The sequence below is a fragment of the Paraplanobispora takensis genome (genome assembly GCF_016863195.1).
Lineage (GTDB): Bacteria > Actinomycetota > Actinomycetes > Streptosporangiales > Streptosporangiaceae > Planobispora > Planobispora takensis.
The window spans coordinates 1-57,671 of record NZ_BOOK01000002.1 but is presented as its reverse complement, the minus strand read 5'-3'; the positions used below and the strand labels follow the sequence as shown (position 1 = coordinate 57,671).

Annotated in this window: 48 protein-coding genes (1 of these 48 running past the window's edge); 17 read left to right on the top strand and 31 right to left on the bottom strand. The window is 71.3% G+C overall.

All coding sequences use genetic code 11. The annotated features are described in order from the left end of the window. Positions 1–964, bottom strand: the 5' end (the start) of a protein-coding gene (locus Pta02_RS01940; protein ID WP_203872884.1) for an MGH1-like glycoside hydrolase domain-containing protein. 1,826 nt of this gene lie to the left of the window's left edge; the window shows 964 of its 2,790 coding nt (coding positions 1–964); it begins with the start codon at positions 962–964; its stop codon lies off the left edge, out of view. A gap of 247 nt (positions 965–1,211) precedes the next feature. Between Pta02_RS01940 and Pta02_RS01935 the strand changes: the two genes are divergently transcribed. Both Pta02_RS01935 and Pta02_RS01930 read left to right on the top strand, forming a co-directional pair. Then, a complete protein-coding gene (locus Pta02_RS01935) occupies positions 1,212–1,511 on the top strand; it encodes an SHOCT domain-containing protein (protein WP_203872883.1) in 300 nt (99 codons plus the stop codon). A gap of 55 nt (positions 1,512–1,566) precedes the next feature. Beyond that, positions 1,567–1,968 (top strand): DUF7144 family membrane protein, encoded by a 402-nt coding sequence (locus Pta02_RS01930; RefSeq protein ID WP_203872882.1) that lies wholly within the window; start codon positions 1,567–1,569, stop codon positions 1,966–1,968. A 79-nt stretch (positions 1,969–2,047) separates the two neighbouring features. Here the strand turns inward: Pta02_RS01930 and Pta02_RS01925 are convergent, their stop codons facing one another. Further along, entirely contained in the window at positions 2,048–2,341 is a 294-nt protein-coding gene (locus tag Pta02_RS01925) for a hypothetical protein (protein WP_203872881.1), read from the bottom strand. A gap of 278 nt (positions 2,342–2,619) precedes the next feature. Between Pta02_RS01925 and Pta02_RS01920 the strand changes: the two genes are divergently transcribed. Further along, entirely contained in the window at positions 2,620–2,868 is a 249-nt protein-coding gene (locus Pta02_RS01920) for a hypothetical protein (RefSeq protein ID WP_203872880.1), read from the top strand. On the opposite strand, the gene Pta02_RS01915 is transcribed toward Pta02_RS01920, so the two are convergent. The 6 genes from Pta02_RS01915 to Pta02_RS01890 all read right to left on the bottom strand — a co-directional run bounded on the left by Pta02_RS01915 (position 2,798) and on the right by Pta02_RS01890 (position 10,212). Continuing rightward, positions 2,798–4,798, bottom strand: coding sequence for an alpha/beta-hydrolase family protein (locus Pta02_RS01915; protein WP_203872879.1), 2,001 nt, complete (start codon positions 4,796–4,798; stop codon positions 2,798–2,800). The two genes, Pta02_RS01920 and Pta02_RS01915, sit on opposite strands and share 71 nt — an antisense overlap. Positions 4,799–4,908: 110 nt before the next feature. Then, on the bottom strand, positions 4,909–5,877 hold the full coding sequence (locus Pta02_RS01910) for a carbamate kinase (RefSeq protein WP_203872878.1): 969 nt from the start codon (positions 5,875–5,877) through the stop codon (positions 4,909–4,911). 12 nt (positions 5,878–5,889) lie between these two features. After that, the gene (gene argF / locus Pta02_RS01905; RefSeq protein ID WP_203872877.1) at positions 5,890–6,891 is read right to left on the bottom strand and encodes an ornithine carbamoyltransferase; all 1,002 of its coding nucleotides are present in this window, start codon (positions 6,889–6,891) and stop codon (positions 5,890–5,892) included. Between the two features lie 16 nt (positions 6,892–6,907). Beyond that, the gene (locus tag Pta02_RS01900) at positions 6,908–8,137 is read right to left on the bottom strand and encodes an arginine deiminase (RefSeq protein ID WP_203872876.1); all 1,230 of its coding nucleotides are present in this window, start codon (positions 8,135–8,137) and stop codon (positions 6,908–6,910) included. A gap of 21 nt (positions 8,138–8,158) precedes the next feature. Continuing rightward, positions 8,159–9,565 (bottom strand): amino acid permease, encoded by a 1,407-nt coding sequence (locus Pta02_RS01895; RefSeq protein ID WP_203872875.1) that lies wholly within the window; start codon positions 9,563–9,565, stop codon positions 8,159–8,161. Between the two features lie 152 nt (positions 9,566–9,717). Beyond that, positions 9,718–10,212 carry a hypothetical protein gene (locus tag Pta02_RS01890; protein ID WP_203872874.1) on the bottom strand — a complete coding sequence of 165 codons (495 nt, stop codon included), beginning with the start codon at positions 10,210–10,212 and terminating at the stop codon, positions 9,718–9,720. Between the two features lie 167 nt (positions 10,213–10,379). Here Pta02_RS01890 and Pta02_RS01885 point away from each other — a divergent pair, with 167 nt between their 5' ends. Both Pta02_RS01885 and Pta02_RS01880 read left to right on the top strand, forming a co-directional pair. Continuing rightward, positions 10,380–13,139: a cation-translocating P-type ATPase gene (locus Pta02_RS01885; RefSeq protein WP_203872873.1), complete on the top strand. Its 2,760-nt coding sequence runs from the start codon at positions 10,380–10,382 to the stop codon at positions 13,137–13,139. Further along, entirely contained in the window at positions 13,136–14,623 is a 1,488-nt protein-coding gene (locus tag Pta02_RS01880) for an MFS transporter (RefSeq protein WP_203872872.1), read from the top strand. Before Pta02_RS01885 ends, Pta02_RS01880 begins: the two co-directional genes overlap by 4 nt. Here Pta02_RS01880 and Pta02_RS01875 read toward each other — a convergent pair. Next, entirely contained in the window at positions 14,535–16,502 is a 1,968-nt protein-coding gene (locus tag Pta02_RS01875; protein WP_239129327.1) for a glycoside hydrolase family 15 protein, read from the bottom strand. The two genes, Pta02_RS01880 and Pta02_RS01875, sit on opposite strands and share 89 nt — an antisense overlap. Positions 16,503–16,650: 148 nt before the next feature. On the opposite strand from Pta02_RS01875, the gene Pta02_RS01870 reads away from it, so the two are divergent. Further along, a complete protein-coding gene (locus Pta02_RS01870) occupies positions 16,651–18,465 on the top strand; it encodes a flavin-containing monooxygenase (protein WP_203872871.1) in 1,815 nt (604 codons plus the stop codon). A 438-nt stretch (positions 18,466–18,903) separates the two neighbouring features. Here the strand turns inward: Pta02_RS01870 and Pta02_RS01865 are convergent, their stop codons facing one another. The 4 genes from Pta02_RS01865 to Pta02_RS01850 form a co-directional block, all read right to left on the bottom strand. Further along, positions 18,904–20,484, bottom strand: coding sequence for a cellulase family glycosylhydrolase (locus tag Pta02_RS01865; RefSeq protein ID WP_203872870.1), 1,581 nt, complete (start codon positions 20,482–20,484; stop codon positions 18,904–18,906). A 217-nt stretch (positions 20,485–20,701) separates the two neighbouring features. Then, on the bottom strand, positions 20,702–21,022 hold the full coding sequence (locus Pta02_RS01860) for a DUF3040 domain-containing protein (RefSeq protein WP_203872869.1): 321 nt from the start codon (positions 21,020–21,022) through the stop codon (positions 20,702–20,704). A gap of 31 nt (positions 21,023–21,053) precedes the next feature. Next, complete coding sequence (gene ctaD, locus Pta02_RS01855; RefSeq protein WP_239129344.1) at positions 21,054–22,721, bottom strand: aa3-type cytochrome oxidase subunit I; 1,668 nt, start codon at positions 22,719–22,721, stop codon at positions 21,054–21,056. A 169-nt stretch (positions 22,722–22,890) separates the two neighbouring features. After that, positions 22,891–23,184 (bottom strand): ArsR/SmtB family transcription factor, encoded by a 294-nt coding sequence (locus Pta02_RS01850; protein WP_239129319.1) that lies wholly within the window; start codon positions 23,182–23,184, stop codon positions 22,891–22,893. Between the two features lie 130 nt (positions 23,185–23,314). Here Pta02_RS01850 and Pta02_RS01845 point away from each other — a divergent pair, with 130 nt between their 5' ends. Continuing rightward, positions 23,315–24,502 (top strand): cation diffusion facilitator family transporter, encoded by a 1,188-nt coding sequence (locus tag Pta02_RS01845; RefSeq protein ID WP_203872866.1) that lies wholly within the window; start codon positions 23,315–23,317, stop codon positions 24,500–24,502. A gap of 154 nt (positions 24,503–24,656) precedes the next feature. After that, positions 24,657–27,080, top strand: coding sequence for a polysaccharide lyase 8 family protein (locus tag Pta02_RS01840; protein ID WP_203872865.1), 2,424 nt, complete (start codon positions 24,657–24,659; stop codon positions 27,078–27,080). Between the two features lie 51 nt (positions 27,081–27,131). On the opposite strand, the gene Pta02_RS01835 is transcribed toward Pta02_RS01840, so the two are convergent. From Pta02_RS01835 to Pta02_RS01810, 6 genes are all read right to left on the bottom strand, one after another. Continuing rightward, complete coding sequence (locus Pta02_RS01835) at positions 27,132–27,779, bottom strand: adenylate kinase family protein (RefSeq protein WP_203872864.1); 648 nt, start codon at positions 27,777–27,779, stop codon at positions 27,132–27,134. A 186-nt stretch (positions 27,780–27,965) separates the two neighbouring features. After that, positions 27,966–29,243 (bottom strand): ABC transporter substrate-binding protein, encoded by a 1,278-nt coding sequence (locus Pta02_RS01830; protein ID WP_203872863.1) that lies wholly within the window; start codon positions 29,241–29,243, stop codon positions 27,966–27,968. A 3-nt stretch (positions 29,244–29,246) separates the two neighbouring features. Further along, entirely contained in the window at positions 29,247–30,284 is a 1,038-nt protein-coding gene (locus tag Pta02_RS01825) for a branched-chain amino acid ABC transporter permease (protein ID WP_203872862.1), read from the bottom strand. Next, complete coding sequence (locus tag Pta02_RS01820) at positions 30,281–31,162, bottom strand: branched-chain amino acid ABC transporter permease (RefSeq protein WP_203872861.1); 882 nt, start codon at positions 31,160–31,162, stop codon at positions 30,281–30,283. Before Pta02_RS01820 ends, Pta02_RS01825 begins: the two co-directional genes overlap by 4 nt. Positions 31,163–31,166: 4 nt before the next feature. Next, complete coding sequence (locus tag Pta02_RS01815) at positions 31,167–31,934, bottom strand: ABC transporter ATP-binding protein (protein ID WP_203872860.1); 768 nt, start codon at positions 31,932–31,934, stop codon at positions 31,167–31,169. Further along, positions 31,931–32,689: an ABC transporter ATP-binding protein gene (locus tag Pta02_RS01810; RefSeq protein ID WP_203872859.1), complete on the bottom strand. Its 759-nt coding sequence runs from the start codon at positions 32,687–32,689 to the stop codon at positions 31,931–31,933. Before Pta02_RS01810 ends, Pta02_RS01815 begins: the two co-directional genes overlap by 4 nt. Before the next feature lie 191 nt (positions 32,690–32,880). Between Pta02_RS01810 and Pta02_RS01805 the strand changes: the two genes are divergently transcribed. The 4 genes from Pta02_RS01805 to Pta02_RS01790 all read left to right on the top strand — a co-directional run bounded on the left by Pta02_RS01805 (position 32,881) and on the right by Pta02_RS01790 (position 38,758). Continuing rightward, positions 32,881–34,278, top strand: a complete 1,398-nt coding sequence (locus Pta02_RS01805) for a PucR family transcriptional regulator (protein WP_203872858.1) — start codon at positions 32,881–32,883, stop codon at positions 34,276–34,278. Further along, positions 34,265–35,743, top strand: a complete 1,479-nt coding sequence (locus Pta02_RS01800; protein ID WP_203872857.1) for a long-chain-fatty-acid--CoA ligase — start codon at positions 34,265–34,267, stop codon at positions 35,741–35,743. The genes Pta02_RS01805 and Pta02_RS01800 overlap by 14 nt, the downstream gene beginning before the upstream one ends. 119 nt (positions 35,744–35,862) lie before the next feature. Continuing rightward, a complete protein-coding gene (locus Pta02_RS01795; RefSeq protein ID WP_203872856.1) occupies positions 35,863–37,467 on the top strand; it encodes a GGDEF domain-containing protein in 1,605 nt (534 codons plus the stop codon). Positions 37,468–37,594: 127 nt separating this feature from the next. Further along, positions 37,595–38,758 (top strand): pyridoxal phosphate-dependent aminotransferase, encoded by a 1,164-nt coding sequence (locus Pta02_RS01790; protein ID WP_203872855.1) that lies wholly within the window; start codon positions 37,595–37,597, stop codon positions 38,756–38,758. An 18-nt stretch (positions 38,759–38,776) separates the two neighbouring features. Here Pta02_RS01790 and Pta02_RS01785 read toward each other — a convergent pair whose 3' ends face one another. Both Pta02_RS01785 and Pta02_RS01780 read right to left on the bottom strand, forming a co-directional pair. Next, positions 38,777–39,538 (bottom strand): SDR family oxidoreductase, encoded by a 762-nt coding sequence (locus Pta02_RS01785; RefSeq protein ID WP_203872854.1) that lies wholly within the window; start codon positions 39,536–39,538, stop codon positions 38,777–38,779. A gap of 33 nt (positions 39,539–39,571) precedes the next feature. Next, positions 39,572–40,030: a MarR family winged helix-turn-helix transcriptional regulator gene (locus Pta02_RS01780; protein ID WP_239129308.1), complete on the bottom strand. Its 459-nt coding sequence runs from the start codon at positions 40,028–40,030 to the stop codon at positions 39,572–39,574. Between the two features lie 112 nt (positions 40,031–40,142). On the opposite strand from Pta02_RS01780, the gene Pta02_RS01775 reads away from it, so the two are divergent. Together Pta02_RS01775 and recD2 are read left to right on the top strand one after the other, a co-directional pair. Further along, a complete protein-coding gene (locus tag Pta02_RS01775; RefSeq protein WP_203872852.1) occupies positions 40,143–41,195 on the top strand; it encodes a hypothetical protein in 1,053 nt (350 codons plus the stop codon). A gap of 106 nt (positions 41,196–41,301) precedes the next feature. Then, entirely contained in the window at positions 41,302–43,488 is a 2,187-nt protein-coding gene (recD2, locus tag Pta02_RS01770; protein WP_239129301.1) for an SF1B family DNA helicase RecD2, read from the top strand. Positions 43,489–43,544: 56 nt separating this feature from the next. Here the strand turns inward: recD2 and Pta02_RS01765 are convergent, their stop codons facing one another. The 4 genes from Pta02_RS01765 to Pta02_RS01750 form a co-directional block, all read right to left on the bottom strand. Continuing rightward, positions 43,545–43,955: an STAS domain-containing protein gene (locus Pta02_RS01765; RefSeq protein ID WP_203872851.1), complete on the bottom strand. Its 411-nt coding sequence runs from the start codon at positions 43,953–43,955 to the stop codon at positions 43,545–43,547. Between the two features lie 275 nt (positions 43,956–44,230). Continuing rightward, complete coding sequence (locus tag Pta02_RS01760) at positions 44,231–44,398, bottom strand: hypothetical protein (RefSeq protein ID WP_203872850.1); 168 nt, start codon at positions 44,396–44,398, stop codon at positions 44,231–44,233. A gap of 87 nt (positions 44,399–44,485) precedes the next feature. Further along, on the bottom strand, positions 44,486–45,835 hold the full coding sequence (locus tag Pta02_RS01755) for a GAF domain-containing sensor histidine kinase (protein ID WP_203872849.1): 1,350 nt from the start codon (positions 45,833–45,835) through the stop codon (positions 44,486–44,488). Positions 45,836–45,847: 12 nt separating this feature from the next. Then, complete coding sequence (locus tag Pta02_RS01750; RefSeq protein WP_203872848.1) at positions 45,848–47,713, bottom strand: SpoIIE family protein phosphatase; 1,866 nt, start codon at positions 47,711–47,713, stop codon at positions 45,848–45,850. Between the two features lie 249 nt (positions 47,714–47,962). Between Pta02_RS01750 and Pta02_RS01745 the strand changes: the two genes are divergently transcribed. After that, entirely contained in the window at positions 47,963–49,249 is a 1,287-nt protein-coding gene (locus tag Pta02_RS01745; RefSeq protein ID WP_203872847.1) for an endonuclease Q family protein, read from the top strand. 172 nt (positions 49,250–49,421) lie between these two features. Further along, entirely contained in the window at positions 49,422–49,985 is a 564-nt protein-coding gene (locus tag Pta02_RS01740) for a carboxymuconolactone decarboxylase family protein (protein ID WP_203872846.1), read from the top strand. 72 nt (positions 49,986–50,057) lie between these two features. Here the strand turns inward: Pta02_RS01740 and Pta02_RS01735 are convergent, their stop codons facing one another. From Pta02_RS01735 to Pta02_RS01710, 6 genes are all read right to left on the bottom strand, one after another. Next, positions 50,058–50,933 carry a carbohydrate ABC transporter permease gene (locus tag Pta02_RS01735; RefSeq protein ID WP_239129292.1) on the bottom strand — a complete coding sequence of 292 codons (876 nt, stop codon included), beginning with the start codon at positions 50,931–50,933 and terminating at the stop codon, positions 50,058–50,060. Positions 50,934–50,959: 26 nt separating this feature from the next. Next, positions 50,960–51,931: a carbohydrate ABC transporter permease gene (locus Pta02_RS01730; RefSeq protein WP_203872845.1), complete on the bottom strand. Its 972-nt coding sequence runs from the start codon at positions 51,929–51,931 to the stop codon at positions 50,960–50,962. A gap of 4 nt (positions 51,932–51,935) precedes the next feature. Beyond that, the gene (locus Pta02_RS01725; RefSeq protein ID WP_203872844.1) at positions 51,936–53,207 is read right to left on the bottom strand and encodes a sugar ABC transporter substrate-binding protein; all 1,272 of its coding nucleotides are present in this window, start codon (positions 53,205–53,207) and stop codon (positions 51,936–51,938) included. A gap of 93 nt (positions 53,208–53,300) precedes the next feature. After that, positions 53,301–54,692, bottom strand: a complete 1,392-nt coding sequence (locus Pta02_RS01720; RefSeq protein ID WP_203872843.1) for a cellulose binding domain-containing protein — start codon at positions 54,690–54,692, stop codon at positions 53,301–53,303. Positions 54,693–54,829: 137 nt separating this feature from the next. After that, entirely contained in the window at positions 54,830–55,627 is a 798-nt protein-coding gene (locus Pta02_RS01715; RefSeq protein WP_239129290.1) for a sugar isomerase domain-containing protein, read from the bottom strand. Further along, positions 55,624–56,493, bottom strand: coding sequence for a MurR/RpiR family transcriptional regulator (locus Pta02_RS01710; protein WP_239129288.1), 870 nt, complete (start codon positions 56,491–56,493; stop codon positions 55,624–55,626). Before Pta02_RS01710 ends, Pta02_RS01715 begins: the two co-directional genes overlap by 4 nt. 78 nt (positions 56,494–56,571) lie before the next feature. Here Pta02_RS01710 and Pta02_RS01705 point away from each other — a divergent pair, with 78 nt between their 5' ends. After that, entirely contained in the window at positions 56,572–57,636 is a 1,065-nt protein-coding gene (locus Pta02_RS01705; RefSeq protein ID WP_203872842.1) for an N-acetylglucosamine kinase, read from the top strand. The last annotated feature ends 35 nt before the right edge of the window (positions 57,637–57,671 follow it).

The following is a 57,671-nucleotide window of genomic DNA, read 5'->3' as shown; positions in this document are numbered from 1 at the left end:
GGTCGCCGGCCTGGTCGGCGGTGAGCCGGACCCGCACGCTCGCCTCGCCGCCGGCGGGCACGGTCAGGATGTGGTGGACCGCGGCCTTGGTGCCGCTCTGTTCGGGGTTCACCGCGGCGCTCTCGCCCTCGACGACGAAGCGGCCGATGCCGTCCTTGACGTACGGCGAGAGGTTCTCGGTGCCGAACAATCGCTCGTTGTCCGTCTGGTTCTCGGTGAACAGCAGCGCCGCCCCGTCCTGGCAGTGCAGGCGGTAGGCGCCCAGCTCCGGATGATCGGCCTGGATCACCCCGGGGCCGGTCGCGCGCAGCTGCGGTTTGGCCGTACCGCCGGGCCAGGACCAGGTGTTGCGGAACCACAGCGTCGGCAGCACGTGGACGGTGGCCTCCTGCGGGCCGCGGTTGGCCACGGTGACCTTCACCAGCACGTCCTCGGGGCCACCCTTGGCGTACTCGACGGACACGTCGAAGTAGCGGTCCTCGTCGAAGACGCCGGTGTCGAGCAGCTCGTACTCGAAGGCGTCGCGGCCGCGGGCGGCGTTGACGGCCACCAGGTCGTCGTAGGGGAAGGCGGCCTGCGGGTACTTGTACAGGAACTTCATGTACGAGTGCGTCGGGGTGTTGTCGACGTAGAAGAAGTAGTCCTTGACGTCCTCGCCGTGGTTGCCCTCGCCGTTGGTCAGGCCGAAGGGCCGCTCCTTGAGGATCGGGTCGCGGCCGTTCCACAGCGCCACCGACAGGCACAGGCGCTGCTGGTCGTCGCTGATGCCGCCCAGGCCGTCCTCGCCCCAGCGGTAGGCCCGCGAGCGGGCGTGGTCGTGCGGGAAGTAGTTCCAGGCGTCGCCGCCGTGACTGTAGTCCTCCCGGACCGTGCCCCACTGCCGCTCGCTCAGGTACGGACCCCATCGGCGCCAGGGCGCGTCCGGGGCGGCCGACTGGCTCAGCCGTTCCTGTTCAGTGCTCATCTCCGCAGCACCTCCACGATCGCCGCCGACGGTTGTGCGCAGCACGCGGCGCGACCCCGGCGGGCGCCGTCCTGGTGCCCGCCGGTGCCGCTCGCCCACAGCCGACCGTCGCACCGCGGGGCGGGCCCCCCATCACCCGGCGAGGGTGATGAGGCCGGTCCGGCGGACCGATCTCCTTGAACCGAACTCGTGCGGATCCGGGAGGCCGATGATGGGGATGCTTCGCAGAGGCGGAAAAGGAAGACCGTTGCGGAACGCGGTGGTGATCGCCGGTGCCGGTGCCGCCGCCTACAAGGCGATCAAGCGCCGCCAGGCCAGGAACGCCGTTCAGGGCGACGAGTACTACGACGAATACGACGAGGACGACCGGGAGCAGGTCGCCGCGCCGCGTGCCGTGCAGACGGTGCCCGCGCGGGCGGTGTCCGACCAGACCGCGTCCGCCGGCGGGACGGTGGGCGAGCTGGAACGGCTCAAGGTGCTGCTCGACCAGGGAGCCATCACGGAAGAGGAGTTCCGCGCGGCCAAGCAGCAGATACTGCGCGGTTAGCGCCTGACGGACACGGAGGTGCCACATGGCAGGCAGGTCGCACGCGGACGATCAGGTGAGTGGCTGGACCACGGGATCGATCCTGTTCACCGCCGTCCTGATGATGACGGTGGGGTTCTTCCAGGCGATCGAGGGAATCGCGGCCATCCTGGAGGACCAGTTCTACATTCCCGCGCCGAACTACATATATGCGATCGACGTGACCGCCTGGGGCTGGACCCATCTGGCCCTGGGCATCGTGGTGGGCATCGCGGGCTGGGGTGTGATGGCGGCCCAGCTCTGGGCCCGCGTCGTCGGCATCGTCGCGGCCGCGCTGAGCGCGATCGCCAACTTCTTCTTCATCCCCTACTACCCGATCTGGGCGCTGCTCATCATCGCCATCGACGTGTTCGTGATCTGGACACTGTGCGTGTACGGCAAGCAGGAGGCCCGGCAGGCGGGACTCCGCAGAGACTGACCACTACTACGCAGAGACCGGCGGCGTGACGAGCGGCGGGCCCCCGTGGAACGGGGGCCCGCCGTGTGTCATGCCGCTTTCACATGCCGCGCACGTCGACCATCCGATCGCGCCGCACAGCCATGCTCACCCAGTGGCTCAGGTCGAGCAGCACCCCGAGGGCGATCCAGAGCCACGCCCAGCCGGGCACTCCCAGCCCCGGCACGTAGAACAGCACGTACAGCAGCGTCGCGAAGGGGAAGAAGATGATGCCGAGAAGCGGCACGATCCAGCCGCCGAAGGCGGCGTCGACCAGGTTCGGCCGGGCCACCCACACGACGAACAACGCGAGCCTGGGGAAAAATCCAGCGAAGATCGCAAGCAGGCAGCCCATAGCCGTCTCCTTTCTCCGGAATCCTCGTAGCCGGGCCTCCCCCGCGAAGGAGGCCCGGGATCATACGCAACCTCCTCTCCCCGGCGCCCGGCTCACCCTTCCCGGGCGAAAGGGTGCCGGCGGTCGTCAGCTGCGCCGAATCTTCACCTCTCATCCCTCATGGGTGATTCACCGGCGCGTCACCGGCGCGATGCTCTCCCCATAGCGCGACCGGCCGTGGCGGCCGGGTCGCCGGCCCCGGGCCACCCGGCGTCCATCCGCCGGTGGAGGTGATCGTGTTGACCCTGTTCACATGCTTGCTGATCGTCGCCGTCATCACCGCTGTGATCATCGTGCTGCGCCGGCGCCGCCGGGCCCGGGCCGCCGCCTCCCAGGTCGCGGACGTGCGGCCCCCCGACCCCGCCGGATCCCACGATCGCGGGGTCGAGGTGGACGAGGAGGCCTGGGCGGAGATCGTCAGGTACCTGAAGAAGGAGGGGATCCGAGACGAGCCGGGGGACGGCCGGCCCGCCGGCGGACCGCGCTGACCGCAGCCGGCCGCAGGCTCTCACCCAGTTGCCTGCGGCGGGCCCAGGCCAGCTCGCGCTCCCCCAGCGCCTTGTCGATGTTCGCCAGCGTGCCGGGCCCGGCGGGCAGGTCGAAGGCGGCGTGGATGAACCGCGACAGGTCCGCCCGGTAGTCGTGGCCCAGGGCCTCCAGCCTGCCGGGGACGACCCGGTTGGCGTTCAGCAGGTCGACGAAGGTGATCACCGAGGTGACGAACGGCCGCCAGGTGGCCCCCCGCGGGATCCCGGGCCTGCGGGTGTCGGGCGGACCCAGCCACTCGGGCGCCTGGATCAGCAGCGGCAGCCCGAGCTTGGGGATCGGGTCCTCGTCATGTGTGAGCAGGACGATCCTGGTCCTCTCCCGCCGTTCCCGCGGGAGCGCGAGCCACTCGTCGTACGACGCGACCTCCACGATGCGACCTTCCGGGTCGCACTCCGCGGGGTCGTCCAGCCACGCGCGCCGCCAGGCGGAGGCGAAGGGCGTCCCGACGAACAGGGCGCGGTCGATCATCAGCAGGTCCATGCCCCTGGCGCCCTGCCGCAGGAAGACGTTCTGGGCGGCGTGACTGCCGAGGCTCTCGCCGAACAGCAGCAGCCGGGGGCGGCGCTCCGGCGGCATGGAGCGCAGCTTCCAGCTCATGGCGGTCAGGAAGGCGAGGTTGTCCTCCCAGGCCGTCTTGATCCTGTCCAGGGACAGGTAGGAGGGGCGTACGGAGTACTGGATCGCGGCCGAGGCGACGTCGCCGCCGGTGAGGTACTCCACCGTCTCGACGGCCATGTAGTTGACGTAGCCGGTGCCCGTCGGCGAGAAGTAGGCGATGACCCCGCGGTCGAAGGCGCCCAGGCGTTCGAGCTCCCGCATGGCCAGGTCGGCCCGCTCGGTCGCCGTGGCGGCCGAGGCGAGGCCGACGAACACCCGGATCGGGTCCTTCGTGCCGGTCGCCCCGGTGACCTCCTCGATCTCCCCGGCGGTCAGCGCCATGTTCACGTACCGGCGGCCCTCCCGCCCGAAGTCCGCCCAGTCGACCAGGCTGCCGGGCCCGCCGCTGACCCACCGCGACGAGGGCGGCGTGTCGTAGGCGGGCTCGATCACCGTGCCCGCCTCCTCCAGGCGGTGGTAGACGAGGCGGGCGCCGCGGTAGGCGGCGTACCCGACCAGGCTCCTGACGATCATGTTCCCGGCCGCCAGGCTGAACGGTGCGAGCGAGGGGGCCGCCCACCGGACGCCCCGGGCGGCGATCGAGGCCGCCGCCGACTCGGCCCGCGAGGCCGCCGTGATCGAGCCCGAGATGACGGCCCCCACCAGGATCGCGCGCCTGCCCAGCAGCTCGCCGTGCCCGTGCTCCCCGGAGGGGGCGTCCGCCTTCCCCTGCTCCTCCTGGCCGGCCACGGCCCGGCGCTGCCAGAAGTAGAGCCCGGCGCCCACTGCCGTGCCCGCCCCGAGCACGGTCCAGACGTTCACCCGGCCCACGGTGCGCTCCCCCGTCAGCCTGCGGACCAGCCCGTCGGCACCCGTGGTGAGCGCACCCGCGACCCCTCCGGTGATCAGCCGCCAGCCGGCCGCCCGGACGGCGGCGCGGGCCAGCGACTCCCCGGGGCGCTGGGCGAAGAGGCGCTGCACGACCGCCCCGGCGCCGGCGGCGCCGAGGTTGGCGGCGAAGGTCGCGGCACCCGCCCGGCGCCGCGATCCGGACAGGCGGCGGGCCACCGCCGTGATGCCCTCCTGGGCCGTCACCGTGAGCCCGTAGTTGGCCGCCGCGACGACGCCGGTGATCACCGCCTGGTCACGGGTCGTACGCGGCAGCAGACCGGGCTGGAAGGACGGGCCCACGCTGCCCACCGCCGCGAGCAGGCCCGCGGCCTCGGCGGTCTCGATGTCGGCCCTGACGACCCGCTTGAACACATCGGGCATGACGTTCCCCACTTCGTACCCCCCGCTTCCGGAGGCGAGACGGACGGGTGATCACGGGACGCGACGGCTCCGGGACGGATCCGGCCCGGCGGTCAGGACCGGTCCGGCGGTCAGGACCGGTCCGGGCGCACCCAGAGGCCGGGCTTGAGATCCTCGGCGCCGCCGTAGTCGCCGCCCGGGGTGACGACGGTGCCGGCCTTGCCGTCGAGGATCGCGACGGCGTCCTCCAGCGCTCCGATGGCGCCCAGGTCGCCGGTGACCTCGACGAACCGGCAGACCGCCTCCACCTTCGGCCCCATCGACCCGGCCGGGAAGTCCTCCCGCCGCAGCGCCGCCGGGGTGGCCCGGCTGATGGCCTCCGCGGCGGCGGTGCCGTACCCGCGCTGTACGGCGGACACGTCGGTGAGCAGCAGGAGCGCGTCGGCCTCCAGCGACTCGGCCAGCTTCGCCGTGGCGAGATCCTTGTCGATCACCGCCTCGACGCCCTGCAGCTTGCCCTCCTCGTTGCGGATGACCGGCACCCCGCCGCCGCCCGCGCACACCACGACCGCTCCCGTCGAGAGCAGCTGGCGGATCAGCCGCGTCTCGACGACGCGCTGCGGATACGGCGAGGGCACGACCCTGCGCCAGTAGTCGCCGTCGCGGGCCACGTTCCAGCCCCGGCTCGCGGCGAACTCCTGGGCCGTGCGCTCGTCGTAGACCGGGCCGACGAACTTGGTGGGCGCGGTGAAGGCCGGATCGGCCGCCGAGACGAGGGTCTGGTTGATCAGCGCCACCACCTGGCGGCCGGGCAGGGAGTTCTGCAGCGCCTGGAGCAGCCAGTAACCGATCATGCCCTGCGTCTGGGCGCCCAGGACGTCGAACGGGTAGGGCACGGTCAGGCTCGTGTCGGCCGCGCTCTCCAGGGCCAGCAGGCCGACCTGGGGGCCGTTGCCGTGGGTGAGGACGAGCTCGTGCCGCTCGGCCAGCGGAGCGAGCGCGTGCACGGCCCGCACCGCGTTGGCCTGCTGCACGGCCGCGTCGGGACGCTGGCCGCGTTCGAGCAGGGCGTTGCCGCCCAGGGCCACGACGATGCGCATGACGTCCCTCCCCTACGCGCCCATGGTCGCCAGCATGACGGCCTTGATGGTGTGCATCCTGTTCTCGGCCTGGTCGAAGACGATCGAGCGGGGGGACTCGAAGACCTCGTCGGTGACCTCCAGGGCCTCCATCCCGGTCTTCTCGAAGATCTCCTCGCCGACCTTGGTCCTGCGGTCGTGGAAGGCGGGCAGGCAGTGCATGAAGCGCACGTGCGGGTTGCCCGTGGCGTTGATCATTTCCGTGTTCACCTGGTAGGCGCGCAGCAGCTCGATGCGCTTGTCCCACACCTCCTTGGGCTCGCCCATCGAGACCCAGACGTCGGTGTAGATGAAGTCGACGCCGGACACCCCCTGCGCGACGTCCTCGGTGTGCGAGATGCGCGCGCCGGTCCCCTCGGCGATCTGCTGCGCCTGCTTGATCACGTCGTCGTGGTTCCACAGCGACCGCGGGGCGACCATCCGGACGTCCATCCCCATCATCGCCCCGGCCACGAGCAGGGAGTTGCCCATGTTGTTGCGCGCGTCCCCGCAGTAGGCGAACGTGATCTCCTGGTCGGGCCTGCTGCTGTGCTCGCGCATCGTGAGCATGTCGCAGAGCGTCTGCGTCGGGTGCCACTCGTCGGTCAGGCCGTTCCAGACGGGCACGCCGGCCAGCCGCCCCAGCGTCTCGACGTGCTCCTGCGTGAAGCCGCGGTACTCGATGCCGTCGAACATCCGCCCCAGCACCCGGGCGGTGTCCTCGACCGACTCCTTGTGCCCGAGCTGCGAGCCCCCGGGGTCGAGATAGGTGACGTGCGCCCCCTGGTCGTGGGCGGCGACCTCGAAGGCGCAGCGCGTGCGCGTGGAGGTCTTCTCGAAGATGATCGCGATGTTCTTGCCGGTGAGCCGGGGCCGTTCGAGTCCCGCGTACTTGGCCTGCTTCAAGCTCGCGGCCAGGTCCAGCAGGTACTTCCACTCAGCCGAGGTGAAGTCGAGCTCCTTGAGGAAGTTGCGCGCGTGCAGGTTGAAGGTCATGGCGGTTGCTCAGCTCCTAAACCGGGTCTCGTTCGATCGGGCACGACATGCATCGCGGCCCGCCGCGACCCCGCCCGAGCTCGCTTCCCTCGATCGTGATCACTTCGATGCCGTGTTTGCGCAGGTAGGTGTTCGTGGTGACGTTGCGCTCGTAGCCGACGATGACGCCGGGCTCGACGGCGAGGAAGTTGTTGCCGTCGTCCCACTGCTCGTGCTGGGCGGCCCGCAGGTCCTCGTCCGTGCGCAGCACCGTGACCCGGTCCACCCCCAGGGCCTCGGCGAGGGTCTCGAAGAAGTCGCCGTTGCGGACGATCTCCAGCCCGCCGGGGCGCTCCGGGTCCCGGGCCGGCAGCACCGTCCACGACCGCAGGTCCGGGTCGAGGTAGGGGTACATGACGAAGGTCGAGACGTCGATCATCGTCATGACCGTGTCGAGGTGCATCATCGCCCGCGAGTGCGGCAGCTCGACCGCGATGACCTTGCTCGCCCCCTTGCCCGCGAACAGCGCGCGCGCCAGGTTCTCGATGCCCATGGCCGTGCTGCGCTCGCCCAGCCCGATCAGCACGACGCCGTTGCCCAGGACGTGGATGTCGCCCCCCTCCAGGGTGGCGGGCTGATGCCCCACCCCGCCGGCGCCGTACCAGATGTGGAAGTCCCCGCCGGCGAACATCGGGTGGAACTCGTAGATCGCGGCGCTGTGCACCGACTCGCGCGCCCTGGCCGCCTTGGCCATCGGGTTGATGCTGACCCCGTTGTAGACCCAGGCCGAGTTGTCACGCTGGAACAGGTGGTTGGGCAGCGGCGTCAGCAGGAAGTCGTCGGCGTTCATGAGCTCCCAGCGCAGGCCGCTCACGTTGAACCTGCTCAGGTCCGCCTTGATGACACCGCCGATCAGCAGCTCGGACAGCCGCTCGCTCTCCACCTCCTGGGCGAGCCAGCGCAGCGGCTCGACGAGGGTGGGTCCCACCGTGTCGTCGGTCAGCACGCGGTCGAGCACCCAGTCCCGCGCGCTGGGGTTGTCGAGCACCTGGGCCAGCAGCTTGTCGAAGTAGTGCACCGTCACCCCGCGGTCGCGCAGCACCTGCGCGAAGGCGTCGTGCTCCTCACGGGCCCGCTTGCCCCACAGGACGTCGTCGAACAGCAGCTCGTCGACGTTGGCCGGGCTCAACCTGCTGAGTTCGAGCCCCGGCCGGTGCAGGATGACCTGGCGGAGCCGGCCGATCTCGGAATCCACGTGGAAGGGCATGACCTTTCGTCTCCTTCGAGGTCAGTGATAGGGGGGTACCGGGCCCGGGCTGGTCATCCGGTTGCGCATCCGGAGATAGACCGGGATTCCGAGCAGGAACGCGGCGGCGGCCATGAGGAAGGGACCCCAGACGAGGTACCAGGCCGTCTCCCCCGTGTTGCGCGAGTACCAGATGAACAACACGGAGAAGATCAGGGACAGCACCGCCACCGTCAGGTCACGGGCGAGTCTGGGCGTGTGGACGGGCCGGTTGTCCCGCCATCGCCACCGGATCTGCGCCAGCGCCGAGAAGCCGTACGGGATGGCCGCGGTGATCCCGGTCATCAGGACCAGCGTGTTGAACACCGTCGCACCGCTGGCCCCCATGAAGCTGATCACCATGGCGAGGGAGGCCAGGACGGTCGAGGCGATGATCCCGATCGCGGGCACGCCGCGGCCGGAGATCTTCCCGAAGCTCTCCGGGAAGAGCCCGTCGCGGGCCGCGGCCAGCGGCATCTCGGCGCAGATCATGGTCCACCCGTTCAGCGCCCCAAAGCCGGAGACGATGACCGCCAGCGCCACCAGGTCGCCGGCCCAGGTCCCGCCGCCCGCCATGGCGTTGGCCGCCACCGAGTACGAGGCCTTGTTCGCCTCCTCCCCCAGCACGGTGGAGGGCACGGTGCCGAAGACCGCGGTCAGGGAGAGCAGGTAGACGACGGCGCTGGCCAGCGTGCCGAACACCGTGGCGCGGGGGATGTTCCTCTCCGGGTCGCGCACCTTGGCCGCCGCCACCGCGGCCGTCTCCACGCCCAGATAGCTGAACAGGCAGATGGCCATGGCGCCCGCGATCGCCTGCAGGTTGCTCTGACCGCTGACGTTCCAGGGCTGGAAGTTGTCGGTGCTGACGAGGAAGAGGCCGACGGTCGACATGATCGCCAGAGGGATGAACTTGATGACCGTCGTCCATACCTGCACGGCCCCGATGTTCTTCACCCCGGAGAGGTTGACGGCCGCGGGCACCCACAGGCCGACCAGCGCGATCAGGATGGACCAGACGACCACGCCGTCCTTGTTGACGAAGTGCTCGACGTAGTAGACCCAGCCGGTGACGATCGCGGCGTTGCCCGCCCAGGCGGTGATCCAGTACGACCACGCGTTGGCGAACCCGACCCCGTTGCCGAAGGCGGCCCGCGCGTAGGCGTACGGCCCGCCGTCGGCGGGCAGCCGGCGCGACAGCGCCGCGAACATCAGCGCCAGGGCCAGCGCGCCGACCGTGGTCACCGCCATCGCGACGATGCTGATGGGACCGAAGGACGCCAGGGAGTAGGGCAGGTTGAAGATGCCGACCCCGATGATGCTCCCCAGGATCAGCGCCGTGGCCTGGGAGAGGCCGAAGGTGCCCGATGCCTTGGGGGTGGGGGTTCTGTCCGTCGTCTCGGCCTCTGCCATGGTCCTGCCCTCCGATGCGCCGTGCCGGCGAACCTCCGCCGCATGAACCATTTCCGCGCGGCGGGCCCGCGACCTCACCCCGGCCGGGTGAGAACCGGCCGTGCCGCCGAATGCGTCCCGTCAGTGCGTCAGGCCGTCAGTGCGTCAGGCCGTCAGTGCGTCAGGGCCACCTTGAGCACGACGATCATCATCCCGATGAACAGGTTGCCCACCGCGAAGGCGACGACGAGGTTCCGCCCGATGCCGGCCCTGACGCCGGCGACGGTGGCCCAGACCACCTGGCCGGCCAGCGCCGTCACCAGCGTGATCCATCCGGTCGTCGTGCTGGAGGCGCCGAGCGCCCAGCACAGCACGGCCACCAGCGCGGGCGGGAGCGCGGCCTCGGCCAGCGGGCGCTCGGCCCTGGCCACCCGGCGCGTGTGGGCCCAGGTCAGCCGCTCGCCGTACCGGCGCTCGCCCACCAGCCTGGCGTAGACGTGCGCGAACCAGAAGACGAGCCCGGTGGCCACGATCAGCACACCGACGGCCACTCCCGGCGTGTCGTTCTTGCCCGGACTGGCCCCGACGACGACCGAGGCGGCGAGCAGCGAGCCGTACACGGCCCCCGTGTAGTCCGCCTGCTCCCGCCCGCTCTGGACCTCGTGCACGACAAGCCGCCCCTCCCAGACACCGCCGCCCGCCGGGCTCGCCGGGCCGAGCCTTCCCACCGGGCACTCTCACCGTCCCGGCGAACGGGAGGGCTCACCCCTGCCGGGTGACGCCCGGGTGAGATTCCGGACAGCACACTCGCGCCCAGTGGTGATGGGAGGAACCGATGACACCGTCCGCAACGGGTCAGGGGCTGGACGTTCCGGCCCCGGCCGACTTCTCCGCAGTTCCGGTTCCCGAGGCGCTGAAGGCCATGAACGTCGAACCGGCCCAGGGTCTCAGCGCCGGCGAGGTCGGCGCGCGCACGCAGCGGTACGGTCCCAACAAGTTCGCCGAGGCCAAGCAGGAGCCGGCCTGGCGCGCCTTCCTGCGCCAGTACGCCGATCCCATGCAGATCGTCCTGCTGGTCGCCGGCCTCATCAGCCTCTACCCGCTCAAGCAGTACGGCACGGCCATCGTCCTGATCGCCCTGACCCTGCTGAACGCCTTCCTCGGCCTGCGCCAGGAGGGCAAGGCGGCGGCGGCCGTCTCCGCCCTGCAGAAGATGATGATCGTCAAGGCGAAGGTCCGGCGGGACGGCGCCCTGTCGGAGATCCCCGCCGAGCAGCTCGTCCCGGGGGACATCGTGTCCGTCGAGGCCGGTGACCTCGTCCCGGCGGACGGGCGCATCATCCGGGGCGCGACCCTGGAGATCGACGAGTCCGCGCTGACCGGGGAGAGCACGCCCGTCCCCAAGGACGCGAACGCGCTGCTGCCCGCCGGGGCCGACCTCGGCGACCGGATCACCATGGCGTTCATGAACACCAACGTCACCAGGGGCTCCGGCGAGCTCGTGGTGACCGCCACCGGCATGGCCACCGAGGTGGGGCACATCTCCGGCATGCTGCAGGCCCAGGAGGAGACCGAGACCCCGCTGACCCGGCAGCTGGCCAAGCTGACCAACCAGATCCTGGTGATCGCGGGGTTCGCGCTCGTGCTGTCCATGGCGCTGAACCTGCTGCGCGGCAACACCTTCGCCCAGGTCTTCACCGCCTCGGTGGCCTTCGCCGTCTCGGCGATCCCCACAGGCCTGCCCGCCGTGGTGACGACCATCCTGTCGATGGGCACGCAGCTGCTGGCCAGGGCCAACGCCATCGTCAAGCGGCTGCGCTCCACCGAGACCCTCGGCTGCACCTCCGCGATCAACTCGGACAAGACCGGGACCCTGACGCTGAACCAGATGACCGCGGTCGAGATGACGCTGCCCGGCCGCAGGTACACGATCTCGGGCTCGGGCTACTCGACCGAGGGCACGATCAAGCGGGTCGCCGGCCAGCCCGACGTCCCGCTTGAGCAGTTCCTGCTGCCGATGGCCCTGGCCGCCGACGCCGAGGTCGAGGACGGCGCCCTCGTCGGCGACCCCACGGAGGGCGCGCTGGTCGTGCTGGCCGAGAAGGGCGGCCTGGACTCGCGGGCCACCCGCCAGCAGTATCCGCGCGTCGCCGAGGTGCCCTTCGACGCGGCCTACAAGCTCATGGCGACCTTCCACCGGATGCCCGACGAGCGCGGCGTCGAGGTGATCCGCTGCCTGGTGAAGGGCGCACCGGACCAGTTGCTCGCCAGGGCGGACGCGGTCCTCGACCCGGCCCTGGGCCCCATCCCCGCCGGGGACGACTTCCGGGCGCGGTACCTGGCCGAGAACCAGCGGCTGGCCGAGCAGGGCCTGCGGGTGATGGCCACCGCCCGCAGGGACTTCGACCCCGCCGGCTTCGACCCGCACGCGGACCTGCTCCCCCTGGTCGACGGCCTGACCCTGCTGACGCTCGTCGGCATCGTCGACCCTCCCCGGCCGCAGGCCAAGGCCGCGATCGCCAGGGCCCGCGAGGCCGGCATCGAGGTCCGCATGATCACCGGCGACCACGCGGTGACCGCGGAGGCCATCGCGAACAAGCTCGGCATCCCCGGGCGCGCGATCACGGGCGCCGCCTTCGCCGACATGGACGACGAGACCGCCCTGCGCGAGATCGACGGCATCGGCGTCATCGCCCGGGTCGCCCCCGAGCACAAGGTCCGCCTCGTCGACATCCTGCGCAAGAAGGGGCACGTCGTGGCGATGACCGGTGACGGGGTGAACGACGCCCCGGCGCTCAAGCGGGCCGACATCGGCATCGCGATGGGCATCACCGGCACCGAGGTCTCCAAGGAGGCCGCGACCATGATCCTCACCGACGACGACTTCTCCACGATCGTCAGAGCGGTCGAGATGGGCCGCGGCCTGTACGACAACCTGAAGAAGTACATCAAGTTCCAGATCGGGACGCTGATCGGCTTCATCGTCACCTTCCTCGGCGCCAGCATCTTCAACGTCGTCAGCGGTGTGCCGTTCCTCCCCCTGCAGACGCTCTGGATCAACTTCACCGTGCAGGTCTCCCAGGCCATCGGCCTCGGCTACGGGGCGCCGGCGGAGGGTCTCATGCGGCGCCGGCCGCGCCGGGCCGACGAGCAGATCCTCGACCGCCGCCTGTTCACCTGGCTGGGCATCGCCGGGTTCGTGCTGGGCGTCTGCACGCTCGGCGTCATCTGGTGGGCCGACCGGTCCTACGACGACCAGCTCGCCAGGACGATGGGCGTGACCACGTTCTCGCTGTTCAACGTCTTCTTCTCGATGACCGTGAAGGAGGAGACCAAGTCGATCTTCAGCCGCGGTGACAAGCCCGACCGGCCCTTCCTCATCGCCTGCGGCGTGTCGGCGGCGGCGATCGTCCTGGCCGGCGGGTTCGACTTCTTCCACCGGCTGCTGGGGACGGTGGACATGAGCCTGACCCAGTGGATCATCTGCATCGTGGTGGCCGCCGTCATCATCCCGGTCTCCGAGGTGTACAAGGCCGTACTGCGGCGGCGTGAGCACACCGCGCCCACGCCCGGGACGGCGGTGAGCGCGTCGTGAGTCACGCGAACGGCACGGCGGCCGCCGCGCGGTCGATGGTCCTGCCGCTGGCGCTGGCGCAGTTCATCGCCAGCTACGCCGCGACGAACATGAACGTCGCCATCACCGCCATCGCCGACGACATCGGCACGACGGTGACCGGCATCCAGACGACGATCACGCTGTTCACCCTGACGATGGCCTCCCTGATGATCGTCGGCAGCAAGATGACCGGCATCCTGGGACGCAAGGCCTGCTTCAGGATCGGGCTGCTGGTGTACGGGGCGGGCGCCGTCCTGGCCGCGGTCTCCCAGGGGCTGGGACTGATGATCGTCGGGTACTCGCTGCTCGAGGGCATCGGGTCGGCCCTGATGATCCCGCCCATCTACATCCTGATCACCGTGGCCTTCGATGACGTCACCTCCCGCGCCAAGTACTTCGGAGTCGTCAGCGGGGCCGCGGGCCTGGGCGCGGCGGCCGGCCCGCTCATCGGCGGCCTCATCACGAGCACGATCAGCTGGCGCGCCTCCTTCATCGCACAGGCCCTGGTCGTCGCCTGGATCATCTTCCTCTCCCGGAAGATCGTCGATCCCCAGCCGGTGGAGAGGGGGGCCAGGCCGGGCTTCGACCTGACCGGCGCGATCCTCTCGGCGGCCGGGCTGTTCTTCGTGGTGTTCGGCATCCTGCTGTCGGGGACCTACGGCTGGGGCTCCGCCAAGGAGGACTTCGCGATCGGCGGCACCGTACTGATCCCGAAGGGCGGGATCTCCCCGGTGTGGCCGGCCCTCGCCGTCGGCGCGCTGATCCTGCTCTGGTTCTTCCTGCACATCAGGTCGCGGGAGAGGGCGGGCGGGGAACCCCTGATGTCCCCGGGCCTGTTCCGCAGCCGGACCTCCAACCTCGGGCTGGTGACGCAGAACATCCAGTGGCTCACCATGCAGGGGTCGTTCTTCGTCATCTCCGTCTTCCTGCAGCAGGTCTGGGGCTACAACGCCATCCAGACCGGTCTGATGCTCACTCCCGCCACCCTCGGCGTCCTGGCGGCCTCGGCCGCCGCCGAGAGGTTCGCGCGCAGGCACTCGCAGCAGTGGCTGATCAGGGTGGGGTTCGTGTTCATGTCCACCGGCATGGTGCTCCTGCTGCTGCTGGCGCGGGACGGCGGTTCGATCATCGGCTTCGTCCCCGGGCTGCTGCTGATGGGGGTGGGGATCGGGACCATGCTGACCTCCTCGGTGAACGTCGTCCAGTCGGCCTTCCCCGAGGAGGAGCAGGAGGACATCTCCGGCCTGTCGCGGAGCGTGTCGAACCTGGGATCGTCGCTGGGCGTCGCGCTCGCCGGCTCCGTCATCGCGGCGGTCGAGTATCCGGGCGGGCGGCCGTTCGCGACCGCCCTGATCATCCTCGTGGTGATCACGCTCATCGGTCTCGTCGCGGCACTGTTCCTGCCCGGTCAGCAGAGGCAGGAGACCGCGCGGGAAGCACCCTCGGAACCGCCGGCCCGTTGAAGCCCCCGGTGTGGTCCGCGGCGCCCGGCACGGTGCCGTGGTCGAGCTGGTGGTCGAGGTTCACGGCCGCGGTGATGAGGGCCAGGTGGCTGAAGGCCTGCGGGAAGTTGCCCAGCTGCTCCCCGGTGGGCCCGATCTCCTCGGAGTACAGGCCGATGTGGTTGCTGTAGGTCAGCATCTTCTCGAACGTCAGGCGCGCCTCGTCGAGCCGGCCGGAGCGGGCCAGGGCGTCGACGTACCAGAACGTGCACATCGAGAACGTGCCCTCCGAGCCGCGCAGCCCGTCGGGCGAGGCCATCGGGTCGTAGCGGTAGACGAGGCTGTCGGAGACCAGCACCTCGTCCATGGCGCGCAGGGTGGACTGCCACATCGGGTCGCCGGGGGCGATGAAGCCCACCAGGGGCATGTACAGGATCGAGGCGTCGAGCACGTCACCGTCGTAGTACTGCACGAACGCCGACATCTTCGCGTTCCAGCCCCGGTCCATGACCTGCTGGTAGATCTCGTCCCGCGCGCTGGTCCAGCGGGCCAGGTCGGCGGGCCGGGCGCGGGTCCGCGCGATGCGGATGGCGCGGTCGAGGGCGACCCACGACATGAACCGGCCGTAGACGAAGTCCTGGTGCCCGCCGCGGGTCTCCCACAGCCCGGCGTCGCGCTGGTCCCAGTGCTTGCAGAGCCAGTCGACGGTGTCGCGCAGGTGACGCCAGCCGTTGTGGCCGATCGGGATCCCGTGCAGGTCGGCGAGGTAGATCGAGTCCAGCGCCTCGCCGTAGATGTCGAGCTGGAGCTGGGTGGCGGCGCCGTTGCCGACGCGCACCGGCCGTGACCCGCGGTAGCCCTCCAGGTGGCCGAGCGTCTCCTCGCTCAGGTCGGACGCGCCGTCGATCCGGTACATGATCTGCAGCGGTGACGACCGCTCGCTCCCCTCCTGGATCCGCTGTCCCAGCCACCGCAGGTAGGCGTCCGCCTCGTGGTCGAAGCCGAGCCCGAGCAGCGCGTAGACGGAGAAGGACGCGTCGCGCACCCAGGTGAAGCGGTAGTCCCAGTTGCGCTCGCCCCCCACCTGCTCGGGCAGGCCCGCCGTGGCGGCCGCGATCAGCGCGCCGGTGGGGGCGTACGTCATGAGCTTGAGCGTCATGGCCGCCCGCTCCACCATGTCGCGCCAGCGCCCGCGGTAACGGGACTGCCGCAGCCACCCGCGCCAGAAGTCGCGGGTGTCCTCGAGCATCGCCAGCACCGCGTCCCGCGACCACCGCTCCGGCGGGCCGGAGGGGGAGGTCTCGAAGATCAGCGCACCGCTCTCCCCGGCCGCGCCGGAGATGACGGCGCGGACGCCGCCCCGCCCGTGGCTCCGCATCTCGGCCTCGGCCTCCCGCCCCGGTATGCGGACGAAGGAGAGGTTGGCGGCGAACCCGTCGCCGCGGAACGCCACCCCGTCGTCTGTCGTCTCCGTACGGTGGTCCCCACGCGCGTAGTCGAAGGCGGGCACGCACTCGACGACGAAGCGCATCTGCCCGCGGACCACCCGGACCACCCGGACCAGGAGGTGGCGGTCGGTCGCCGTGTCGCCGGCGATCGGCATGAAGTCGATCACCTCTCCGACCCCCTCCGGGGTCATGAAGCGCGTGATGAGGACGGCGGTGCCGGGCAGGTAGAGCTGCCGCGTGACGTAGTCCTTGACATCCGGAGTGATACGGAAATATCCGCCTTTGCCGTGATCGAGCAGGGACGCGAACACGCTCGGCGAGTCGAAGCGGGGGCTGCAGAACCAGTCGACGGTCCCGTCGGAGGCCACCAGCGCCGCCGTCTGCAGGTCACCGACGATCCCATGGTCCTCGATGGCCGGGTACGCACCGCTCATCTCCGCTACCTCCGTCACTCTGCGCACCGTACGGGCGATGGCAGTATCAGGACCTCCGCCCGGCGCCGGGATCACCCGCGAGGTGTGAGGGAGCGGCCCCGAGGAGTGCCAGGTTCCGTCAGTACCGGCCCGGGACAAGCGAACAATATTCTGGTATTGCTGGGTGATGGACGCCGGCACCCGCATCGACGGAACCGACAGAATCGACAAAGAGGCCCTGCGCCGCAAGTACCGGCAGGAGCGCGACAAGCGGCTCCGCCCCGACGGGAACGACCAGTACATCCGGCTGACCGGCCGGTTCGCGCACTACCTCGACGACCCCTACACCCCGGTGACCCCGCGTGAGCCGAAGACCGACCACGTCACGTTCGCGTTCATCGGCGGCGGCTTCGCCGGCCTCGTCACCGGCGCGCGGCTGAAGGAGGCCGGGGTCGACGACGTCCGCATCATCGACAAGGGCGGCGACTTCGGCGGCACCTGGTACTGGAACCGCTATCCGGGAGCGCAGTGCGACACCGCGTCGTTCGTGTACATGCCGCTCCTGGAGGAGACCGGCCACATGCCGACGGAGAAGTACGCGCACGCGCCCGAGATCCTCGAGCACTGCCGGCGCATCGGCAAGCACTACGACCTGTACGGCGACGCGCTCTTCCACACCGAGGTCCGGGACCTCGAATGGGACCCGGCGCGGTCGTGCTGGATCATCCGCACCAACCGGGGCGACGAGTTCACCGCGAGCTTCGTCGGCATGGGCGTCGGCCCGCTGCACGTGCCGAAGCTGCCGGGCATCCCGGGGATCGAGTCGTTCGGGGGACACTGCTTCCACACCAGCCGGTGGGACTACGACTACACCGGCGGCGACCCCTCGGGGGCGCCGATGGACCGGCTCGCCGGCAGGCGGGTGGCCGTCATCGGCACCGGGGCGACGGCCGTACAGTGCGTGCCCCATCTGGCGCGGGCGTGCGGGGAGCTGTACGTCTTCCAGCGCACGCCGTCCTCGGTCGACGTGCGCGACAACCGGCCGACCGACCCCGAGTGGTTCGCCGGGATCGCGACACCGGGCTGGCAGGAGCGCTGGCTGGAGAACTTCACGGCCAACCAGACGGGCGCCATGCCCGAGGAGGACCTGGTGATGGACGGCTGGACCGACATCGCCCGGCGGGTCCGCTCCAGGATCATGGCGCTGCCGCCCGAGGACTTCGTCCCGGAGAAGATGCTGGAGGCCTTCGAGGACGCCGACTTCGAGAAGATGGAGGAGATCCGCGCGCGCGTCGACGCGATCGTCGAGGACCCCGAGACCGCCCGGAACCTCAAGGCCTGGTATCGCCAGCTGTGCAAGCGCCCGTGCTTCCACGACGAGTACCTGCAGTCCTTCAACCTCCCGGGCACGCATCTGGTCGACACCGGCGGCAAGGGCGTGGAACGCATCACCGAGCGCGGGGTCGTCGCCGCAGGCCGGGAGTACGAGGTCGACTGCATCGTCTACGCCTCCGGCTTCGAGGTCGGCACCGAGTTCACCCGGCGGGCCGGCTACGACATGACCGGCCGCGACGGCCTCAGGCTCTCCGCGCACTGGGCCGAGGGCATGCGCACCCTGCACGGCGTCCACGTGCACGGCTTCCCGAACGCCTTCCTGGTGCAGCCGACACAGGGCGCGAACCTCATCTCCAACATCCCGCACAACCTCACCGAGGCGGGCAGGACGATCGCGGTGATCGTCGAGCACGCCCTGCGCAACGGCTTCCACGAGGTCGAGACCACCGAGCAGGCCGAGAACGCCTGGGTCGACCTACTGCTGTCGGGCCGGGGGATGATGCTGGGCTCACCGGACTGCACGCCGGGTTACTACAACAACGAGGGCCGCGACCCCGGACCGCGCGGCCGGCTCAACGTCGGCCACCCGCAGGGGGCGCTGGCCTTCTTCCGGCACATCGACCGATGGCGCAGCTCGGGCGCCTTCGAGGGCCTCGGCTTCCGCTGACACCCGTGGCGGGTCCCTGCGGTGGGCTCCTGTCCCGGACCGTCCGGGAAGAACACGTGTGCCCTTTCGGACGGGTGAGGCCTGGGACCGCCTGACACCAAGGCGTCCGCACTCAGCCGCCGCCGGGTCACACGGTGCCTACGGTCTCTCGCGGCCACCACCACGGCGAGCGCCTCCACGTGCACCACGTGTCCGACGCCCCGACACCCCACCCCCCGATGCCCGCGGCCGGACTCGGCCGACCCGCGGCGCAGCCCGGGTGGGCGACACCCGCCCGGCCCCGGACGCGCCCCACGGGTGGGCAGAACCCGCCCCGCCGTACCCGCCCCCAACCCCCAGACCTGCTCCCCCGACTCACCCGAAGTACGGCCCGCACGGCGGAGCCGCCGCCCGCGGGCCCTCCCGGAGCGCCGGGGAGGGCACGCGGGCGGGGGTCCGTCAGCCGCCCGGGCAGGTGACCCCGGAGGGCGTGCCCTGCGGGCCGTTGGCGGTGAAACCGATGGCGACCGACTGCCCGGCGGGCAGGTTCTTCGCCCAGTCCGGGCCCTTGGCCGTCCAGGTGGTCCCGTTCGTCGTGACGACGGCGTTCCAGGCGCTGGCGAGCGTCACACCCGACGGCATCGTCCAGGTGGCCGTCCAGTTGTTCAGTGCCGATCCCCCGGTGTTCTTGATCGTCAGCTCGCCCTGGAAGCCGCCCTGCCAGGAGTTGACGAGCTTGTACGACGAGGTGCACGAGGCGGGGTCGACCGTCGGGGTGACCGTGGGCGTCGCCGTCGGGTCGCCGCCCCCGCCCACCGGCGGGATCAGGTAGGGCTGGAGGATGTTCTGCTTGTCCTGGTTGATGCTGGTCCAGTCGTCCTTGGCGATGCCGCCGGTGTCCCCGGAGTTCGGGTTCCACGACCAGTAGGTGAACGACATGCCGTTCACCCCGGTACCGGTGTACTTCATCAGCTCCTGGAGCCAGATCTTGTCCACGGACGCCTGGAGGGTGGTGCCGAACTCGCCCATCATGATCGGGGCGATGTTCTCCTTGTAGAGGTAGCCCCAGTACTTGTCCCAGATCGCGGGCATGTTCGCCGGGTAGCTCGGGTCGTCGAACCACGACTGGTGGTAGACCGAGGTGGCGTACTCATGGGGCGAGTAGACCAGCCGGTTCGCCACGCTGAGCCGTACCGGGAACTCCTTGGCCTTGGAGAGGTTCCCGCCCCACCAGCCGCAGTCCTCGTCGTTGCCCGGGTCGTTGTCCCAGACGTTGGACAGGCCGCCGCTCGGGCAGCTCACGCCCTCCACGAAGATCAGCCAGTTCGGGTTCACCGAGAGGACCGCGTTGCCCGCGCGCTCGGCGGCCAGCCGCCAGTCCCGGGCCGTGTCGCCGCAGCCCCAGCAGGCGCCGGTGGCGTTGGGGTTGGTGCCCTCGGCGTGCGGCTCGTTGTGCAGGTCGGCGCCGATGACGGTGGTGTTGCCCGCGTACCGCTGGGCGAGCATCTTCCAGTCGTTGATCCACGTGCTCTCCGGCGTCGAGGCGACGTACCAGAGGGCTGACTGCCCGGCCGCGGTCGGGCGGTGCCGGTCGAGGATGACCCGCATGCCCTTCTTACCGGCGTAGTCGATGACCAGGTCGAGGATCTGCAGCGGCGACTTGCCGACCAGGTCGGGGTTGACGTAGTCGTTGACGCCGCTGGCGGTCGCCCCCGGCTTCAGCGCGTCGTTGGAGAACGGCACGCGCAGGGTGTTGTAGCCGAGCCTGGCCATCGTGTCGATCTGGCTCTTCCACGGGTTGCCCGACCACAGCCCGTGGAAGGTCTTGTTGTCGGTCTCCATGCCGAACCAGTTGATGCCGGTCAGCCGGACGGTCGCGCCCGTACTGTCAACGATCTTGTTGCCGGAGGTGTGCAGGTAGCCGGTGCCGGTTCCGGCCGCCGCCCCGGCGGGGGAGGAACCGATCCCGGCCACCACGGCGGCGGCGGCCGCGACCGCCGCGAGCGCGGCCTGCCATCTGCGAACGCGCAGGACTTCCATGAAGACGCCCTTCGAACGGGAGCTGCTCGCGAGGTGAGGACCTCGTGATCGAACGATGCGGCCGGCCGCGTCGTCATGGTTCGGTGCCCGCCCGGCGGAAGTCAACAGCCCCCGCACCGGCCCTCCGTCCCCGGGCCGCCCGCGTCCCCTCCTAGCTCGGACGTCCGGTTCGGGCGCCGGTCTCCCACGGTGAAAGTTTCAGCCTCACGGCGCGCTCTCACGGCGGGCAGGAAGTCCACGGGGACGGGACGGGGGTCGCCGCGGCCATCGGCGGGGCGGACGGCCGGGACGGCTGCGGCCCGCACGCGGAAGCGGAGAGCGCCAGAGTGAGAAAGGCCGGGACCAGGGCCGCGGCCAGGGTGGCCACGATGACCCAGATGATCTCCTTGCGGCTGAGCCGGCAGGCGAACCGCCGGCCGTCCTGCTCGGGCCGGGCGGCGTTCAGGAGATCGATACGGCGGGCGAAGGCTCGATCCTGGTGCTGGAGCATCCACTCGATCTCCGCCAGGATCTGGGCCTCCCTCCTCGACAGGCCCATACGGCATCGCTCCTTGCCCCCGGTCTCCCCCTCAGGTCTTCTCGGCGGGGTCGGCCGGGTCGATTTCGGATGGCGTCGCGGTGGTCAGGTACGGGTTCTTGAGGTCGAAGGCGGGCCGCTCGGACCGGATGCGCGGCAGCGAGACGAAGTTGTGCCGCGGCGGCGGGCACGAGGTGGCCCATTCCAGGGAGTTGCCGTAGCCCCACGGGTCGTCGACCGTGACCTTGGGCGCGTGGCGCGCGGTGTGCCAGACGTTGTAGAGGAACGGCAGCGTCGAGGCGCCCAGGATCAGGGCGCCGATCGAGGAGACCAGGTTCAGGTCGGTGAAGCCGTCGATCGGGCTGTAGTTGGCGTAGCGGCGCGGGAAGCCCTGCGCGCCCAGCCAGTGCTGCACCAGGAAGGTGGTGTGGAAGCCGATGAACAGCAGCCAGAAGTGCACCTTGCCGAGCGTGTCGTTGAGCATCTTGCCGGTCATCTTGGGCCACCAGAAGTAGAAGCCCGAGAACATCGCGAAGACCACGGTGCCGAAGACCACGTAGTGGAAGTGCGCCACCACGAAGTAGGAGTCCGTGATCGGGAAGTCCAGCGGCGGCGAGGCCAGGATGATGCCGGTCAGGCCGCCGAACAGGAAGGTCACCAGGAACCCGACCGCGAACAGCATCGGCGACTCGAACGACAGATGCCCCCGCCACATGGTGCCGATCCAGTTGAAGAACTTCACCCCCGTCGGGACCGCGATCAGGAAGGTCATGAACGAGAAGAACGGCAGCAGCACCTGGCCGGTCGGGAACATGTGGTGCGCCCAGACCGTCATGGACAGCCCGGCGATGGCGATGGTGGCGCCCACCAGACTGACGTAGCCGAACAGGGGTTTGCGGCTGAAGACCGGGATCACCTCGGTGATGATCCCGAAGAACGGCAGCGCGATGATGTAGACCTCGGGATGGCCGAAGAACCAGAACAGGTGCTGCCACAGCAGCGGCCCGCCGGTGGCCGGGTCGAAGACGTGGGTGCCGAGCTTGCGGTCGGACTCCAGGACGAGCAGCGCCGCGGCCAGCACCGGGAAGGCCATCAGCACGAGCACCGAGGTGAGCAGCACGTTCCAGGTGAAGATCGGCATGCGGAACATGGTCATGCCGGGCGCGCGCATGCAGACGATCGTGGTGATGAAGTTGACCGCGCCCAGGATCGTGCCCAGACCGCTGATGGCCAGGCCCATGATCCACAGATCGGCGCCGACGCTGGGGGAGGCGATGACGTTCGACAGCGGGGTGTAGGCGAACCAGCCGAAGGCGGCGGCGCCGTCGGGGGTCAGGAAGCCTGACAGGGCGATGAGGCTGCCGAAGGTGAAAAGCCAGTAGCTGACCATGTTCAGCCGCGGGAAGGCCACGTCCGGCGCGCCGATCTGCAGCGGCATCAGCTCGTTGGTGAAGCCGGCGAACAGCGGGGTGGCGAACATCAGCAGCATGATCGTGCCGTGCATGGTGAACAGCTGGTTGAACTGCTCGTTGGTGGTCACCTGCAGGCCCGGCTGGGCCAGCTCCGCCCGGATGATCAGCGCCATGACGCCGCCGATCAGGAAGAACGCGAACGAGGTGACCATGTAGAGGTGGCCGATCACCTTGTGGTCGGTGCTCGACAGCCAGTTCACGAGGGCGGCCCCCGTACGACGCCTGACCCGGACGGGTTCGGCGGCCAGTGGTTCTTCGGCGGACGGTTTGTAGGTCGTCACCCTGTCCTCCCTCGGACTGCCGAGTCACTGCGGCGCCTCTCATGCTGCGCCGTCGAGCCGCCGGACGCCAGATCTTCTGGCATATCCCTCTGAATCAGTCGTCATGGGACGCCGCGGACCGGGCCGGCGGGGGCACTCAGTCGTGGCGGGGGATGCCGGAGACCTCGTGGTCGGCGTGGGAGAAGGCCTCCCTGATGAGGGACCGGACGTGGGCGTCCCTGGCCCGGTACAGGATCCGGCGGCCCTGCCTGCGCGTCTGGACCAGCCCGCCGAGGCGGAGCCTGGCCAGATGCTGGGAGACCGAGGGACGCGCGGCGCCGATGGCCTCGGCCAGCGAGCCGACGTCGTACTCCCCCGAGGAGAGCAGCCACATCAGTTTCAGCCGGGTGCCGTCACTGAGCATGCGGAAGGCCTCGACGGCCGCCTCCACCTGACGGTCAGTGGGTTGGTCATGCTCACTGGGTCGGTCATGCATGCCCCGGCACCTGATCCGTTGTCGTGTGCGTATATAACTACATATGATGGCCTACCTGGACGTTGGTGGCAAACAGGAGCCGATCATGTCGGAGCAGCAGGACACCGGCCACGGTCACGGGCACGCGGACGGCGACGCCGGACACGGGCACGCGGACAGTCACGGCACCGGGCACGGCCACAACGCCGAGCACGGGCACGGGCACGGGCACGGGCACGGGCACGGGCACGCCGACGGCCACAACGCCGGGCACGGGCATGGACACGGGCACGGGCACGATCACGGCCGGGGACCCGGCCGGCTGCTGGCGGGCGCCAGGCACCTCCTCACCCCGCACAGCCACGACAGCGCCGACAAGACCGACAGGGCGCTGGAGACCAGCGACCGCGGCATGCGGGTCCTGGCCGTCTCCTTCGCCGCGCTCCTGGCCACCGCCGTCGTCCAGGCGGTCATCGTCGCCTTCTCCGGCTCGGTGGCGCTGCTCGGCGACACCCTGCACAACTTCGCCGACGCGCTGACCGCGATCCCCCTGGCCATCGCGTTCTCACTCGGCCGCAGATCGGCCACCCGCCGCTTCACCTACGGGTACGGCCGGGCCGAGGACCTGGCGGGCATCGTCATCGTGCTGCTCATCGCGGTCTCGGCCGGGCTGGCGGGCTATGAGGCCGTCCGCCGGCTCATCGACCCGCAGGAGGTGCGCGCGCTCGGCTGGGTGGCCGCGGCCGGTCTCGTCGGCTTCCTGGGCAACGAACTGGTCGCCCGCTATCGCATCAGGGTCGGCCGGGAGATCGGCTCGGCCGCCCTGGTCGCCGACGGCCTGCACGCCCGCACCGACGGCTTCACCTCGCTGGCCGTCCTCCTCAGCGCCGGCGGCACCGCGATCGGCCTCCCCCTCGCCGACCCGGTCGTCGGCCTGCTGATCACGGTGGCCATCTGCTTCGTGCTGCGCGACGCCGCCCGCGAGATCTACCAGCGGCTGATGGACGCCGTCGACCCGCACCTCGTCGAGCGGGCCGAGCAGGTCCTCGCCGCCGTGCCCGGCGTCAGGCGGGTGGAGGCGGTGCGGATGCGCTGGATCGGCCACACGATGCGGGCGGAGGTCGACATCCTGGTCGGCCACCGGCTCTCCCTGGTCCAGGCGCACGCCGTGGCCGTCGAGGCCGAGCACCGGCTCATCCACGCCCTCCCCCGGCTGACGGCCGCCACCGTGCACGCCGACCCCGACGGCCCCGCCGGCACCGACCACCACGCCCCCCTGGTCACCCACCGCTGAACCCTCGCGCCCCGGCCACTCATCACCAGGAACCCCGTACCCCGGCCTCTGGCCGCCTCGCCGGGCACCCGGCCCCCGGCTCCCCGAGTCCCCGCGCGAAAGGCCCGCCTCCGGGTGAGTGATCCGGGTCCGCCTCCGTGTGAATAATCCATACGTGGCCCGACACTCCAGGCGCTCCTTCCTCTGGCTCGGCGGGCTCGCCGGGACCGGTGCGCTGCTCTCCGCCGACGCCACGCGCACGCGGGGCGCTCCCCCCGCGCCCTCCCCGCGGGAGGCGGCCTCCTTCGCCCTGCTGCGCCGGCGGTGGCGGGAGGTGACGGCGGGGTCGGGGTTCGACGCGGCGGCGGAGCCGTACCGGAGCCGGCTGGCCGCGCTGGGGGCGACGGCGGCCGGTCACCGGGACACCATGGAGCCGGCCGGCGCGTCGCTGTGGCCGGATCTGCCCTTCCCCTCGTTCGTCGCCACCCCGGCCCGGTTGCGGGCCATGGCCCGGGCCCACGTCCTGCCGGGGACCGGGCTGACCGGTGACGCGGGCCTGGCGGCGGCCGTGGCCACCGGCGTCGACCACTACCGGAGGCGGGTGTACGCCGCGGGCGCCGACGCGGTCGGCAACTGGTGGCACTGGCAGATCGGCGTCCCCCGGGCGCTCCTGGACGCGGCCATACTGATCGGCCCGCACCTGACCGACCGGCGGAGCGAGGCGTTGCGGGAGGCGGTGGACCACTTCGTCCCCGAGAGCCGCCTGGACGACTACAGCGGCACCAGCACCGGGGCCAACCGCGTGGACCTGTGCACGGTGACGCTGCTGCGCGCCGTCCTCGGATCCGACCCGCGCAGGGCCTCGGCGGCCGTCTCGGCCCTCTCCCCGGTCTTCCGCCACGTCTCCGAGGGCGACGGGTTCCACCGGGACGGCTCGTTCATCCAGCACACGACCGTCCCCTACCAGGGCGCCTACGGAGCGGCGCTGCTGGCCGGGCTCGCGACGCTGTCCGCGGTGCTGCGCGGCTCGCCGTGGGAGATCACCGACCCGTCCCGGCAGATCGTCCTCGACAGCGTCGAGAGGTCGTTCGCCCCGTTCGTCCACGACGGCTTCTGCATGGACCTGGTCCGCGGCCGCGCGGTCGGCAGGGAGCCGTACGGTGACCACCGCAAGGGGCGGGAGATCGCCGCCTCGGTCCTGCTGCTGGGCGAGACGGCCTCGGCCGCCGAGCGCGCCCGCTGGCGGGCCATGGTCAAGGGATGGGCGCTGCGCGACACCCACGTGCCCATGCTGGAGGCGGCCGAGCGCGGTGACCTGGGCTTCCACGCCCGCCTCGCCGCGATCATGGACGACGACGCGGTCCCCGCCGCCGGCGAGCCCGCCGGGCACCGGCTGCTGCCGATGAGCGCCCGGGCCGTGCACCGCAGGCCGGGCTGGTGCGCGGGGCTCAGCATGGCCTCCGAGTGGATCGGCCACTACGAGCACGGCAACGGCGAGAACCTGCGCGGCTGGCACACCGGCTCGGGGATGCTCTACTGGTGGGCCGGGGGCCACGGCGACCAGTACTCCGACTCCTTCTGGTCCACCGTCGACCCCTACCGCCTGCCGGGCACGACCGTCTCCACCCTGCGTCTGGCCGACGGCGCGGGGCGGGGGTGGGGCGACACCTGCCCGCCGGCCCGCTGGGCGGGCGGCGCCACCGACGGCGTGTACGCCACGGTCGGCCAGCACCTGTACGGCTTCGAGAGCACGATGGAGGCCTTCAAGTCGTGGGTCTTCCTCGACGACGCCGTGGTCTGCCTGGGCGCGGGCATCACCGGCGGGGACGGCGTGCCGGTCGAGACCGTCGTGGACAACCGCAGGACCGGGGCGCGGCTCACCGTGGGCGGCGGCACGGGCGCAGGGACGGGCGCAGGGACAGAGACGGGCGCAGGCACGGAGACGGATGCGGGGGCGCGCTGGGCGCACCTGGAGGGCCACGGCGGTTACGTCCTGCTCGGCGGCGGCCCCCTGCGCACGCTGCGCGGGGAACGCGCCGAGGACCCCGCCCGCCGCACCGGGGACCGGAGCGCGGACGGGCGCGCGGCCGGTTCCACTACGGCGGCCGGTGCGGCGGTCAGGGAGTACGTGACGCTCTGGCTCGACCACGGCGTCGACCCCCGCTCGGCCGGTTACCTCTATCTCCTCCTGCCCGGGGCGACTGCGGCCGGGACCGCGGCCCGCGCCGCCTCCCCCGGCTGGGTGGGCGTGCTCGCCAACACCTCCCGCCTGCAGGCCGTACGGATCCCGTCGCTGGGGATCACCGCGGCCAACTTCTGGAACGCCGGGACCGCGGGCGACCTGACCGCCTCCGCCCCGTGCGCGGTCCTGGTCAGGGAGCGCGGCGACGGCACGGCCACGCTGAGCGTCTCGGACCCCCGCCGCGACCTGGACGAGCTGACCGTGACCTGGAACCGGCCGGTGTCCGGGGTGCTCCGCGGGCACCGGCTCCTGACCCGCGCCGCCACCGGCGAGCGGCTCGTCCTCGCCTTCGGACGGCTGGCCGACCGGGGCGGCGCCTCGAACACGGTCACCGTACGGCTGAGCCCGCCGACATGAAGCCGCCGACATGAGCCCGCCGCGTGACCGGCCCGGCCGCCGCCCGCGCGATCAGGCGGTGTGGGGCGGCAGTCCGAGCCGGGCCCGGATCTCCTGCTGGACCGCGAGCTTTCCGGCCCTGGCGTCGATCGTCACGACGTACTCCTTGCGCCGGAACAGCTCCAGCACGGGATCGGTCTTCTCGTGGTAGTCGCGCAGCCGCGTGGCGAGGGCCTCGGGGGTGTCGTCCTCACGCGCGACGAGCTCGCCTCCGCAGACGTCGCACGTGCCCTCGACCTCGGGCCGGTGGGCGATCAGGTTGTAGTCCATGCCGCACCGCGAGCACAGCCGCCGGGCGAGCACGCGCCGCCGTACCTCCTCGTCGGGCAGGTCGAGATGGATCACGCCGTCGATGTCGTAGCTCTCCAGGAAGAACTCGGCCTGGCGCCGGTTGCGCGGGAACCCGTCGACGATGAACCCGTAGTTCCAGTCGTGCCACTGGAGCCGGGTGCCGACGACGTCCTCGACCAGGTCGTCCCCCACCAGCTCCCCCGCGGCGACCACCCGGCGGACCTGGGCGCCGACCTTGGTGTGGTTCTTGACGTGCCAGCGGAAGATCTCGCCGACGCTGATGTGCACCAGGTCGAGGTCGTCGGCGAGCAACGTGCTCTGGGTGCCCTTCCCGCTCCCCTGAACTCCCATGATCACGTATTTCCGCATCGTCACTCTCCGCCGGGCGCAGGCCGTTCTTCCTCAGGCATTCGTCACCATCCCACCGGATTTCATACCTGCGGAACCGGACACCGGCGTGACACGCCGATGTCCGGTGGAGAGCGCGGGGGCACCCGGGACGGGGGAGGGCCGGTCGGGCGGCCGCCACCTCCGGACCGGCCCCGTCCCGCGGTTTCAGTTGGTCAGGGGACCGAACTCCTTACGGGTGTCGATCACGTCGCCGAAGAGCTCCCACCGCTCGCCCTTGAACTCCATGAGCTGCATGGACTCGATGGGGAAGCCGTCGTCGGCCCCGGTGGTCATCGTCACCCCCGGCAGCAGCATGCCGACCTGGACGTTGTTCAGCGCGCGCACGGAGTCGCGCAGCCCTTCGCGCGTCGGGCACTTCACCGACTCCATCGCCTTGTGGAAGCTGCTGGCCACCGCCCAGCCGAAGGCGAAGTACGGGACGGCCGGGTTGGCGTCGGGGGCGTACTGCTTCATCTTCTCGAAGTAGAGCATCATCTCCGGGTCGTTCTTCCACTGCGGGTCGTTGGGGTCCTTGTAGTACGCGGCGGACACCACGCCCTGCACGTTCTTGAAGCCGACCGGCTTGAGGACGGTGATCGAGGAGGAGACGTTGTTGACGATGTGCAGCGGGTTCCAGCCCGTGTTCTTGGCGTCGGCCGCCAATGCCTGGGAGCCGAACTTCGGTGTCGTGATGTTGAGGAACACATCGGCCCCGGACTCGGCGAGGTTGCGCATCTGCGGGTCGATGCTCGGGTCGGTGACCTCGTAGCTCTGCTCGGCGACCACCTTGATCCGGCTGCCGTCGACGGCCCGCTGGAACCCGCCGAACAGGTCCTTGCCGAAGTCGTCGTTCTGGTACAGCACCGCCACCTTGGCGTCGGGACGCTCCTGCTTGAGGTACTGCGCGTAGACGCGGGCCTCGGAGACGTAGTTCGGCTGCCAGCCGATGGTCCACGGGTGCGCGGTGTCGGTGCCCCACTTCGAGGCGCCGGTCGCCACGAAGATCTGGGGGACCTTGCGCTGGTTGGCGTAGTCCCAGGTCGCCGTGGTCGAGGGCGTGCCCAGCGTCTGGAACAGCGCGAAGACCTGCTCCTGCTCGACGAGCCTGCGCGCCTCCTCCACGGCCTTGGGCGGCTGGTAGCCGTCGTCGCGCACCACGAACTCGACCTTGCGCCCGCCGATCCCGTTCTTCTCGGCGTTGACGTAGTCGAAGTAGGCCTTGATGCCCTTGGGGATGTCGCCGTAGGCGGAGGCGGGCCCGGACAGCGGGTAGATGCCGCCGAGCTTGATGCTCGTGTCCGTGATGCCGGTGGTCTGCTGCCCCTGACACTGGCCGGCGGCCGTCGTCGAGCCGGTCTGGGCCTCCTGTCGTCCTCCGCAGGCCGCCGCGGCGAGCAGCATCGCCGCCGTCATCGCCGTGCAGCCGATGGCAGATAGCCGCATTTCTTACTCCTTCCGGAGGATTCTCTTGGTCGAGCGCGCCAGGCGTCCCGCCAGACCGGCGAGACCCGTCGGGGCGACGTACATCACCACGATGATCAGCAAACCGAAGATGACGCCGGGGGCGGCGTCGTTGATGTCCTGGGAGATGCCGGGCACGAACATCACGAAGAGCCCGCCGAGCAGCGGGCCCGCGAACGAGCCCAGGCCGCCGACGACGAGGCCCGCCAGCAGGGTGATCGAGAGCGTGACGGCGAACGAGTCCGGGGAGACGAACCCGATGACCCAGGTGTAGACGCAACCCGCCGCACCCGCGAACATCGCGCTCCAGGCGAAGGCCAGCCGCTTGTAGAACGGCAGCCGCACGCCCATGACCTCGGCCGCCGTCTCGTTGTCCCGTACGGCGTGCAGGGCCCGGCCGACGCGCGAGCGCAGCAGGCCGTGGGCCAGCAGGAAGGCGGTGACGGTCACGGCCAGCGCCAGGAAGTACAGCCACTGGTCCTCGGCCAGCCCCGTCCACGCCGGCGGCGCCGGCTTGGCGAGCGTCAGCCCCATGGAGCCGCCGGTCACCGACTCGAACCGCTTGAGCAGCGGCACCAGGAAGATCGCGATGGCCAGCGTCACGAGGGCCAGATAGAGCCCGCGCAGCCGTACGGCGGGCAGGCCGAGGCCCAGGCCGAGCACGAACGCCAGCGCGGCGGCGGCCGGCAGGGTCACCAGGTGCGGCACGTCCCACCGGTCGAGCATGATCGCGGCCCCGTAGGCCCCGACGGCCATGAACGCGCCGTGGCCCAGGGAGATCTGGCCGGCGTGGCCGACCAGGAGGTTCAGTCCCAGCAGCGCCACCGCGTAGACCAGCACCATGGTGAGCTGGAAGACGCGGAAGGGCACGAGCTGGAACGGCGCGTAGCAGGCCAGCACCAGCAGCACCGCCACCGCCGGCCGGCGCCAGCCGGCGCCGGTGACGCGCGCCAGGATCCCGCCCCGGGCGGGCGCCGCCGCCGGCGCCGGCTTGTCCGTCACTTCCGTCGGTCCCGTCGTCATACCCGCTCCACCGCCGCTCTGCCGAACAGGCCCTGCGGCCGTACCAGAAGCACGCCGAGGATGATGACCAGCGGGACCCCGATCTTGAGGTCGGACCCGATGAAGCCTGCGTACGCCCCGGCGAGCGTCTCGGCGACGCCGACGATCAGGCCGCCCGCCACCGCTCCGGCCGGGCTGTCGAACCCGCCGAGGGTCGCCGCGGCGAAGGCGTAGATGAGGACGCCGCTCATCATGTTGGGCTCCAGGAACAGCAGCGGCGCCACCAGGATCCCCGAGACCGCGCCGACCGTGGCCGCCAGGCCCCAGCCGAGCGCGAGCGTCCAGCCGACCCGGATGCCGACCAGCCGGGCCGACTCGGGGTTGGTCGCCACGGCGCGCATCCCCAGGCCGATCTTGGTGTGCTGGAACAGCAGGTACAGCAGGCCCATGACGGCCCCGACCACCAGGAGGATCCCCAGCGTCGAGAACCCCACGGTGAGCCCGCCGGCCTCGATCGCGCCGCCGGGGAACGGGTTGGGGAAGTCCTTGATCAGGAACGTCCAGATCCACCCGGCGGCGGCGTTGACGAAGATGAACAGCCCCACGCTGACGATCACCACGGTCAGCTCGTGGGCGCCCTCCACGGGACGGATGAGCACCCGTTCGATGAGCATGCCGCCCGCGAAGGACACCGCCAGCGTGAGCACCAGGGCCAGCCAGAACGGCATGCCCCCGGCGGTGAACTGCCAGGCGATGTAGGTGGAGAACATCGCCATCTCGCCCTGGGCGAAGTTGACGATCCCGGTGAACTGGTAGATCAGCACCAGGGCGAGGGCGAGGCTGGCGTAGATCGCCCCGGCGCCGAGGCCCTCGATGATCTGCTGCAGGAATCCGGCCATGGCTCTACACCCGGTATCCGAGGTAGGACTGGGCGACCTGCTCGTCCGCCCTGATCCGCTCCGCCGATCCCGACAGGACGATCCGCCCGGTCTCCAGGACGTGCGCCCGGCCGGCGACGTCGAGGGCGAGATGGGCGTTCTGCTCGACGACGACCACGGTGGTCCGCTCCTGTTCGTTGATCGTCTGCACGATGCGGAACAGCTCCCGGGTGACGATCGGGGCCAGCCCCAGGGAGGGCTCGTCCAGCAGGAGCAGCCGAGGCCGCAGCATGAGCGCCCTGCCGATGGCCAGCATCTGCTGCTCGCCGCCGCTGAGGCTGCCCGCCGGCTGCCGCAGCCGCTCCCGCAGCACCGGGAAGTAGCCGTGGATCCGCTCCAGGTCGGCCTCCACCTCGCCGCGGCCCCGCCGCACGAAGGCGCCCAGGCGCAGGTTCTCCTCGACGGTCAGCGGCATGAAAGTGCCGCGTCCCTCGGGCACGTGCGCGACGCCCCGCCGGGCGACGGCGTCCGGCGGGCGCCTGGTCAGGTCGGCCCCGTCGAGCCGTACGGCGCCGCGTACCCGGACCATGCCCGACAGCGCCCGCAGCAGGGTGGTCTTGCCCGCCCCGTTGGGCCCGAGGATGGCGCAGATCTCCCCGCGGCCCACGGTCAGGTTCACCCCGTGCAGGACCCTGGCCTCGCCGTACCCGGCGTGCAGGTCCGTGACCGTCAGGAAGGCGTCCCCGCCGGGCGGTCCGGGGTCCGCCCCGCGCTCGCCGGCCCGCTCGTTCATACGGCCGTCCCCAGGTAGGCCTGCATCACCTCGGGGTCGCGCTGGACCTCCGCGGGCGAGCCCTCGGCGATCTTGCGGCCGAAGTTCAGGCAGACGATCCGGTCGCAGATCCCCATGACGAAGCCCATGTGGTGCTCGACCACGACCATGGTCAGGCCGAACTCCTCGCGGATCGCGCGCAGCGTGCCGGAGAACTCCTGGACCTCCGCGGAGTTGAGCCCGTTGACCGGCTCGTCGAGCAGCAGCAGCCGGGGGCGCGAGACCAGGGCCCTGGCCAGTTCCACCCGCTTGAGCGTGCCGAAGGGCAGCCCCGTCGCCGGGTGGTCGGCGACCGCGGTCAGCTCCAGCCGTCGCAGCATCTCCTCCGCCTCGGCGCGCAGCCGGGCCTCCTCCCGGCGGACCGGCCGCAGCCACAGCGAGGCGGTCAGGAAGCCGGCCCCGCCGCGGTGGTGCGCGCCGACCATGACGTTGTCGCGCACCGACATGTGCGGGAACAGGCCGAGGTTCTGGAAGGTCCGGGCGATGCCCAGCGGCGCGATCGCGTGCGGCGGCACGGCCAGCAGGTCTCCGCCCTCGTAGACGACGCTCCCGCCGTCGGCCTCGTAGCGCCGGGTCAGGCAGTTGAACAGCGTGGTCTTGCCGGCGCCGTTGGGCCCGATGAGCCCCACCATCTCCCCGTCCCGCACGGAGAACCCCACGCCCTCGAGCGCGGTGATGCCCCCGAAGCGAACTGTGAGATCGTGTACCTCCAGCATCCGGCCTCCCGGGCGCAGGGATGGAAGAACAATGTTCTGAAGTCGTGGTTAGCGTAGGTTCCGCCCGCCGGAGACCGCATTGGGCACGGCCACCCAAGATGTGTCAGGGCTCTTGTCCGCCGCGCACAGCCTCCGTCTCGGAGTGGTCACGAATCGTTGACCGCCCCGCCGTGAGCAGGGATCATCCCGGCATGTCCGGTGGTTTCAGCACGGGAACCCTCACGGCGGCAGAGGCGGTCCGCGCCGAGCGCGCGCGCATCCTCTCCGAACTCCTCGACGACCTGGGCGATCTCGCCGACACCGCGGTCACGACGATGCGGGCCGAGATCCCGGCGTACGCGGCCCAGGACGCGTCCTTCCACTCCGACGTGCGCGACCAGGTGGTCCAGCACTACCGCAGCAAGCTGGCCGTCCTGTTCGAGGACCGCACGGTGACGCTCGACGACATCGCCTTCACCCGCCGGGCGGCGATGCGCCGGGCCCGGGCCGGGGTCGCCCTGGCCGACTACATCAACGCCTTCCGCGTGGGCCAGCAGGTCTTCTGGGAGGCGGTGATCGAACGCGCCGGCCGCTCGTTCGCCGGCCACGACGCCGCGCTCTCGCTGGCGGCCCCGCTGATGCGCTACTGCGACTTCGCCAGCACCCACGCGGCCAACGCGTACATGGAGTTCCAGCAGTACGCCGCCGCCGAGGCGGTGCGCGAGAGCAGGGACCTGCTGGAGACCTTCCTGGCCGGGGGCACGCCCGCCCGGGGCCGGCAGATCGCCGCGGCCCAGGCGCACGGGCTCTGGCCCGAGACCTCCACCCCGATGCTCGTGGTGATCGCGGTCCTGCTGCCGCAGACGCCGGGGGCGTGCGCGGCGGCCGTGCCGACCGGCCCGGACCGGGGCGCCGACGCCCGGCACGCGGCGTGCGCGGCGATCGCCAGGACCTGGGGCAACGGCACCAGGACGCTGTCGGTCGTGCGGCACTCGGAGATCGTGGCCCTCCCCGTGCTCGGGCCGGGCGGCGACCCCGAGGAGCTGTGCGACCGGCTGCAGGCCGTACGGGAGAACCTGCTGAGCGAGGAGATCGTCCTGGCGATGGGCGTCAGCACCGTGATCGACGGGACCGCCCGCATCCCGCAGGCCTACCAGGAGGCCCGCGCGGTGCTGGAGTTCCTGCCCGAGGAGGGCGGGGTGGCGGCGCTGCCCAGGATCACGCCCTTCCAGTATCTGGCGCTGCGGGCCGACGACACCGCCCGGCACCTGGTCGATCCGCGGATCACCTCGCTCCTGGCCGAGGACCGGGCGCGCGGCGGCGTGCTCACCGCCACCATCCGGGCCTTCGCCGCCGCCGACCTGAACCTGCGCACCGCCGCCGAACGGCTGCAGATCCACCCCAACACCGCCCAGTACCGGCTGCGGCGGATCCGCGAGCGCACCGGGCGCAACCTGCGCCGGATCAACGACCTCGTCGACCTGCTCGTCGCGATCTCGCTGCACGACTCGTTGCCGCCGGACACCAATTCCGGGCGGAGAAGACTGGCGACCGCGACCGATGATCGCCATGCGGGCCGGGCGTACGGTCGCTTCCATGAACCTCGCTGACCGGCTGCGCCTCACCGCCGAGCGGCTCGCCGGCAGAGCGGTCGTCACGCTCGACGAGGCGGAGATCACCTACGGGGTCCTGGACCTGATGAGCGCGCGGGTGGCGACCCTGCTGGACCGGCACGGGATCCGCGCCGGCGACCGGGTGGCGATCATGCTGCCGAACGTCCCGGAGTTCGCCGTCGTCTACTACGGGGTCCTGCGGGCCGGGGCCGTGGTCGTCCCGCTCGATCCGCTGCTGCGCAGGCGGGAGATCGCCGCCTACGTCGGCGACTGCGGGGCCCGGCTGCTGATCGCCTGGCACGCCCTGGCCGAGACCGCCGAGGCCGGGACCGTCGGCACCGGCGCCGACTGCTTCTTCGTGGTGCCCGAGGAGTTCCCCCGGCTGCTGCGCGGCATGCCGGCCGAGCGCGCGGTCGCCCCGCGGGCGGCCGGGGACACCGCGGTCCTCCACTACACCTCCGGCACCACCGGCCGGGCCAAGGGCATCGAGCTCACCCACGCCAACCTGGGGGGCAACGCCGCGGCGGTCGCCCGCATGCAGGCGCTCGGGGTCGACGACGTCGTCCTCGGCGCGCTGCCGCTCTACCACTCCTTCGGGCAGACGTGCTCGCTCAACGCGACCGTCCACTCCGGCGCCCGCCTGACGCTGCTGCCGCGCTTCGAGGCCGGCCGGGCGCTGGAGGTGATCCGCAGGGACGGCGTCACGGTCTTCCAGGGCGTGCCCACGATGTACATCGCCCTGCTCGACCACCCCGGGGCCTCCGACATGTCGCTGCTGCGCGTGTGCGTCTCCGGCGGCGCCGCCATGCCGCTCGACGTGCTGCGCGCCTACGAGACCCGGTTCGGCTGCGAGATCGTGGAGGGGTACGGCCTCAGCGAGACCTCCCCGGTCGCCGCGTCCAACCGCGCCGGTCCCGGCCGCCGGGCCGGGTCGCTGGGCCGGCCCATCAAGGGCGTCGAGATGAGGATCGTCGACGAGGGCGGCCGGGAGCTGCCGTGCGGACAGGTCGGCGAGATCGTCATCCGGGGGCCCAACGTGATGAAGGGCTACTGGAACAACCCCGAGGAGACCGCGGCGGCCGTGCGCGACGGCTGGTTCCACACCGGCGACCTCGGCAGGGTCGACGAGGAGGGGTTCTTCTTCCTCGTCGCGCGGCGCCGGGACGTGATCATCCGGGGCGGCTACACCGTCTACCCCCGCGAGGTGGAGGAGGTCCTGTACGAGCATCCCGCCGTCCGGCAGGCGGCGGTGGTCGGGATCCCCCACCCGGAGCTCGGCGAGGAGATCGCGGCCGTGGTGACGCTGCGCGCGCCGGTCGGGCCCGAGGAGCTGCGCGCCTTCGCCAGGGAGCGGATGGCCGCCTACAAGTACCCCCGGCAGATCGCGTTCACCGACGAGCTGCCGACGAGCCCCACCGGGAAGGTCCTCAAACGCGCCATCGCGCTGTCGCTGCACGACTAGCCCGCGCTGCGCGACCGGTCCGCGTCTTCCCCGCGGGAAATCCTCAGGCCGGACCGGGCCGGGCCGATGGGACACCGAGGTGTTCTGTGTGATCGGTGACGGCGAGAGGAGTGCGGGAGGTGCGGGAGACTGCCCTGGCCCTGCTTTTCATCCTGTCGGCGCTGGCGGCCGCCGGAGTGGCGGGCGTCGCCTGGCGGCGGCGCCGCGCGACCGTCGCGACCGGCATCCTGGCGGCCGTCGCGACCGCCATCGCGGTGTGGTGCCTGGCCGGCGGGCTCATCATCGTCTCCGGCGGCCCCGAGGCCCCCCTCGCGCTGTGGATCGTGCTCTTCTCCGGCATCTGCGCGATACCGCCGGGCTTCCTGCTGCTGTCCCGGGCCCTGACCGACCGGGGATGGCGGCCGTCGCGCCGTACCGCCCCGCTGCTGGCGATCGAGCCCGCGATCGTCGTCGCCGCGGTGGCCACCGACCCCTGGCTCCACTGGTTCGTCACCCCGGGCGCCACCCCCCTCGACCCCAACGGTCTGACCCCGATCGCCCTGACCCACTTCGCCTACAGCTACCTGCTGCTCGCGATCGCCGTCGTACGGATCCTGAGGGCGTGGGTGCGGGGCCCGCGCCACCAGCGGATGCTGTACGGGCTCACCCTGCTGTCCGCCCTCCCCCCGACGATCGGCAACCTCCTCAACATCACCGGCGTCGTCCGGGAGGTGGACCTGTCCCCGGTCGGCTTCTGCGTCACCGTGACGGTGACCTACTGGCTGTTCGTCCACCGGTCCCTGCACGAGCTGGTGCCGGTGGCGCGGCAGGACGTCTTCGAGATGATCAACGACATGGTCGTGACGCTCGACGGGTCGGCCAGGATCCTCGATCTCAACCCGGCGGCGGACCGGCTGGTGCGGCGGCTGATGCCGGACCTGCCCGCCCGGCTGACGGGGCTGCCGATGAACGAGGTGCTCTGCGACGTCGACCTGACCGAGGGCACCCGCACCGACCGGATCTACGCCGACTACAAGGGCAGCGGCGTGGATCTGAACGTGCGCGTCAGCGCGCTGGGCGACAGCCGCGGCGACCACGCCGGCTGGGCCGTGGTCGCCAGGGACATCACCGCGCTCAACCGCCAGCGGGTCGAGCTGGAGGCGGCCAACGCCCGGCTGCGCAGCCAGCTGCACACCATCGAGATCCTCCGCGCCGACCTGGCCGAGCAGGCCGTCCGGGACACGCTGACCGGCCTGCACAACCGCCGCCACCTCGTGGACCGCCTGCTCCGGGAGACGGAGCGGGCCGGGCGGGAGGGCTCGCCGCTCAGCCTCGCCCTCCTCGACATCGACCACTTCAAGCAGATCAACGACCGCTACGGCCACCTGGCCGGCGACCGGGTCCTGGTCCGCCTCGCCGAGCTGCTGTCGGCCGAGTTCCACCGGGACGAGGTCGTGACCCGCCACGGCGGCGAGGAGTTCGTCATCCTGTTCCCCGGCGTGAGCGGCGAGCAGGCGCTCGCGCGGACGGAGACGCTGCGCGGGAGGGTGGAGGCCGACTCCATCCGGGTGGACGACCACGTCCTGTCGATCACCGTCAGCGCGGGCGTGGCCTCCTTCGCCCCCGGCCTGAGCTGCGACGACCTGCTGAACGCCGCCGACCGGGCGCTCTACGCCGCCAAGCGGGCGGGGCGCAACCGGGTCGAACCGGCCCTCGGCTCCGGACCGTCCGGCGTGGCGGCCTGACCCGTACGGCACCGCCGCCCGCGCCCCGCGGCCCGGCCCGTACGGCACCGCGGCCTGAGAACCGGCTGAACCGATCACTCCGCAGGCGCGTACCTTCACACGTCGGACGCGTGCCTATGGAGGTGTCGTGGAGCTCAGCCTATTGCGCGCGCAGGCGCACAGCCCTTCGTACTTCTCGCTGCTGCGGGGGTCGTCGGAGCAGCTGCCCCCGGTGGACTTCTGCATCCCGTGCAACCCCTACTTCCCGACCCCGGAGATCTTCGAGCACCTCGGGAGGAACCTGGAGACGATCCTGAAGTTCTATCCGAGCGACGCCGACACGATCACCGCGGAGCTGTGCTCCACGCTCGGGCTGCACCCCAAGACGGTCGCCATGGGCAACGGGTCCACCGAGCTGATCACCTGGATCGACCATCTCCTCGTCAAGGAGAGCCTGGCCGTACCGATCCCGACCTTCGGCCGCTGGACCGACCAGCCGCTGGAGACCGGCAAGCGGGTCGACATGTATCCCCTGCTGGAGAGCCGCAACTTCGCCCTGGACGTGGACGGCTACGTCTCCTTCGTCCGCACCCGCGGCTCGCGCGTGGCGGTGATCTGCAACCCCAACAACCCCGACGGCGGGTACCTGCCCAAGCACGAGGTGCTGCGCCTGCTCGACCGGCTCATCGACCTGGACCTGGTGATCGTCGACGAGTCCTTCGGCGAGTTCGTGGACGCCGAGCCGTACCCGGGGGTGGCCGCGGAGGCGGCGGTCCGGCCGAACGTGATCGTGCTGCGCAGCCTGGGCAAGAACTTCGGGCTGCACGGCATCCGGTTCGGCTACATGGTCGCCAACCCGGCGCTGGCGGGCAGGGTGCGCGACGCGCTGCCCAAGTGGAACCTCAACTCCTTCGCCGAGGTCGTGGTGTTCATGATGAAGCAGTACATGAGCGAGTACCGCGAGAGCCTCAAGCGCCTGGCCTACGACAGGCGCGCGATGTTCCAGCAGCTCAGCACCATGCCGGAGCTGTCGGTCTTCGCCTCCCAGGGCAACTTCCTGCTGGTGAAGCTGCCGCCGGGGCGCGACGGGGTGCCGCTGCGCGACCACCTGCTCACCGAGCACGGCGTCTACGTCCGCGAGTGCGGCAACAAGCTCGGCACGACCAGCCAGTTCCTGCGCCTGGTGGTCCGCCCGCAGGAGGACGTACGGCGGCTGCTGATCGGTATGACGCAGTTCCTGTACTCGGGCAGCCTGCACGAGGTGCCCGTCATCGGCCTTCACCACCGGCGGGTGAACCCCATATCGGCCTGATCCCCTCCGGGAACGCCGTCAGTCCTCGAACAGCTCGCGCCTGCGGAAGGGGGCGGCGGCGAAGCGGGCCGCGATCTTGGCGGGGGTCAGCCAGCGCACGTGGGCGCCGTTGCGGGCGTGGGTGATCGCGCGTTCGGCCAGCCACGGGGTGACGGTCTCGACCCGGTCGGCCAGGATGTCGAACACCTTCCTGACCCGTGCCAGCTCCTCGGGACCGTAGTCGTGGGTGAGCAGGTCCGTGACCACCATGCCCGGGCTGAGCAGGCCGGCCGAGACGCCGGGCGGCATCTCCTTGACCATGGTCCGGGTCAGGTAGGTCACCGCCCGCTTGGTGGCGCCGTAGACGCCGAGGCCGGGCACGGTACGGCCGTCGCTGCCCAGGCCCTCCATGTTCCACACGTGGCCGCCGCCCTGGGCGGCCATGCCCGCCACCGCCACGGCGCAGCCGTTCAGGACGCCCAGGAGGTTCGCCTCCACGACCGGGCGGGCCTCCTCCGCGGGCAGCCGCCACAGCGGGACCCGGGAGTGGGAGATCCCGGCGTTGTTGATCCACAGGTCGACCCTGCCGTGGCGCTCGACGGCGGCCTCCCACAACGACTGGAGCCGAGAGCGGTCGGCGACGTCGGCGACCAGCGCCAGGACGCCGAGGTCCGCGGCGGCCCGCCGTACCGAGTCGGCCCGGCTGCCGCACACCACCACCTGATGGCCGCGTGCCAGGAAGGACCGGGCCAGGCCGAGGCCGATGCCCCGGGTGCCGCCGGTCACCACGATCGTTGTCATCCGGTTGTGCGCTCCCTGCCTCGGTGGACCGGCTCAGACGGCGGTGATCAGCGTGATCAGCTGGTCGCGGAATCCGGCGTAGTCGTCCAGCGCGCCGAAGAGCGCGTCGGAGCGGCGCTCCTGCTCTCGCGCCTCGTCCAGCACCCGGCGCCCGCCGGGGGTGATCCCGATGAGGACGCGGCGCCGGTCGTGGGCGTCGGTCTCCTTGACCACGTGGCCGGAGCGGCGCAGATGCCCGATCGTCCTGCTCATCGTCTGGTCGGTCACCCGGCACAGCGTGGCGAGCTCGCGCTGGGTCAGCGGGCCCTCGGCTGCGTGGTGCAGGACGATCAGGCCCGCGTGGGTGAGGCCGTGACCGGCCAGGAAGTCGTGGAAGCGCCCCTCCACCACCCGGGCGGCCACCGACAGCAGGCGGCCGGTCGGCCAGGATCGGATGTCGGCGCGCACCGCGTCGGGATGCCGTACGACGTGCTGCTCATCCCCTTCGGCCACCGGCCCATTGTCACAGAACCGAGGTCCGGCTCCCACATCGTGCCGTGATCGGAGGTCACACACTGCCGCCGTCATATTGTTCAGCCTACTGAACAAATGAATAATCATCAGCATGCTGAACGATACGGCGGGACGGAGCGCCCACCGCGCCCTCATCATCGGCATCGCGGCCAGTGCCGTACTGACCGGGATGGTGTGGCTGCTCGGTCAGCGGCTGCACGGCATCCGGCTGCTGCCCGACCAGGGCGCGTCCTGGTACTACTGGAAACTCCCCGAGCCGACCTTCTGGACCCGGGCCTCGGCCTGGCTCGGCTACGCCGCCCACCAGGTGGCGCTGTGGGGCCTGATCTACTACGCCCAGACCCGGGTCCGCAGCTACACCTCGGGCCTGCACCGCGTCAACGTCGTGGCCCTGGCGGTGAACTTCGGCTTCATCCTGCTGCACACCGTGCAGACCCACGTGTTCTACGACGGCCTCGCCCAGGACGTGTCCATCTTCAGCTCGCAGGGCTCGGTCGTCCTGCTGCTGGTCGTCGTGCTGCTGATGGAGAACCGGCGCCGCGGCCTGTTCCTCGGCCGGCCGGCGCCCATCGGGCGGGAGGTGGCGGGCTTCGCCCGCAGGTACCACGGCTATCTGTTCAGCTGGGCCGCCGTCTACACCTTCTGGTACCACCCGATGGAGGCCACCAGCGGGCACCTGATCGGCTTCTTCTACATGTTCCTGCTCCTGCTGCAGGGCAGCCTCTTCCTGACCCGGGCGCACACCGGCCGCCGGTGGACCTTCACCCTGGAGATCATGGTCGCGGTGCACGGCACCCTGGTGGCGGTGATGACCAGCGGTCCCGACGGCGCCTGGCCGATGTTCCTGTTCGGCTTCCTCGGGGTCTTCGTCGTCACCCAGATGCACGGCCTCGGGCTCTCCGCGGCGACCCGGTGGCTGCTGGCCGCCGGCTACGCGGGGGCGGTGGTGGCGGTGTACGGCGTCCGCGGCTTCGGCTCGGTCGACGAGGTCGTCCGCATCCCGCTGATCGAGTACCTCCTGGTCGCCGTGGTGGCGGTGCTGATCTGGCTGGGGCTGAGAGTGTCCAGACTGGTGACCGGCGGGAGGGCGGCCGAGCACGATCGGCAGGACGCCGGGCCCGAGCACGATCGGCAGGACGCCTGAGCCGGGTGTGACCGGAGGGGTCCCCTGACCCCGATGGCGCGGTTCTGTCGCAGGCACCGGTTAATGTCCTGCATGAGGTGCTGCACATGATTCCGGGAAACCTGTGGTGTTCGACAACCCTGCGGTGACCGTGCCGGACGAGCCGTCCTTGACGGAGGTCGAGGCCTCCGTCGAGCAACTGGTGTTCGTCCGCGAGGACGAATACACCGTCGCCCGCATGAGCGCCGACGACCTGCCCGCCTTCGTCGCCTCCGGCCGCGCGCTGGCCGGGGTGCAGCCCGGCGAGACGCTGCGGCTGACCGGGGAGTGGGACCGCCACCCGCGCCACGGCAGCCGCCTGCTGGCCACGCGCTGCGAGCGGGTGGTCCCCTCCACCGTGCGGGCCATCACGCTCTATCTCGGCTCCGGCCTGATCCGCGGGATCGGGCCGCGGCTGGCCCACGCCATCGTCAGCCACTTCGGCGAGGAGACGCTCACGGTCATCGACACCGAGCCCGAGCGCCTCACGGAGGTCGTCAACATCGGCGCCACGCGGCAGGCGCAGATCGTCGAGGCGTGGGCGGAGCAGAAGGCCATCGCCGCCCTCATGGTCGTCCTGCAGGGATACGGGATCAGCCCGCTGCTGGCGACCAAGATCTACCAGGTGTTCGGCAACGACTCGGCCGAGGTCCTCGTCGGTGATCCGTACCAGCTCATCGGCCGGGTGCGGGGGATCGCCTTCCACACCGCCGACCGGATCGCGCTGCGGTCCGGGGTGCCCGAGCAGAGCCCGCAGCGGATCAGGGCGGCGGTCCTGGACCGGCTGGAGGCGGCTGCCGCCCGCGACGGCCACTGTTTCCTGCCGCTGCCCGCCCTCGTCTCGGCGGCCTCGGCCCTGGTCGGCCGGGAGGACGAGCTGATCGGCCAGGCGGTGGACACGTTGATCGCCGAGCGCAGGGTGATCGTGGAGGCCTCACCAGCCGTCCCCGGCCAGGTGGTGGTCTACTCCAAGGAGCAGCACAGCCGGGAGCTCTCGCTGGCGGCGCACCTGGCCAGGCTCAGCAGGGCCCGCTCGACGCTGCCGCTGCGCACCTTCACCGAGGACGAGGGGCTGCACGAGGACCAGCGGGCGGCGGTGAACCTCACGCTGACCAACACCGTGTCGGTCCTGACCGGCGGCCCCGGCTGCGGCAAGAGCCACACGGTGAAGGTGATCGCCTCGACCGTGCGGGCGATGGGCGGCACGGTGACCCTGACCGCGCCGACGGGCAAGGCGGCCAAGCGCCTGTCGGAGCTCACCGGCCTGCCCGCGATGACCGTGCACCGGATGCTCGCCCAGCAACAGCAGGAGCGCGACGAGACCACGCTGTTCCAGCAGTCCCCCGCCGAGGCCGACCTCATCGTGGTGGACGAGGCCTCGATGCTCGACCTGCACCTGGCCACCCGGCTGGCGGCCTCGATCCCGTCGGGCGGCCACCTGCTGCTGGTCGGCGACGGCGACCAGCTGCCCAGCATCGGGCCCGGGAACGTGCTGACCGACCTGCTGCGGGTGGAGGAGGTCCCGCGCATCCGGCTGACCCACGTCTTCCGGCAGGCCCAGGACAGCGGGATCGTCCGGTCCGCCCACCGGATCCGGGCCGGCGAGCTGCCCGACCTGCCCGGCAGGGGCGGCTTCTGGTTCGAGGCGATCGACGACCCCGAGGACGTGGCCGCGCGGGTGGTCCACCTGGCGACGGAGGCGATCCCCCGCAAGCAGAACATCGGCCGGGACCAGGTCCAGGTGCTGTGCCCGATGCGCAAGGGCCCCACGGGCAGCGTCGAGCTCGGCCGCCGGCTGCAGGAGCGGCTGAACCCGGCGCGCGAGGGCACGGCCGAGCACTGGTCGGGGCCGTCGGTCTTCCGGGTGGGCGACCGGGTCATGCCGATCCGCAACAACTACGACAAGGGCGTGTTCAACGGGGAGATCGCCACGGTCACGGAGGTCAGGTCCCAGGAGCGCGTGCTGGAGATGCGCACCGACGACGGCGAGACCGTGGAGTACGCCTTCGGCGAGCTGGACGAGCTGACCCACGCCTACGCGATCAGCGTCCACCGCTCCCAGGGCAGCGAATACCCCTTCGTGGTGGCCCCGATCGTGGCCGAGGCCGGCGGCGTGATGCTGCACCGCAGGCTGCTGTACACCCTGGTCACCAGGGCCAAGGCCTGGGTGGTGCTGGTCGGCCAGCGCGAGGCCCTGCAACTGGCCGTCCAGCGGCTCGGCTACCGCAGGCACACCGGCCTGGCCTTCCGCCTCGCCATGGCACTGGAGAGCTGACCCTCCCGCCGGGCGCCGGCGGTTTCAGGCCTCGTCGGTGTCAGGCCTCGTCGGTGTCAGGCCTCGATGGCGAAGGGGGAGACGCGGCCGGCGCCTTCCGGCTGCCAGCCCACGTCGCTCAGCGCCCCCTCCAGCGAGTCGTGCATCTCGAACAGGGGGAGCAGGCCGGTGATGGTGAGCCTGCGCCTCAGCATCACCGGGGCCTCGGCCAGGACCAGGCGCACGCCGCGCTCGCCGCAGCCGTTGGAGACCCCGATCATCGCGCCGATCCCGGTGGAGTCGCAGAAGGTCATGGAGCTGAGGTGGAGGACCAGGCAGCCCTCCTGGAGGAAGTCCCACAGGTGCTCGATCATCACCCGCAGGGCGGAGGCGGTCGCCAGATCCAGGGCGCCCTTGAGATGGACCACGGCGCATTTGCCGTAGCTGCCGAGTACGACCTCGAAGCCCATCTCATCTGGAGCTCGCATCCAGATCGGCCTCGCTTCTCTTCCGCCTGTCCACCTGTCAGCCCGTCCACCGGCAAGGTAACGCAAAACCCCAATTTAGGGGTCTTGACCGCACAAGGAGGAACAGGTCCATATTCATCATCCCAGAGGCATCCGAACAGGCAAGAGCCGGATAGCTGCCGACGTCTTCCCGTGACACTCCCCCGATCGGTGTGACCGCAACCCCGCCGGGCCCGGCGGGCCCGGGAGGCGGTACCGTCCCCGGCCCGCGGCGGCCCGCGGCCGGTCCGGGGGTGTCAGAACGTGAAGCCCTGGTCGGACTGCCCGTTTCCTTGTGTCTTCTCCAGTTCGGCCGCCAGGCCGGGGATCAGGTGTTCGAGCGCCTCGTGCCATTCACGATGACGCCCGGGGTGCTCCACCGTGGCTCCGCAGGTTCGGCACATCGGTATCTGGGGTTGCGTCATACCGGGATCCCTCCCATCGAACGATCACATTCCGACTGCCCCATCAGGCGGCCGGGGAACCCCGCTCCACGCACCGGTTCCCGGTGCCTACGACGTTTCGTCGATCCGGTTCTGCGGGGCGAGCTCGGAGTCCGGGGCGGTGGGTTCCGGCGGGATGGGCAGGCTGACGCGCACGCACGTGCCCTCACCCGGGCGGCTGTCGATGCGCACACTGCCGCCGTGCAGCTGGAGGGTCTTCTCCACGATGGACAGCCCCATCCCCGTACCGCCGATCGCCTGCTCCTCCGCCGCGGGGGCGCGGTAGAAGGACTCGAAGACGCGCTCGATCTCGGTGGTCGCGATCCCCATCCCGGTGTCGCAGACGGTGAAGCGCGGCGCGGGGTCGGCGCTGACGGTGACGTCGATCCTGCCGCCGGGCGGGGTGAACTTGATCGCGTTGTCCAGCAGGTGCCGTACGGCGTGCTGCATCCGGCGGGCGTCGATCCACGCCGCCGCCTCGGCCGGAGCGTGCAGGTGCACGGTGTGGTCCCTGTCCTGCACATCGTCGGCCACGGCGTCGATCGCGCGGCGGATGACGGCGACCAGGTTCTCCCGGCGGGGGACGTAGCTGACGGTGCGGGCGTTCAGGCTGGCCATCAGCAGCAGCTCGTCGATCAGGAGCAGGATCCGGTCGCTGTTGCGCTCGATGACCTGCAGGAAGCGTCTCTCGGTGGCGGGATCGAGGCCGCCCTCCTGGATGAGCTGCAGATAGCTGCGGATCGAGGTCAGCGGGGTGCGCAGCTCGTGGTTGATGCTGCGCAGGAACTGGTCCTTCAGCTCCTGGAGGTCCTGCAGGCCGTGGGCGAGCTGCTCGCTCTGCCGGGCGTAGCGATGGGCCTCCATCATCGAGGCGGCGCTGTCGGCCAGGTGGCGCAGGACCTGCCACTGTCCGTCGGACAACCGGTGTGGTCGATCGCCCATCACGCACACCGTGCCGACCACCCGGCCGAAGTCCCCGATCATCGGCGTGCCCGCGTAGAAGCGCAGGTACGGCTCCCCGATCACCGTGGGGTCGTCGCGGAACTCCTCGTCGTCCCGGGCGTCGGGAACCTCCAGCCGCTCGCGCCGCCGGACGATCCACGTGTGGAACGACGGCACACGCTCGTCCATGCCGGCCCAGGTCATCCCGGCATGGCCGACGATGTCGTCGCCTTCCTCACCCGTCCGCCTGACATGGGCTGTCGGTACCCCGCAGATCAGGCGGGCCGCCGCGGCGATCGCCGAGAAGTTCGGCTCGGTGAGGGTCCCGGGCTCCCGGACCTCGCCCTCGGGCTTCTCCCCGTCACCGTCCCCCGGCGGCTGCCCGACCTCCTCCGAAGGCTTCGGAGCCCCCTGCGCCGGTCCGGCCTCGCTGAAGTCCTTCGCCGGTTCGGCCTCGTCGAACCCCTGCGCCGTCATCACGTGTCCCGCCTAGACATCCGCACCGGTGCCGGCGCCGGGCAGGCGCATGGCCAGCAGAGCGATGTCGTCCATGCCGTCCGAGGGCATGCGCTCCAGCAGCTGGTCGCAGAATTCGTCCAGCGGGTGACCGGCCAGCGCCGCGGCGTGGCGGCGCAGCCGGTTCATTCCGACGTCCAGATCGGCGCCGGTGGTCTCTATGAGGCCGTCGGTGTACAGCAGCAGGGTGCTGTGCGCGGGCAACGGCTCGATGGCGTCGTAACGGGACGTTCCAGGCTCCAGGCCCGCCCCGAGCAGCAGGTTCTGCCCCGATTCCAGATAACGGGTGTGACCCTCGGCGGTGACCAGCAACGGCGGCGGGTGCCCCGCGCTGACCCAGTGCAGCTGCCACGGCCCCTGCCGCGGTCCCTCGACGCGCGCCAGGATCATGGTCGCCATCGGGATGTCGCTGACGGCGATCATCGCGTTGTCCAGGCGGTCGATGATGACGCTGGGCGGCTCCCGGCGGTCCCACGCCAGGGAGCGCAGCATGTTGCGCAGCTGGGCCATGTCGGCCGCCGCCTTGAGGTCGTGCCCGGCGACGTCGCCGATGACCAGCGCGGTGACGCCGTCCACCAGGAGGAAGGCGTCGTACCAGTCCCCGCCGACCTGGGATCCCTTCGGGGCCGGCCGGTAACGGGCCACCAGCCCCAGATGGTCCACGCACGGCAGCGGTGCCAGCAGATGACGTTGCATGGTCTCGGCCACGTCGCGCTGCTGGCCGAACAGGCGGGCGTTGTCCACGGCCAGACCGGCCCGGCGGCCGATGTCGGCGATCAGCGTCAGGTCGGCGACGTCGAAGGGGCGCGCCGGATCGACGCGGGCCACGGTGAGGGCGCCCAGCACCTGCCGGGAGGTGCGCAGCGGGACGATGATCATCGACGTGGCGCCGAAGGCGGTGTACAGCTCGCGGTGCGCGACGTCCAGAGGGGTGTCGGCGGGAGCGGCGACGTCGTCGGGACCGAGCAGTACGGCCTCGCCGCTGCGCAGCACGTGGGCCAGCGGTGCCTGGGAGGAGTCGGTGAGCGGCGGCAGTGGCCCCTGCCAGACCTGCTCGCCGCCGTGCTCCCGGGGAGCGGCGATCGTGACCCGGCGGATGTCCTGGGGACCGGTGTAGAGGTCCACCGCCGCCCAGTCGGCCAGCCGCGGCACGGTCAACCGGCCCAGCCGGCCCAGCGCCTCGTCCACGTCCAGGGTCTGGGTCAGCACGGTGGTGATCTCGGTGAGCACCGTCAGCCGTTCGGTGAGGTCCTCCAGCGCGGCCAACTGGTCGGCCTGGCGCCGCGCGGCGGCCAGCCGCTCGGTGGCGTCGACGAACAGCACCGCCGCACCGCGGATCCTGCCGTCCCGGTGGATCGGCGAGGCCACCCACGCGATCGGCAGCAGGTGGCCGCCGCCGTCCAGGAAGGTGTCGCACTCGATCTCACCGCGGACGACGCGCCCGTGCTCCAGCACCTCCGCCACCTGGCAGGCCGTACGGGGGATCACTTCCCCGCCGGGACCCCGGTGCAGCAGGTCGTGGTCCTCGGCGCCCAGCAGCGCCGCCGCCGGGCGGCCCAGCAGTGTGACGGCCCGGGGGTTGACCGCGGTGATGCGCCCGGTGTGGTCGGTGAGATACACACCGGCCCCCAGGTCGGCGAAGACCGCCCGCAGCAGCGACCCGTCCGGCAGCGCGCCGTCGTCCCCGTGCCCGTCCCCGTGCCCGTGCCCGTCCCCGTGCCCGTCCCCGTGCCCGTGCCCGTCCCCGTGCCCGTCTCCGTGCTCGTCGGCGGTACCGGCCTTGTCCGCCATCGCGACCTCGCCCTTCCTCACGTTCGCCGGGCCCGTGCGCACGCTCACCGGCCGCGCAGGGTCCCCACCCGTTCCCGGCGTCCTGACATGTCCGGGCCGCCACCCGATCGGGCCGGGTGCCGGGACGACCCACGATGATCATGGCGGCGGGGCCGGAGGACGACCCGATAGACGCGCTGAATTTGGGGCAGAACGTACCTGTCTCTGACTGAATCGCGACGGCGGAGCCCCCGTCGCACCCCGGTGCGCGGAGGTGGAGCCGATGATCCAGAAACCGGTCTGCGAAAGAGTGTCCTGGTGCGTTTCCATGCCGACCTGCACATCCATTCCAAATACTCCCGCGCCTGCAGCAAGGACAGCGACCTGGAGCATCTGACGTGGTGGGCGCGGCGCAAGGGCGTCACCCTGATGGGCACCGGCGACCTCACGCACCCGGTGTGGTTCGAACGGCTGCGTGAGAGCCTCGTCCCGGCGGAGCCGGGGCTGTTCCGGCTCCGCGACGAGCTGGACCGGGAGGTCTCCCGGACGCTGCCGCCCGGCCTGGCCTCCGGCACGGTGCGCTTCATGCTGTCCACCGAGGTCTCCACGGTCTACAGCCGCGGTGAGCGCACCCGTAAGATCCACCACCTGGTGTACATGCCGGACTTCGAGGCCGCCGCCGCCTTCAACCGCCGCCTCGGACGGGCCGGCGACCTGGAGGCGGACGGCCGGCCCGTCCTGCGCCTGGACTCCCGCGACCTGCTGGAGATCACGCTGGGCAGCGGGCAGGGGGCCTATCTGGTGCCCGCCCACGTCTGGACGCCGTGGTTCGGCGTGTTCGGCTCCAAGTCCGGGTTCGACACGGTCGAGGAGTGCTACGGCGACCTGTCCCGCCACATCTTCGCCCTGGAGACCGGGCTGTCCAGCGACCCCGCCATGAACCGGCGCGTCTCCGGCCTCGACCGCTACAGGCTGGTCAGCCACTCCGACGCGCACTCGCCGCCCATGGTGGCCCGCGAGACCACGGTGTTCGAGACGGACCTGGACTATTTCGCGGTCATGGAAGCGCTGCGGACCGGCTCCGGGTACGCCGGGACGGTGGAGTTCTTCCCCGAGGAGGGCAAGTACCACCTCGACGGGCACCGCAAGTGCGGCGTCCGGATGGACCCCCGGGAGACCCGCCGGCGCGGCGGCGTGTGCCCCGTGTGCAGCAGGCCGCTCACCGTCGGCGTGCTGAGCCGGGTCGAGGACCTGGCCGACCGCCCGGACGGCACCCGCCCCGACGGCGACCCCGGCTTCCGCAGCCTCGTCCCGCTGCCGGAGATCGTGGGCGAGATCCTCGGCGTGGGGAGCAAGAGCAAGAAGGTCCTCAACGAGGTCGACTCCCTCACCGCCGCCCTGGGCCCCGAGCTGGCGATCCTGCAGGAGCTGCCGGTCGGCGACATCGCACGGCACTCACCGGCGCTGGCGGAGGCCGTCGACCGGCTGCGCCGCGGCGAGGTGATCCGGGACCCCGGCTACGACGGCACGTTCGGCACGATCGGCTTCTTCAAGCCCGGCGAACTCGAACGGATCAACGCCTCCGCCACCCCGGCCCTGTTCTAGACGTGTGAGTCCTGAGGACTCACTCGTCCACCCCGGCCCTCTTCCGGGCACCGACCTCGCGGGATCTCGCGCATTGCCAAATAGGACAACCACGTTTACTATCTAGACAACCACATTGACCATTACGCCGCATGCCCGCGCACACGGCGTCACCCCCGCAGAGAAGGTCACGATGTCCCAGGACGTCTTCGTCGCCCACACCGTCGAAAGCGCGCCGGCCGCCGCCCGGTCCACCATGGAGGCCACCCGCAAGAAGTTCGGCTACATCCCGGAGCCGGTCGCGCGGATGGCCGCCTCCCCCGAGGTGCTCAAGGGCTTCCTGACGGTCAACGCCGTCTTCGAGCAGTCCACCCTCCCCCCGCTCGACCGTGAGGTCCTCATCCTGACGATCGCCACCCGCAACGGCTGCCACGTCTGCGTGGCGATGCACAGCGCCGTCCTGGCGGGGCTGCAGGCCTCACCCGATCTCATCGAGGACCTGCGGGCCCGCCGGCCGCTGCAGGACGCCCGCCTGGAGGCGCTGCGCGTCTTCGCCCACGCCGTCATGGACAGCCTCGGCGCGGTCGGCGACAAGGAGATGCGGGCGTTCCTGGAGGCCGGATACACCCCGCAGAACGCCCTGGAGGTCGTCCTGGGGATCGGCACCTACACGATCTCCACCTTCGCCAACAGGATGACCGACGCCGCCCTCGACCCCGCGCTGCGGGACTTCGCCTGGGAGGAGGAGGCCGCCTGATCCCGCGACCGCGGCCCCGCCTCCCGGCGCAGCCGTACCGCTCCGTGGGACCGCGGGCCGCGGTCGCGGGCCTCACCCCTTCACCGCACCGGCGATCATGCCGGCGCCGACCCTGCGTTGCAGGAAGAGGAAGAGCACCAGCACCGGCAGGGCGAACAGCGTCGCGGCGGCCATGGTGGCGCCCCAGTCGGTGCCGAACACGTCGCGGAAGGACGACAGCCACACCGGCAGCGTCCGTTTGTCCTGATCCTTGATGATCAGCACGTTGACGAACGCGAACTCGTTCCACGCGGTGATGAACCCGAACAGCGAGGTGGCCATCAGGCCGGGCGCGAGCAGCGGGAAGACCACCCGGCGGAAGGCCGCCGGGCGGGTGCAGCCGTCGACCAGGGCCGCCTCCTCCACCTCGGCGGGGATCGCGGCCAGGAACCCGCGCAGCGTCACGATCGTGAACGGCAGCGTGACCATGAAGTAGACACCGGTCAGCATCGCCAGGGAGTCGAGCAGGTCGGTGTCCCGGGCGATGATGAACATCGGCACGAGGAGCGCCTCCCACGGCGCCATCTGGGCGGCGAAGACCATGACGATGAACGCGCCCCGGCCGCGCCAGCGCATCCTGGCCACGGCGAAGGCCGACAGCAGCGCCACCACCAGGGCCAGCAGCACCGCGGCGCCGGTGACCAGCAGGCTGTTTCGCCAGAACGTCCAGAACCCGTCGGCGCCCACCGCGGTGGCGAAGTGCTCCAGCGTCGGATGCGCGGGCCACAGGCCGGGCGTCTCGGCCTGGATCTCGGCCGTGGGCTTGAACGCGGTGGCGAACATCCAATAGACCGGGAAGATCATCACGACGAGGACGGCCGCGGCCGCGGCGTTGAGGGCGATCCCCCCTGCCCTCGGCCTCCGGCCGCCGCCCCTCGCGGACACGTCCCTCGCGGACGCACCTTTCACGGACGCCTCCCTCACGGACACGCCTCTCACGGCTCGGCTCCTTCCTGCCTGAGCATCCGCCGCAGGTTGCTGATCAGCGCGACGGCGAGGACGACGACGGTGAGCATCGCGACGGCCGACCCCAGGTCGTAGCGGTGCAGGGCCCTGGCGATCCGGAAGGCGTAGACCGGCAGCGTGGTCGTCGCGCCGTCGGGTCCGCCCTGGCTGAGTACCCAGATCTGCGGGAAGCACTTGAAGACCCAGATCACCTCCAGCGAGGTGATCAGCGCGAACATCGGGCGCAGGATCGGGAAGGTCACCCTGGTGAAGATCTGCCGGCCGGTGCCGCCGTCGATCCTGGCCGACTCGTACAGCTCCGCCGGGATCGTGGTCAGGCCGGCGTAGAGGGTGAGCGCGGCGAACGGCACCGACTGCCAGACCACGAGCACCACCAGGACCCCGAACATCGCCTGGCCGTCGGCGAACCACGAGTAGCCCTGGAAGGACTCCAAGCCCAGCCGGGTCAGCAGCCAGTTGACGATGCCGAGCTCGGACTGGAACAGCCACTGGAAGATCGTCGTGGCCGCGATGATCGGCGTGGCCCAGGCGAGCGCGAGCGCGCTCATCAGGGCCAGCCGCATGCGCCGTCCCAGCCGCACCAGCATGAGGGCGACGGCCGTCGACAGGCCCATGATGAGCACCACGTTGATCCCGGTCCAGACGAAGGTCCGCAGCACCACCGTCCAGAACTCCCCGCCCGCCAGCAGCTCCCGGTAGTTGTCCAGGCCGGCGAACTCCGCGCCACCCCTGATCAGCTCGCCCATCCGGAAGTGCTGGAAGGAGATCGTCGCGGCGCGGAAGAGGGGATACAGCAGCAGGAAGAGGCCGCCCACCACGGTGGGGGCGATCAGCAGGTACGGCCAGAACCTCCGGGGCCGGCGGGGCCTGTCCGGCGGGACCGGGCGCCCCGGCCCCCGGCGGGGCGGGGCCGGGGCCCGGGTGGCGGCGGGGACGCTCACCGCGCTACGACCCGCTGTTGAGCGTCGCGGTGATGGACTCGCTGGCCTTGCGGGCCTCGGCCGCCGGGTCCTTGCCGGTGAGCACCGCGGTCATGTACTGCTTGATCACCAGCGTGGCCTCGACCGCCGCCCAGTTGGGCGTGTTGGGGGTGGCCCTGCCGTTGGAGGCGCCCTTCGCCATGGCGGCGGTGCCCTCGTCGGCGTCCAGGACGTGCGCCAGCGACGTCCGGTTGGGCACGAAGTTCATCGCCTTGGCCAGGTCGGTCTGGAACTTCTCCCCCGCCAGCGCCTTGACCACCTCGTAGGCGGCGTCGGGGTTCTTCGACGCCTCCGGGATGATCAGGTCGGAGCCGCCGGTGAACACCGCGCCGGGCTTGTCGGCCGTCTTGCCGGGGATCGGGAAGAACCCGATCTTGTCCTTCATCTTCGGCTCGACCTCCAGCACCCGGGCCGCGCCGCCCGGCACGCTGATCATCTGGGCGACCTTGCCCTGCGCGAAGACCTCGTGCTGCGGCGGGTTGGCCTCGTCGGCGTCCTTCGGGCCCTTGCCGAGCGCCTGGAGCCGCTTGTAGAAGTCCATGCCGGCCAGCGCCTGCGGGGTGTCCAGGGCGCCCTTCCACTTCTCGCCGTCCTTGACGGCGAAGTCGCCGCCCTCGTCCCAGATGAACCCGGCCAGCGCGTACCAGGTCTGCCCGGTGAGATAGATGCCCTGGTCGCCGCCCTTGTCGAGCTTGGCGGTGATCTCCAGCCACTCGTCGCGGGTCGTGGGCGGGGCGGTGATGCCCGCCTTCTCGAACAGCTCCTTGTTGTAGACGACGACCCGGTTGGCGGCGTACCAGGGGATGCCGTACTGCCGGCCGTCGATGTTGCCCGGCTGGGCCAGGCCGGGGATCCAGTCGGTGCCGCCGAGGTCGGCGACCTTGTCGGTGAGGTCCCTGACACCGCCGCTGGCGGCGTACTGCGCGATCTGGGTGTTGCCGACCTCGATCACGTCGGGTGCGTCCGTGCTGGCCAGGGCGGCGGTGACGCGCTCGCCGATGCCGTCCCACGCCTGGATCTGGATGTCGAGGTCGACGCCCTTGCGGGCGGCCTCGTAGTCGGTCTCGAACTGCTTGACGAGCTCGTCGGTGACGCTCCCGTCCATGATCCAGACGGTGAGCTTGGCGGGTCCCGTGCTCGCGGGGGCGGCGCTGCCCGATCCCTCGTCGGAACCGCAGGCGCCGGTGCCGGCGGCCAGGGCCAGCACGGCCGCGGCGGCCAGGAGGCGGTGCTTCATGGGCTTTCTCTTTTCGGGGGGTGGTTCGGCTTTCCGGAAGGTGGTGCCGGACGCGGCGCCCGCGGCCGGGCGGCGGGCGCCGCGTCCGGGACCTCAGGAGGAGGGGACGGTGTCGGTGAACGCGGTGGAGGACGCCCGGAAGGCGTTGACCCTGTTCAGCACCTCGGCGGGCGAGACGACCTCGTTCTTGCTGTGGTAGACCCAGTCGACCTGCTGCCGGTAGGTGCGCGGGGTGGAGCCACCCTGCAGGTCGATGAACCACTGGTTGAACATGATCCACATGGGCGTCTCGGGATAGTAGATGTCACCGTGGTCGGCGAACAGGCGCCCGTCGACGTAGTACTTGATCCGGCCGCCGGAGACCTGGATGACCAGGTCGTGCCAGCCGGCGAAGCTGGTCCGCTCCTCGGTGTGGGTGTTGACCGCCTGCCAGGGATCGGCCTGGTAGGTCTCCCAGCTCGTGGTGTACAGGATGTTGGCGGGCTCGCCCCAGCCGCCGTTGGGCAGATACTCGAAGTCCAGCTCCCCGTAGTCCGGGTCCATGTTCTGCTGCAGCGGGGTGATGGTGAAGAACGTCTGCACGACGTGCTCGCCGTCGGGGCCGGACAGCGGGGCGTCGCTGAACTTCACCCGGGCCGCGTAGGTGCCCTCGAAGAACTTGCGGGCGGAGGTGGACAGCTCGGTGTGCACGGTGCCCGCGCCGGTGCCGTCGGTGGAGGAGTCGAGTTGCAGGACCTGGTTCCCGCTCACCGAGGGGAAGGTGACCGCGGAGGGCGACCAGGTCGCGCCGGGCACTCCGGGACCGCCGGAGTTGGAGCGCACCGTCCAGCCGCGCTGCGCCAGCCGCGGGTCGGACGACCCGGTGTAGGCGAAGTCGTCGAACAGCGTGCCCTGGCCGCCGGGGTTGCCCGTCGGGGTGACGGTGGGCGTCGGCGAGGGGTCGGGACCCGTGCCGCCGGCCGGCGTGCCCCAGGCGAGCTGCCCGCCGACGTAGACGGCGACCTTGCTCCAGTCGGCGTAGGAGGTCTGGGCCCCGAAGGAGTAGTCGTCGGACTGGGTGAAGTTCTGCCAGTCGGCGCGGTGGAACCGCAGCTGCATGTCACCGGTGTTCGCGCCCGGGGCCAGCGTCCCGGAGGTGAAGCCGACCTCCAGGTACCGGTTGGCCGCCGGCACCGGGCTCGACAGCGTGGCGAACTGCCCGGTCACGGTGGAGCAGCCGACCACCGCCCACGAGCAGGCGAACCGGTAGGCGGTGTCGCCGGTGAAGTAGTAGCGGATCTTGACCTGGCTGAGCGGGATGGACGTGGTGCCGTCGTTGACGAGCTTGAACCAGGGTTCGGCCTGCGCGGTGGTGGCTCCGGTGGAGCTGTTCTTGTACTGCAGGCGCAGCGACTGGGCGGCCGAGGCCGGGGAGGCCAGGGCCACCGCCGCCAGGGCGATGGGGAGGGACAGGGCGAGGACGGTTTTCCAGAGATGTCGGGGCACGGTTGATCTCCTAGCGGGCGACCCCCGAGATGTTTCCTGGCACGGCGAACGGAGCGTTCGCCGGATGGCGCGGCGAAGAGCGGATTCGCCGGGCGGTGCGGGGCGGTCGGTGCGGGCGGACGGACACCCGCGGCCGGTCAGCCGCCCCGGCGGATGCGGCCCGCGTAGCGGGCTTCGAGAGCGAGGTTGTGCGCGTCCCCCTCGGGGACGTTCGCCGACAGGTACACCGGCGGCACCCGGCCGGCCGCGAGCAGCTCGGCCACCGCCCCGGTGACGACGAGCTGGGCGAGCAGCGCCGAGGTGATCGTGGAGACGGCCGCGACGGCGCCGCCGCCGGGCAGGGGCAGGACCGCGTCGCCGTAGGGGGCCCGGTTGTCGAGCACCACGTCGGCGAGGTCGCACAGCTTGCGGCCCGAGGGATGCCTGGCCGCCGCCGCGGAGCTGTGGGCGAGCGAGGTGATCGCGATCAGGTCGTGACCGCGCTCCTTCACCAGGGTGGCCAGCTCGACGACGACGCCGTTGACGCCCGAGCTGGAGATGATCACGAACAGGTCGTCGTCGGCGACGGGGGCGAGGTCGAGGATCCGGTGTGCGATGCCGGGGTCGCGTTCGAGGTCGTAGCGTTCGAGTTCGCGCGGGTCGGCTCCGCCGTACAGGACGATGTCGCGCAGTGCGAGCCGGTTGGTGGGCACCAGCCCGCCCGCGCGACCGGCGATCTCCATCGCGACGGCCTCGGAGTGGCCGGAGCCGAACGCCTGGACGATCCCGTCGCGCTCCAGCGCCCCGGCGACCAGGGCCGCGGCCCGCCCGATGGGCTCGGCCTGCTCGGCGGGGATGGCCTGGACGAGATCGGCGATGTGGCGGACGTAGGCGTCCGGGTCGGGGGGCGGGACTCCCGCCGCCTCACCCCGTGTCACGTCGAGTTCTGCGGTCACATGTCTCCCTCCGGGAGGCGGTGCCCGGTCACCGCGCGGACGGTCAGATCGAACGCCTTCCGGGTGCGTTCGTAGGTGCGCTGCGCGACCGAGACGTAGACCACGTCCAGGACGAGCAGCTGGGAGTGGATCGCGGCGAAGCCGTCGGAGCGGAAGGTCGTCTCCCTGCTGGAGGTGGTGACGACCAGCTCGGCCACCTCGGCCAGCGGCGAACGGGGGTGCGAGGTGACCGCCACGGTGATGGCGCCGTGGCTGCCGGCCTCGGCCAGCACCTCGATGACCTCGCGGGTCCTGCCGCTGTGCGAGATCCCGATCGCCACGTCGCCCTGACCGAGCAGCGCGGCGTCGGTGAGCGCGCTGTGCGCGTCGGACCTGCTCCAGGTGGGGACCCGGATGCGCTGCAGGCGGTACTCCATCTCGCTGGCCACCGCCGCGCTGCTGGAGACGCCGAACAGCAGCACCCGGCCGGCCTGGGCGATCGCACCGGCGACCTTCTCCACCGTGGCCAGGTCGAGCTGCGCCGCGGTCTCCTGGATCAGGCGGATGTCGTTGCCCGCCACAACGCCCAGCACCCGGTCGAGCCCGTCGCCGGGCAGGATCTCCTGCCCGATGTCGGTCTCCCAGCGCTGCTGGGCGACCCGGCCGGTCTCGGTGGCGAGCGCGACCCGCAGCTCGGCGTAGCCGCCGAACCCGAGCGCGCGGCAGAACCGGGTGATCGTCGCGGTCGAGGTGCCGCTGCGCTCGGCCAGGTCGACGATCGTCGACCTGGCGGCCTCGGCGGAGTCGGCGAGGATCACCTCGGCCACCTTCCGCAGCGCCTCCGGCATCTCGGCCTGCTCGATCCCGATCCTGTTCAGGAGTTCCACCGCGTTCCTCCTCCGTTGATGGTGAAAATTATGCTCACCATCTAGCGTCGTCAAGGCTTCTGGAGAATAATTTTTGACATGACTGTGGTGCTCGGCGTGGACGCCGGCGGGACATCATCTCGCGCCGTGGCCATCACGGCGGCGGGAAAGGTGATCGGGCGAGGACGGGCTGGCGGCGGCAACCCGATGGCGATCGGCCCCCGGGAGGCGTTCGCCAACCTCGGCCAGGCCGTGCGCCAGGCCCTGGCCTCGACGGACCCGGCGCAGGTGGAGGGGGTGACCGTCGGGCTGGCCGGGGCGGGGATCCTGCGCGACCCCTCGTCCCGGGCGGCCTTCGACGGGGCCCTGCGCGACTGCGGGCTGAGGGCCCCGGCCCGGGCGGTGGGCGACGTGGTCGTGGCCTTCGCAGCGGGTACGGCCGCGCGGTCCGGGACGGTCCTCATCTCCGGCACCGGGGCCATCGCGGCGAAAATTATTGACCATCAGCCGACGGCGCTGGCCGACGGGTACGGCTGGCTGCTGGGCGATGAGGGCTCGGCCTTCTGGCTCGGCCAGGCCGCCGCCCGCGCCGCCATCCGGCAGGCCTCGGGCCGCGTGGCGGGCGGCGCCCGGGAGGCGGGCGAGCGGGCGCCGGACGGCATGGGCCCGCTGACCCGGCTCGTCCTCCGCCACCTGCTGTTCCCCGACGAGGAGCCCGGCGGGCGGGCGCGGGCGGCCTTCCCGGATGAGCCCGGCGGGCGGGCGCGGGCGGCCACGCCGGGCAGGGAGCTGGCCGACCTGCTGGCCACCGCGGTGCAGTCCCGGCCACCGCGCGCGCTGGCCGAACTCGCGCCGCTGGTGAGCCGGGCGGCCGAGGCCGGGGACCCCGCCGCCGGGGCCATCGTGGCCGAGGCCGCCGCCCGGCTGGCCGCGACCGTGTCCGAGGTGCGCGAGCCGGGCGACCGCACGCCGGTCGTGCTGGCCGGGAGCGTCCTGACCAGCGAGGGGCCGGTACGGCGCGCCGTACAGGATCTCCTGCGCAGCCGGGACGCGCCGGTCGCGGTGGCGGGCGACGGCGCCGGGGCGGCCGCGTGGCTGGCGGCCGGACGGTTGCTCGGCCCCCGGGAGGCGGCCACCCTGCACCGGCGCTTCGTCGCCCCGTGATCATCCGGACGCCGCGGATCACCGATCGACCTGCG

What these genes read in the sequence shown, in the direction of transcription:
- Pta02_RS01725 (WP_203872844.1), bottom strand. Translation starts at nt 53,207, where the DNA reads ATGAAGCACCGCCTCCTGGCCGCCGCGGCCGTGCTGGCCCTGGCCGCC.
- Pta02_RS01705 (WP_203872842.1), top strand. Translation starts at nt 56,572, where the DNA reads ATGACTGTGGTGCTCGGCGTGGACGCCGGCGGGACATCATCTCGCGCC.
- Pta02_RS01835 (WP_203872864.1), bottom strand. Translation starts at nt 27,779, where the DNA reads ATGCGGAAATACGTGATCATGGGAGTTCAGGGGAGCGGGAAGGGCACC.
- Pta02_RS01825 (WP_203872862.1), bottom strand. Translation starts at nt 30,284, where the DNA reads ATGACGACGGGACCGACGGAAGTGACGGACAAGCCGGCGCCGGCGGCG.
- Pta02_RS01925 (WP_203872881.1), bottom strand. Translation starts at nt 2,341, where the DNA reads ATGGGCTGCCTGCTTGCGATCTTCGCTGGATTTTTCCCCAGGCTCGCG.
- Pta02_RS01830 (WP_203872863.1), bottom strand. Translation starts at nt 29,243, where the DNA reads ATGCGGCTATCTGCCATCGGCTGCACGGCGATGACGGCGGCGATGCTG.
- Pta02_RS01860 (WP_203872869.1), bottom strand. Translation starts at nt 21,022, where the DNA reads ATGGGCCTGTCGAGGAGGGAGGCCCAGATCCTGGCGGAGATCGAGTGG.
- Pta02_RS01800 (WP_203872857.1), top strand. Translation starts at nt 34,265, where the DNA reads ATGAACCTCGCTGACCGGCTGCGCCTCACCGCCGAGCGGCTCGCCGGC.
- Pta02_RS01915 (WP_203872879.1), bottom strand. Translation starts at nt 4,798, where the DNA reads ATGCCCGATGTGTTCAAGCGGGTCGTCAGGGCCGACATCGAGACCGCC.
- Pta02_RS01900 (WP_203872876.1), bottom strand. Translation starts at nt 8,137, where the DNA reads ATGCCCTTCCACGTGGATTCCGAGATCGGCCGGCTCCGCCAGGTCATC.
- Pta02_RS01820 (WP_203872861.1), bottom strand. Translation starts at nt 31,162, where the DNA reads ATGGCCGGATTCCTGCAGCAGATCATCGAGGGCCTCGGCGCCGGGGCG.
- Pta02_RS01885 (WP_203872873.1), top strand. Translation starts at nt 10,380, where the DNA reads ATGACACCGTCCGCAACGGGTCAGGGGCTGGACGTTCCGGCCCCGGCC.
- Pta02_RS01845 (WP_203872866.1), top strand. Translation starts at nt 23,315, where the DNA reads ATGTCGGAGCAGCAGGACACCGGCCACGGTCACGGGCACGCGGACGGC.
- Pta02_RS01755 (WP_203872849.1), bottom strand. Translation starts at nt 45,835, where the DNA reads ATGACGGCGCAGGGGTTCGACGAGGCCGAACCGGCGAAGGACTTCAGC.
- Pta02_RS01910 (WP_203872878.1), bottom strand. Translation starts at nt 5,877, where the DNA reads ATGCGCATCGTCGTGGCCCTGGGCGGCAACGCCCTGCTCGAACGCGGC.
- Pta02_RS01810 (WP_203872859.1), bottom strand. Translation starts at nt 32,689, where the DNA reads ATGCTGGAGGTACACGATCTCACAGTTCGCTTCGGGGGCATCACCGCG.
- Pta02_RS01775 (WP_203872852.1), top strand. Translation starts at nt 40,143, where the DNA reads ATGCTGAACGATACGGCGGGACGGAGCGCCCACCGCGCCCTCATCATC.
- argF (WP_203872877.1), bottom strand. Translation starts at nt 6,891, where the DNA reads ATGACCTTCAACCTGCACGCGCGCAACTTCCTCAAGGAGCTCGACTTC.
- Pta02_RS01865 (WP_203872870.1), bottom strand. Translation starts at nt 20,484, where the DNA reads ATGGAAGTCCTGCGCGTTCGCAGATGGCAGGCCGCGCTCGCGGCGGTC.
- Pta02_RS01760 (WP_203872850.1), bottom strand. Translation starts at nt 44,398, where the DNA reads ATGACGCAACCCCAGATACCGATGTGCCGAACCTGCGGAGCCACGGTG.
- Pta02_RS01765 (WP_203872851.1), bottom strand. Translation starts at nt 43,955, where the DNA reads ATGCGAGCTCCAGATGAGATGGGCTTCGAGGTCGTACTCGGCAGCTAC.
- Pta02_RS01785 (WP_203872854.1), bottom strand. Translation starts at nt 39,538, where the DNA reads ATGACAACGATCGTGGTGACCGGCGGCACCCGGGGCATCGGCCTCGGC.
- Pta02_RS01805 (WP_203872858.1), top strand. Translation starts at nt 32,881, where the DNA reads ATGTCCGGTGGTTTCAGCACGGGAACCCTCACGGCGGCAGAGGCGGTC.
- Pta02_RS01815 (WP_203872860.1), bottom strand. Translation starts at nt 31,934, where the DNA reads ATGAACGAGCGGGCCGGCGAGCGCGGGGCGGACCCCGGACCGCCCGGC.
- Pta02_RS01895 (WP_203872875.1), bottom strand. Translation starts at nt 9,565, where the DNA reads ATGGCAGAGGCCGAGACGACGGACAGAACCCCCACCCCCAAGGCATCG.
- Pta02_RS01740 (WP_203872846.1), top strand. Translation starts at nt 49,422, where the DNA reads ATGTCCCAGGACGTCTTCGTCGCCCACACCGTCGAAAGCGCGCCGGCC.
- Pta02_RS01870 (WP_203872871.1), top strand. Translation starts at nt 16,651, where the DNA reads ATGGACGCCGGCACCCGCATCGACGGAACCGACAGAATCGACAAAGAG.